Genomic DNA, 54,244 nt, shown 5'->3' with positions numbered 1-54,244 from the left:
CGGCGACCGCTTCACCCTGAAGACCGGGCTCTTCCCGGTCGATGACAAGGGCAAGGGCAAGCTGCCGACCGGCGGCAATGCCGCGCTGATCACGGCCAAGGATGCAGCCAAGCAGAAGGCGGCCTGGGAATTCATCAAGTTCGTGACCGGCCCCGAGGCCCAGAAGATCGTCGTCGAGACCGCGGGCTACATGCCGACCAATCTGCGCGCCGGTGGGGATGCCTTCCTTGGCCCGTTCTACAAGGACAATGCCAATTTCCGGACGATCAACGGCCAGGTCCAGCGCGCCGCTCCCTGGGAAGGCTATCCCGGCGGAAACTCGGTTCGCATCTGGCGCCAGCAGCGTGAGGTGATCTCCGGCGTGATGCGCGGCGACATCCAGCCCAAGGCCGGTATCGAGCGCATCGTCTCCGAAACCGAAGCGCTGATGAAGTGAGCAGGCGCGCCTGACGCGTCGCTTCGACGCCGCCCGGCGCCAGCCGGGCGGCAAACCCATTCGCCATGCCCCATTTGCCCGGCCCCCCTTTGCCTGGCCCTGCGGAGCCTTCATGATCATCGCCCAGCTCAGTGACTTCCACGTGCGCCCGCATGGCCAGCCGGCCTATGGCATCGTCGACACCAATGCAGCGACACGGCGCGCCATCGACGCGGTGCTGGCGCTGGAGCCCCGGCCGGATTGCGTGCTCGTCACCGGCGATCTCTGCGATTGCGGGCTGCCGGAGGAATACGAGATCGTCCGCGCCGAGCTCGCAAGGCTGCCAATGCCGGTCTATGCCGTGCCCGGCAATCATGACCGGCGCGAAGTCTTTGCTGCCATGCTCGGGCAAGTTGGCCTGGGGCAGGCCGGTTCCTCCCTGACGAAAAGCGGCTTCCTGCATTACGTGATCGAGGATTATCCGGTCCGGCTGATCGGGCTCGATACCGTCATTGCCGGTGAGGATGGCGGCGAGATCTGCTGGGAGCGCGAGGCCTGGCTCGCGGAGCGCCTTGCAGAGGGGCGCGGCCGCCCGACGCTGATCTTCATGCACCACCCGCCCTTCGCTGTCGGCGTCGACGGCATGGACATCATGCCTTGCCGGGTCTCGCCGGATTTTGTCGCGCTGATCGGCGGTCATCCCGAGATCGAGCGGGTGCTTTGCGGCCATTACCATCGCCCGATTCAGCGGCGTTTCGCCGGCACGATCGGCTTCGTCGCGCCGGGCACCGCCCATCAGGTCGCGCTCGACCTGCGCCCGGGCACGGAGAACCGGTTCGTCATGGAGCCGCCCGCGCTCGCGATCCATGTCTGGAAGCCCGAGACCGGACTGGTCAGCCATATCCAGCCGATCGGCGATTTTGGCCCGCGCCGGCCCTTCGTGCTCGACCCCGCCTATCCCGGCAAGCAGCAGGCGGTGGCAGCCCATGTCTGACCGGCGCCTTCTCTCCCTCCTTGAGCAGGCCGGCGGGCTGGCGAGCGAGGCCGCCGATCTGCTCGTCGCGATGCAGGGCGAGCAGCTTTCCGTGACGCGTAAGGAACTCCGCGATGTCGTCACCGCCGCCGATCTCGCCTCGGAGCGGCTGGTCATCGCGGGCCTGCGCCGGTTGACGCCGGAGGCGGCGATCCTCTCCGAGGAGGCCGGCTTCTCCGGCGCGTCCGACGCGCCCTGCTGGATCATCGATCCGCTCGACGGCACGGTGAACTATGCCGGCGGCCTGCCCTGGTTCTCGGTGACGCTCGCCTATCAGGAAGAGGGTCGCACCGTGCTCGGCCTGACCCATGCGCCGCTCGCCGGGCTGGTCGCGCGCTACGCCGAAGGGTCCGTCGCGAGCATCGATGGAGAGCCAGCCGTCGTCTCCCGGACCACGAGCCTTGCCGACGCCGTCGTCTCGATCTGCCTGACCTCGCATTATTCGATTGAGGATACGGAGCGGACCTGCGCCGTCATCCGGCGGCTATCGGGCCTCTGCCGCGGCGTGCGCGTCATCGTCTCCGGCGGGCTCGAAATGTCGCTGGTCGCGGCCGGCCGGCTCGATGCCTTCATCGGGCTCAAAGCCGATATCGTCTCGCATGCCGCCGCGATGCCGCTGGTGCGCGCCGCCGGCGGCAGGGTCACGACGGTTGCGGGCCGGGATTCACGCGATGAGGACCTGGAGAAGGTCGTCTCGAACGGCCTGATCCATGGCGAACTTCTGGAGGCGATCCGCAGCGCCTGAGCGCCGCTTGCATGGACGCTCGCCAGGGATCGCTGTAACGATTTTCGCGGCTTGACCTGCGAGGAGACGCAGCATGGACCGTTTCACGGGCGGCTGCCGCTGCGGCAATGTCCGGATCGTGGCCTCGGGCCGCCCCTACCGCGTCGGCCTCTGCCACTGTCTCGACTGCCGCAAATATCATGGCGCCCTGTTCCATGCGTCGGCGGTCTTCCCCGAGGATGCGGTGACGGTCGAGGGCGAAACACGCGACTATCGTGGGCGCTTCTTCTGTCCCAATTGCGGTTCGCCCCTATTCGGGCGCAGCGGCGACGAGATCGAAGTCAATCTGGGCTCGCTCGATGCCCCGGACCAGCTGATGCCGACCTATGAGAGCTGGGTCATCCGGCGCGAGTCCTGGTTGCCGCCCTTTCCCCTCGCGAGACACTATGAGCGCGACCGCGACGCTCCGGGGCGTGAGGAGTAGGGCACGCCAGCGATGTCAGGGAAGACCGGCCTTGCGGAAGCCGTCGACGAAATGCGCGAGCGTCTGATCATCACGGAAGGGCTCGGTCGTGGCCCAGTGGCTGGTCGTGAAATGCGGATTGCCGACGAGGAACAGCGCGGCCTCGGAGCGGGCCTCGTCGAGCCGGCCGAGCTGGGCCAGGCTTGCCGCCAGGAAGCGGCGTGAGCTCGTGCGATAGGTTTCGTCCTTGCGCAGCGTCTCGACGGCGGCCTCGTAGTCGCCCGCCGCATATTGCGCCTGGCCGAGCGTCAGATAGTACCAGCCCGCCGGAAACGGGTTCAGCCGGAACGCCTTGCCGATCTGCGCGAGCCCCTCCTCGATGCGCCCGGCCAGGACCGCGATGTCGGATAATGTCGCAAAGATATCGGCTTCGTTCGGGTCGAGTTCGATCGCCCGGGCGAACTCCGCATCCGCCTCGGCGAAGCTGCGGTCATAGGCCAGCAGATAGGCCAGCACCCAGCGGCAGCCGGCATCGTTGGGGTCGATTGCGACCGCCTTGCGCGCCAGCTCAAGGCCAATGCTCCGGGCGGGTTCCATGGGCTCGCCCCAATGCACCCACCCCATCCAGTGGTTTATGGCCAGCCAGCGATAGGCCTCTGCATAGTCCGGATCGAGCGAAACCGCGCGCGATAGCATCAGATGCACTTCTCGCGCCGTCTGCGGGGATTCGTCGAGCAGCTTGCGCGCCCGCACGCAGAGATCATAGGCCTCGAGATTCCGGGGCCGGTTGCGCGGCGGCGGGGCGCTGAGCCGGCCGAGCAGCGCCTCGACGATTCTGCCGGCGACCTCGTCCTGCACGGCAAAGATATCCTCAAGGCTGCGGTCGAAGCGTTCCGCCCAGAGATGTTCGCCGCTCACCGCGTCGACCAGCTGCGGCGTTGATGCGCACGCGCCCCGCGGCGCGTCTGGCGCTGCCCTCCAGCAGGAAGCGCACGCCAAGCTCCCCCGCGATGCCGCGCACGTCCATCGCCTTGCCCTTGTAGGCAAAGGTCGAGTTGCGCGCGATGACGAACAGGCCGGCATTGCGGGACAGGTCGGTGATCAGGTCTTCGGTCAAGCCATCGGCGAAGGATTCCTGTTCGGGATCATTGCTCAGATTGACGAAGGGCAACACGGCGATCGACGGCTTGCTGGGCAAAGGCAAAGGGGCTCGTCTGGCGCCGTCGAGCTGTTCGATCGCCCCCGTGAAGCGGTAGCCGATGCGCGGAACGGTCACGATCCATTCGCCGCTATCGGCGGCCCGGCCGAGCAGCTTCCGCAACTGCGCGATCTGGACGGTGAGATTGCCTTCCTCGACCGCCGTTCCCGGCCAGGCCGCGTCCATCAGCGCGGCCTTCTCCAGGATTTCGCCGGGCCGTCCGACGAGTGCTGCAAGCAGTTTCAGCCCGCGCTGGCCAAGGGCAACGGGGACATTGTTGCGAAGCAGCGTTCCCGCACCTGAATCAAGCACGAACGGACCAAAGGCAAAGCGCGATCCCTGCATGCGGTGCATTTATAGCCGGTTTGGAAGTTTTTGGAACTATTTGGGCGGGCTTGAGTACGACGCTGCTCGTCTCCCGCAGACTTCAACCTCATTCAGTCCGAGGGCTCCCGAACCCTCAAACCGGCTCGAGGTTGTCATGAACGGTCCTTGCACCCTTGCCTCAGCCCCGCACCGGGCCGCGTCGCCGGGCAGGTCGCGTCCGCCGTCCAGTCTGGCGAGCCTGCGAAAGGTGTTCGCGACCTGGCGCTGGCGGCTGCGCTTCCGCTGGCAGCTCGCGCGGACACTGCAGGAGAGCCCGCATCTGATCAGGGATATCGGCCTGACGACATGGCAGGTCGAGGAAGAGATCGCCAAGCCCTTCTGGCGGCGATGAGCCGCCCGGCGCGCTCGCGCTTCAGCCCCGGTGCAGCGCAAGCACCGCCGAAGCGGCGTCTTCATCGGTAATCAGCACGGAGGCCAGCCTGGCGCGGAGCGCGGCTGCGATCACCGCGGCCTTGTTCGTGCCGCCCGACGCCAGGATCATGGTCGGAATGCCGCGCAGGCCGTCCAGGGGCAGGGCGATGGCGCGGCGGTTGATCGGATGGTCGATCGCGTTGCCCTCAGAGTCGATGAACTGTCCGAGCATGTCGCCGACCGCGCCATGCTCCGCCAGTTCCCGGGAGCCGACATCGCCGGGTAGTCCGTAGCGCACCAAAAGCGAGCGCTCGCTCAGATCGCCGGCGCTGAGGATCGCGACATCGGTCGCGCGGATGCGGGCGAAGGCGGCCTCGAACACGTCCTGCGCCAGGATGGTGTCGCGCGATTGCGGCGTGCCGGCATAGATCGGCGCCGCCAGATAATGGCACTCCGCCTGCCAGAGCCTGGCGAAATGGCTGGCGATCTCGAACGTGTTGATCTCGATGCCATAGGTCAGCCCGCCCATCATCGAGGTAACGGCGAGATCGCGATACTGGCCCGGCCGCACATGCCGGATCGTCTCGCGCAGCGTCCCGCCCCAGCCGACGCCGAAGACGCCCGAGGGATGCTCGTCGATGATCTGCGAGACCAGCTCGCCGGCCGCCTTGCCGATCTGCGCGGAGATCTGCGCCGGGTCGCTTGGCGTCGGCACGACGATCGCGTCCTTGAGGCCAAACGCCTCGACCAGCGCCTGCTCCAGCCTGACGCAGCTCTCCAGCCGCGAATTGATCGTGATATTGACGAGCCCGCTGCTGCGCGCCTCGTTCAGCAGGCGGTTGACCCGCAATCGCGTCATCTTCAGCCGGTCGGCGATATCGGCCTGGGTCAGGCCTTCCATGTAATAGAGCCAGGCGGCTCTGACCTGGGTTTGCGGATCCTCCGGCATCGCGTCATCCCAAGGGCGAGAGCGGCGTCGAGACCGCCAGCCCTTCGCGGCGGAATCGGTCGAGATTGCGTTCCTGCACCGGGCTTACATCGCTTTCGTTTGCTGCGACAACGCACAGCGATGCGGCCTGCCGCTGCGGATTTGCCTTGACCATCACTAATGTAAATACAAAAATACATTTGTTGAAAGTCTATGCGAAGCCGGAGTGCACTGCGCAATGTCCCACGCCATCTTTCTTCACGCCGCGGGTGACGCGCGCTTCGCGCCGTTCAACCTGCGCGAGGGGGCTGCCAGTGAAACCCTGCTGGATGTCGCTGCCGTCGGGCTCTGTGGCAGCGACCTGCACTATTATAAGGATGGCGGCATCGGTTCGGCCGTGATCGCCGCCCCTTTCGTGCCGGGCCACGAGTTCAGCGGCTGGCTGACCGAGGACCTGCCGGAGCTTGGCCTGGCGCGGGGCGCGCTGGTTGCTGTCGATCCGAACCAGGCCTGCGGCCAGTGCCAGCATTGCCGTGACGGCCACCCCAATCTCTGCCCCGAGGTCGTGTTCATCGGCGCGCCACCGCATGATGGCGCGATGACCGAGCGCATCTGGGTGCCGAAATCGCAGATCGTTCCCGTGCCCGAGCGCTTCACGCCGAGCGATGCCGTGATGCTGGAGCCGCTCGGCGTCGCGATCCACGCGGTCGACCTCGCCAAGCCCCGCCTGCTCGAACGCGTCGCGCTGATCGGCTGCGGCCCGATCGGGCTCCTGATCCTGCAGGTGCTCCGAACCGTCGGCGTCGGCGAGGTGCTGGCCTGCGATCCGCAGCCGCATCGGCGCGCGCTGGCGCTCAAGCTCGGCGCTAGCAAGGCTGGCGCCAGCGTTGCCGAGATCGCGGACTGGACGAAGGGCGAGGGCATGCCGCTGGTGATCGAGGCCACCAATGCGCCGGAAGGCTTTCGCGATGCCATTCGCGCCGCGCGCATCGGCGGCCGCGTCGTGCTCGTCGGCATCCCGGATGGCGACAGCTATGTCGTTCCTGCCGCCGAAGCGCGCCGGCGCGGCCTCACCATCAAGTTTTCGCGCCGCATGGGCCATGTCTATCCCCGGGCGATCGAACTCGTGGCGCAGGGCAAGGTCGATGTCGACGCGGTCGTCAGCCACCGCTTTTCGCTTGCCGACGGGCCCGACGCCTTTCGTCGCCACGCCGCCAACGAGCCCGGCATGGTGAAGAGCCTGATCTACCCGCATGGGCCCGCTGATGACGCGCGCTAAAGCATCGGCCCGAAAAGTGGATTGCGGCTTTCGGAAATGCCGATGCAAACACGGAAGGTTAGATCAGCTGACCGGATACGTTATCCGTTCAGATGATCCAGACCTCGTGGAAACATGATGGGCGTCCGACACTGGCGGGGTGGCGCCTGACATGGGCACTATCGGCATCGATCTCGGCACCTCGTCGCTCAAGGCCATCCTGGTCGACGGGCAGCAGCGCGTCGTCGCCGGCACGACGCGCGCGCTCACCGTGCATCGTCCGCAGCCACTCTGGTCGGAGCAGGAGCCGGGCGACTGGGTCGCCGCCGCCTTGGGCGCCTTGCACGACCTCAGGGAGGCTGCTCCGGCTGCCTTTCGTCTCTGCCGGGGCATCGGGCTCTCCGGGCAGATGCATGGCGCGGTTCTCCTGGACGAGGCCGACCGGCCGCTGCGTCCCTGCATCCTCTGGAACGATGGCCGCGCCAGCGCGGAATGCGCCGAGCTCGAGGCGGCCGAACCGGCCTCGCGCGCCATCACCGGCAATATCGCGATGCCGGGCTTCACCGCGCCAAAGCTGCTCTGGGTCCGCCGGCATGAGCCCGGTCTCTTCCGGCGCATCCGGAAGGTCCTCCTGCCGAAAGCCTATCTGCGCCTGGTGCTGACCGGGGAGGCGATCGAGGAGATGTCCGACGCATCAGGCACGCTCTGGCTCGATGTCGGTTCCCGCGACTGGTCGCAGAGGATGCTTGCTGCGACCGGGCTCGACCGCAGCCAGATGCCAGCCCTCGTCGAGGGCTCGCAGCCCGCCGGACGGATGCGCGGGGATCTCGCCCGGGAACTCGGCTTTGATTCTCCGCCGCTCTTTGCCGGAGGGGCGGGCGACAATGCGGCCGGTGCGGTTGGCCTGGGCGCGGTCACTGCCGGGTCGAGTTTCCTGTCCCTTGGCACATCGGGTGTGCTCTGGCGCACCACCGCCGGTTTCGAGCCGCGGGCCGACAGAGCTGTTCATGCCTTCTGCCATGCCTTGCCCGGCCTCTGGCACCAGATGTCGGTCCATCTCTCCGCCGCCGCGAGCCTAAACTGGTGGGCGAATCTGGTCGGAGGCACGGAGGTCGAATTGCTGGCGGCGCTCGGCGAGATGGTCACGGCGCCATCACTGGCGCTGTTCACGCCTTACCTCTCCGGCGAGCGCACGCCCCATAACGACCCGCAGATGCGCGGCGGTTTCGCCCGCCTCGGTCACGAGACCGGCCGCAACGCCATGACGCAGGCGGTGCTGGAGGGTGTCGCCTTTGCATTCAGGGACGGCAAGGCGGCGCTGGAAAGCGCGGGCGGGCCGATCACCGAGGCCGTGGTCATTGGCGGCGGCGCGCGCTCGGGCCTGTGGCTCTCCATCCTCGCCAGCGTCCTGGACATGAGATTGCATCGCTATCCCCAGGCCGAGACCGGCGCCGCCTTCGGGGCGGCGCGGCTCGCCCGCCTGGCCTGCACCGGCGAGAACCCCGCCGAAATCTGTACCCAACCCCTGGGTAGCCCAGAGATCTTCAATCCGCAGCGGGAACTCGTTGCGGCCTATCGGGAGCGCTACGACGATTGGCAGAGCGCCGCAGAATTCAGCCGCGCGATGCATTAGAAGCCACGGCGCCATTTGACAGAAAGGCGAGCGGATGCTCTTGATCGGAGCATCCGTTCAAGATTGTTGCTGTCTCATGGCTCCACATCCCCGCTTCGACCTCATCATCCTCGACTGCGACGGCGTGCTCGTCGACAGCGAGACGATCAGCTGCCGCACCCTGGTCGATATTCTCTCGCCACTGGACCCGGATTATGATCTGGAAGCGGTGATGCGGCGCTATCTCGGGCGGCCCGCCAGCGCAGTCATCGAGGATTATGAGCGCATGACCGGCCGGCCGGCTCCGGAGAGTTTCAGGCGGGACTGGCGGGCGCGGCTCTTCTCCGCCTTCAGCGCGGCGCTGCAGCCCGTCGCCGGCGTGCGCGAGGCGGTCGAGGCCTTCGATGTCGACTATTGCGTCGCGTCCTCCAGCGACGAGGAGCGCATCGAGCATTGCCTGCGCAAGGTGGGGCTCTGGGATCTGTTCGAAGGGCGGATCTTCAGCACGACCCGCGTCCAGCGCGGCAAACCCGCGCCCGACCTCTTCCTGCTCGCGGCGCGCGAGCGCGGCGTAGCGCCCGGACGCTGCCTTGTCATCGAGGACAGCGTCAGCGGCGTGCTCGCCGCCAAGGCGGCAGGAATGACCGCCTATGGCCTGACCGCGGGCAGCCATTTCGCGGTGCTGGACCAGCGGCGCGCCCTGGTCGAGGCCGGCGCCGACAGGTTGCTCGGCGCCTGGTGCGAGCTCGCGCTGCCTGCAACGGTGGGCTGACGCGCCATGGCCGATAATGACAGCGCGCGCCTCGACGATGCCGCCCGCGCCGGCTGGCTCTACTACATCGCCGGCCGCACCCAGGACGACATTGCCGGGATCCTGAACATTTCGCGCCCCGCCGCGCAGCGACTGGTTTCGCTGAGCCGCAGCGAGGGGCTGATCAGTTTCCAGATGAACCACCCGATCGGCGCCTGCATGGAGCTCGCGGCGCGGCTGCGCGATCGTTTCGAGCTGCAGCACTGCGAGATCGCGCCCTCCGACGGCTCGGCCGAGACGGCGGCGGCCGGCGTCGCCTCGCTCGGCGGGGTGTTGATCGAGCGCTGGCTGCGCTCGCGCAAATCGCTGGTCATGGCGCTCGGCACTGGTCGCTCGATGCGCGCCAGCATCGAGCGGGTGTCGCCGATGTCCTGCCCGCTGCACCGGCTCGTCTCGCTGGTCGGCACGATCTCGCCGGATGGCTCTGCCAGCCCGTTCGACACGCTGGTCAAGCTCGCCGAGATCACCAAGGCCCAGCATTTCCCGATGCCGCTGCCGCTCTATGTCTCGAGTCCCGAGGAGCGGGCGCAGCTGATCGAGATCGAAGCGATCCGGCGCATCCGTGCCATCGCCGGCGAGGCCGATCTCTGGCTGATGGGCATCAGCCAGATCGGCGAGGATGCCGTGCTTTATCGGGACGGCTTCATGACGCGCAGCGAGCTGCTCGAAATGGTGCGTCACGGCGCAGTCGGCGAGGTCACCGGCTGGGTCTTCGACGGAGAGGGCAGGCTGCTCGACCGCGGCACCAATCTGCGCGTGACCTCCGTGCCGCCGGAGCCCGGCAGCGACCGGCTGCGGATCTGCATCGGGCAGGGCACGGCGAAGGTCGCCCCCCTGCGTGCCGCGCTCAGCGGCCGTCTCGTCAACGGACTCGTCACGGACGAGGATACGGCGCGCGCCCTGCTGGCGCTCTGAGTCCGGCCAGCAGCTCCCTGCGTCCATCGCGTCACTTCCGCTTCGTCCTGATGTCCGGCCCGTGCCCCTGATGGCCGGCGGGCGTCATCGCTTTGTCATCGATGGTTGACATAGAGACGGAGTGTGCGAGCATATGCTTCAATCAAGAGCATATGCTCATATAAACCGACGAGGGAGGCTTTGAATGCGACCTGTCTTTGGTGCGCTCGCTGGTGCGGGCGCGATGCTTCTGGCGGGGTTGTCCTGCGCCCAGGCGGCAACCGAAATCGAGTTCTGGCATGCGATGAGCGGCACGCTCGGCGAACGCGTCGACGAGCTGGTCAAGAAGTTCAACGACTCGCAGAAGGACTATGTCGTCAAGGCGGTCGGCAAGGGCACCTATGACGAGGTCCTGAACGGCACGATCGCCGCCTATCGGGCCAAGCGCCAGCCCGAGATCGTACAGTCGAACGAGCGCTCCTTCCTGACCATGGTCAATTCAGGGGCGATCATCCCGACCAGCGAACTGATGGCCCAGCAGGGCCAGCCGATCGACGTCAAGAAATACATCGCGCCGGTCGTCAGCTACTACGCCATCGACGGCAAGCTCCAGGCGATGCCGTTCAACTCCTCTACGCCGATCCTGTTCTACAACCGCGACCATTTCAAAGCCGCGGGCTTCGACAAGCCGGGCGCGACCTGGCAGGAACTCGAGCCGCAGCTCGAAGCGATCAAGGCCAAGGGCGTGTCGAAATGCGCCATGGTGCTGCCGGGCGACTACGAGTGGAGCTTCCTGGAAAACTACAGCGCCGTGAACGACATCCCGTATGCGACCAAGCGCAACGGCATGGACGGGCTCGACACCAGCTTCGTCTTCAACAAGGGCAAGCTAGTCGGCCAGGTCGAGCGGATGAAGCGTCTGATCGGCCCGGGTGTGATGCAGCTCGCGGGGCAGGGCGTCATTCCGATCCAGCTCTTCACCTCGGGCGAATGCTCGACGATCATCGCCTCGACGGCCTCGCATGCCGCCGTCGTCGCCGCCGCCAAATTCGACTGGAGCGCGGCCGAGATGCCCTTCGAGCAGGGTGTGACGCCTAAGAACAGCGTCATCGGCGGCGCGGCGCTCTGGACCCTGAAGGGGCACACGCCGGAGAAGTACAAGGCGATCGGCGCCTTCTACAATTTCCTGGCCCAGACCGACACGCAGGTCTGGTGGCACCAGGCCACCGGCTATGTGCCGGTCACGGTCGCCGCCTATGACGCCGCCAAGGCGCAGGGCTACTACCAGAAGAACCCGACGCGCGAGATCGCGGTCGTGCAGCTGATGCGCGGCACGCCGAGCGACAATTCGCTGGGCTTCCGCATCGGCAACAGCAACCAGATCAATGTCGCGATCATGGAAGAGGTCTCGGCCGCCTTCCTCGGCCGCAAGCCGGTGCAGCAGGCGCTCGACGATGCCGTCTCACGCGGCAACGAGTCGTTGCGCCGCTACGAGCAGCTCAATGCTGGCAAGAAATAGCGCGGCGGAGCTTCCCGCGGCGGCTGTCGGCGGCTGGCGCTTGCGCTGGCCGCTGCGGCGCCGGGCTGCTCCGGCTTTCTCCGACGGGCAGGCCGAGAGCGGCTTGAAGCGGGCCCATTTCACGGAATGGCGCTTGCCCTTCTGGCTGCTGGCGCCGCAGCTCTTCATCCTCCTGCTGTTCTTCTTCATCCCCTCCGTCAGGGCGCTGATCCAGGCCTTCCAGCTCACCGATCCGTTCGGCGCGACGACGCAATGGGTCGGCTTCCAGAATTTCGAGCGGCTGTTCCGCAGCAGCGTCTACTGGTCCTCGGTCCAGGTCACGGTCGTGTTCACCGTCGCGCAGAACGTGCTGACGCTGTCGCTCGCGCTGCTGCTCGCCTTCGCCTCGAACCACATCCTGCGCGGGCGCGGCGCCTACCGCACCATCCTGCTGCTGCCCTATGCGATCGCGCCCGCGATTGCGGGCATCATGCTCGCCTTCCTGTTCAACCCGCGCGTGGGCCCGGTCGCCCATATGCTGCAGGGGCTCGGCCTCGACTGGGACCCGAACCGCAATTCCTCGCACGCGCTCGCCCTGATCGTCATGGCGGCGTCCTGGAAACACATCTGCTACAACTACATCTTCCTCGTCGCGGCGCTGCTTTCGGTGCCCCACTCGATCCTGGAATCCGCCTATCTCGACGGAGCCGGGCCGATCCAGCGCTTCCTGCGCATCTCGCTGCCGATGATCGCGCCGACGCTGTTCTTCCTGATCGTCATCAATTTCGTCTACGGGCTGTTCGAGACCTTCGCCATCGTCGACGCGACGACGCGTGGCGGCCCGGCCGGAGCGACCTCGATCCTGGTCTACAAGGTCTACCAGGACGGTTTCGTCACGCTCGATCTCGGCTCGTCGGCCGCCCAGTCGGTGATCCTGATGGGGCTGGCCCTGCTCCTCACCTATGCGCAGTTCCGCTTCATCGAGCGGCGCGTGAACTACAGCGTGTAAGGGGAGCGCCTGAGCATGAACGAGCGCACGCCCGTCCTCGACGTCGTCTGCCATCTCATCCTGCTGGTCGGCGCAGCACTCGTCTGCCTGCCGCTTTATTTCGTCTTCGTCACCGGCACGCTGACCCAGCAGGAGGTCATGCGGGTGCCGATGTCCTGGCTGCCTGGCGACGCCTATTTCACCAACCTGCAGACCGTGCTGAGCAGTGCCAATTTCGGCCGACTCCTGCTCAACTCCTTCATCATCGCCAGCGGCATCACCATCGGAAAGCTCTCGGTCTCGGTGATCGCGGCCTTCGCCGTCACCTATTTCCGTTTTCCCTTCCGGCTGACCGTGTTCTGGCTGATCTTCATGTCGCTGATGCTGCCGATCGAGGTCCGCATCGTCCCGACCTATGAATCGGCGGCCAATGTCGCCCTGCCGCTCAACATCCTCGGCTCATGGCTCGGCATGCAGGTTCTGGTCGATCTCGACTGGAACATGGTCAACCGCTATTCCGGCCTGATCCTGCCCTTGATCGCCTCGGCCACCGCGACCTTCCTGTTCCGCCAGTTCTTCCTGACCATTCCGGACGAGCTCTGCGAGGCCGCCCGCATCGACGGCGCCAGCCCCTGGCAGTTCTTCCGCCTGATCCTGCTGCCGCTCTCGCGCTCCAACATCGTCGCGCTCGCGATCATCCTCTTCCTGATGGGCTGGAACCAGTATCTCTGGCCGCTGCTGCTCACCACCGAACCCGCCATGGCCAATGCCGTGATCGGGCTGAAGAAGCTGATGCCGCAGGCCGACTCGCTGCCGACCTGGCATCTCCTGATGAACGCGGCCCTGCTGACGATGCTGCCGCCGACCCTCGTCATCCTTCTCCTTCAGCGCTGGTTCGTGAAGGGACTTGTCGACAGCGGCAAGTAGCGGCCAGCACCATAAAACCAAGGCGACCATCATGCGGATCATCGGACATCGCGGCGCGCGCAATATCTGGGCGGAGAACAGCCTCAGCGGCTTCCGGCAAGTCTGCGACCTCAAGAACGTCTGCGACCTCAAGGTCGACGCGGTCGAACTCGATGTGCATCTCTCCGCCGATGGCGAGATCATGGTGATCCATGATCCGCTGCTCGAGCGCACCACGGACCATAAGGGGCCGGTCGCCGGGCTCTCCCGCGAGGCGCTGCGCAAGGTTCGGCTCAACGACACGCTGGGCGAGACGATCCCGACCTTGGCGGCCGTGCTCGACGTCTTCGCGCCGACCGGCATCGAGCTCGAGATCGAGATGAAGATGGATGCGCTCGGCAATCCCTATCCCGGTCTGCTGGAGAAGGTCATCGCGCTGGTCGAGGCCAGGGGCATGGCCGCGCGCGTCGTCCTGACCTGCTTCGTTCCGGAGGTCATCCAGGAGATCAAGGAAAAGGCGCCGCATATGCGCCGCCTCGCTTCGGTCGATCGTCGCTCCTGCGAAGCCTTCGGCGGCGTCGATGCCACCTTGCGGCGCTTCGTCGATCTCGGCTGCATCATCGCGGTCGAACAGTCGCTGCTGCGTCTTGCGCTTGATCGGGCGCTGGGCATCGTCGGGCGCGAGAAACTCGGCGTCTGGGTGCCGAACACCCTGCGCGAGCTTGATTACTGGCTGGGGCAGCCGATCGCGCAGATCACCAGCGATCGGCCCGATCTCGCCCTGCAGCTGCTGGCCGCGAAGGCTGGGTGAGGCGATGGCCGTCACTCTGTCGCAGGCCCGGCTCGGCGAAATCGGCAGCACGGTGTCCCAGCCGAGCTATCGCGCGCAGGATCTCAGCGCCGGCATCGTCCATTTCGGTGTCGGCAATTTTCACCGCGCGCATCAGGCCTGCTATCTCGACGAACTCTTCGAGAGCGGGCTCGATCGCGACTGGGCGATCATCGGCACCGGCGTGCAGGAGGGCGACGCCGCCATGGGGCGCGATCTCGCCGCGCAGGATTTCCTGACCACGGTCGTCGCGCAGGAAGCGACCTCGGCGCAGGCGCGGATCACCGGCGCGATGATCGATTTCATCGCTCCCGGCGACAGGGCAGGGCTGCTCGCTCGCCTCGTCGATGCCCGTACGCGGATCGTCTCGCTCACCGTCACCGAGGGCGGCTACTACGTCGACCCGGCAACGCAGTCCTTCGACGCGAACCATGCAGACATCATTGCCGATGCTGCAGACCGTCTCGCCTGTCCAAAGACCGCCTTCGGGTTGATCGCGGCTGCCCTGCTGCAGCGCCGCGCCGCCGGCCTTGCACCCTTCACGGTGATGTCCTGCGACAACCTGCCGGGCAACGGCCATGTCACGGAAAATGCCGTCTCCGGGCTCGTGGAACTGATTGACCGTTCGGACGCGCGCTGGATCCGCGAGAGCGTCGCCTTTCCCAACGGGATGGTCGACCGGATCACGCCCGCGACTTCGGAGCGTGAGCGCGCGGCCTTGCGCGGCGATTTCGGCATCGACGACCGGCGCCCGGTTTTTTGCGAGGGCTTTCGGCAATGGGTGCTGGAGGATCGCTTCCCCGCCGGGCGGCCCCGGCTCGAACAGGTCGGCGTCGAATTCGTCGCCGATGTCGCGCCCTTCGAGCTGATGAAGATCCGCATCCTGAATGGCGGGCACGCGGCGATCGCCTATCCCGCCGGCCTGCTCGATATCCATTTCGTGCATGAAGCGATGGAGGATCCGCAGATTGCGCGCTTTCTCCGGACCCTGCTCGAGGACGAGATCATTCCACTCGTGCCGCCGGTGCCCAACACTGATCTTGCGACCTATCGGCGGACGATCGAGCGGCGCTTCGCCAATCCGAAGATCGGTGACACGATCCGCCGGCTTTGCCTGGACGGATCGAACCGCCAGCCAAAGTTCATCCTGCCGACGCTACGCGATGCGCTGGGGGCAGGTCGCCCCATCGACGGCCTCGCGCTCGTCTCAGCGCTGTGGTGCCGCTATTGCTATGGCGAAACCGAAAGCGGAAAGCCGATCGCGCCGAACGATCCGAGCTGGCCAAGGCTGACCGAGCAGGCCCGCAAGGCCAGAACCCGGCCGGACGCCTGGCTCGAGATGCGGGGTGTCTATGGCGATCTGGCGGATGACCCGCGCTTCCGGGAGGCCTTCGGCCAGGCCCTGCAACGCCTCTGGCGCCTCGGCACGCGGGCGAGCCTCGATCACTATCAGGCGATGCGAGCGCCCAATCCCTGAGCTTCAACGCGCCCTTGTAGCGTGTCAGCCGGACGCGGGCGGCACGCGCCGGCCTCCCGCCCTGGAGATGCTGCCGATATCGTCGATCTCGCCGGATTGATGGCGCGCCGCGGCCATACCCGAGATCGCGGGAGCGCATGTGGTCAGCATCAGCCGAGCTTGATGTCCAGCAGGCTTTCGATGGTCTTGATCCCGGTCTCGGCCTGGAGCCTCTCGTCGATTTCCTCTGCGCTGAGGCACCCTTCAAGCCAGAGCCCGTCGATCACGGCGTTGAGCGCGATGCTGAGGCGTTGCCGCTCGGATGGGCCTGGATTGCGTTGCTCGGCCGTCAGCACTTCGCCGATCAAGTGGTCGCAGGCGCGCCGGTAGGCGAGATATTTGTCGCGATGCACCTCGGCGAAGGCAGGGTTGATCGGGACCTGGCTGATGAAGGTCGCCCATAGCGACAGGACGCGCGGGGCGGCGACGGGCCCGCTGATGCTGGCGAGGATGAACCGGCGCAGCTTCTCGTGCGCGCTGCCCTCCGTTTCGATGATCGCGAGAGGCGGTCCCGTGATGATCTCGATCGTCCGACGGTACGCTTCGACCATCAGATTGTCCTTCGACGCGAAGTGGTGACGAATCAGGCCGTTGCTGACGCCGGCATGGGCAGCCACCGCACGCACCGTCGTGCCCTGGACGCCAAGCTCCGCGATGCAGTCGAGCGCGGCTTCGATCAGGTCGGCGCGCCGGTTGAAGTCAGGGGTGCGCCTGAATGAGGCCGTCATCACTTTGCCTCCGATGCAGTCAGGGTCGGTATGTCGGTTTTATGCGTTTGCATAATTGCTATACATCCGCATAGTCCCGCGCCACAAGACCAGACACGACACAGAACGCGACGCCACGGCAGACACAGCGCTTGACCCACCACTCGACACAATTGAGCGAACGCTCCAGGGGGACGGTCCTCGTCCTGGCGGCGACGATCTGCTGGAGCGCCAGCGGGCTCTATTCGCGCCTGCTGACCACCGATGTCTGGACGGCGATCGGATGGCGGTCCTTGTTTGCGGGGCTCTTCCTGATCGGGCCCTTGCTCATGCTCGGCGGCGGACTGTCCCGTCGGCACTGGCGGGCGGTCGTGCAGCCGGCCGGTTTGGCCATGATCGCCTGCCAGACGATCAGCCAGGCGAGCTTCATCGGCGCCTATTATACGACCAGCGTCGCCAACGTCGCCGCGATCTATGCAACCGCACCGTTCATTGCCGCGCTCCTGGGCTGGCTGCTCCTGAAGGAGCGCGCCTCCTGGCGTACGCTGGCGACAGGCTTGGTATGTCTGATCGGGGTCGGCATCATCATGGCCTCGTCGATCGGCGGAGGCAGGGTCGTGGGCGACCTGCTTGCCCTCGTCATGACGGCCTCGTTCGCCATGGTCATCGTGCTGCCAAGGCTGAACCCGGACCTGCCGGCGCTGCCGCCCATCATCGTCAGCGCCCTGCTGACCTTCGTGCTGTTTGCCCCATTCGGCTCGGCAGGTTCGCTCGACCTGCATAACTGGGTCGTGCTCGCGGCCTTCGGCGCCACGAATTTCTCGATCGCGCTGGTGCTGTTCATCATGGGCGCACGTCACCTGCCGCCGGCCGAGGCGGCGCTCATCGGGACGACGGAGATCGTGATGACACCCTTGTGGGTCTGGCTCCTGCTGGCCGAGAAACCGCCGGTTGCCACGGTTATCGGGGGCGCGGTCATCTTCGCAGCGGTTGTCTGCCATACCGCGGTCGAATTGACGCGGTCCCGCCGAAAGACCAGCTCCTGAAGCGAAATCGGGCCAGCCCGGTCGTTCAGGTCGGCTCGAAACGCCGGGTCTGGCTGCTCTTGCGGATCGGGCCCCTGATCATCCCGAGGCCGTGGAATATCCGGTGATCAGCAAGCCCGATCGGCGGGCCATAAACCAACACGGATTTTTGTTTGACCGGGCGGGGATGCGTGGTCGGATATGGCAGACCCTGTCGTCCGGGAATGGGCAGAAACGGGATGCATTGCGGCGCTCGATCGCGGGCGCGCTGGAGGATGATCGGACAGGCACAATTCATGCTTGGCGGGGATTGCAGCAGGGGAGGCCGGGATGACGAAAGCCACCTACGCAGACTGGATGGCAGTGCTGGAGCGCATGGAGCGAACCCAGCGCGAGCACTATCTCGCAGGCCATGACGATGATGGCGACGCCATGGGCAAGCAGATCGAGCAATGGATTCTGGCCGGCCGGGCCCAGGGCTATTGCGTGCGGGACGGCAGGCCACTGACGGACACGCGACACCCTCCGCAGACAAGCCTGGCCGGCGAGATACAGCGCCAGGCGGGGCAACACCGGTCGTCAAAGCACTGAGCCTCGCGGGCGCGGAGCGCGCTGCTGCAACAGGAGGCCACGCGGCGAATGGGCGTCCGCTGTGCGCAAGGCAGCCCTGGAAGGTCAGGGAAATCCCATGCAACGCGTCGCCTCCTGCACATGCGGCCAGCTGAGCATCACTGTCGAAGGCGAGCCGCGTGGGGTCGGGCTGTGCCATTGCCTGGCATGTCAGAGCAGAACGGGAAGCGCTTTTGCCTATCTGGCCAGCTTTGCCGGCCCCTACACGGTGTCCGGGCGGGCTTCCGAATATGTTCGTACCGGCGACCAGGGAGCGGCGTTCATATTCCGCTTCTGTCCGGTCTGCGGGAGCAATCTCTTCCACAGCGAGGAGGGGGTGACCGGGTCGGTATCGGTTGCTGTCGGCGCCTTCGGCGACCCGGATTTCCCGCTGCCCGAGATGTCCGTCTACGACATCCGGCGGCATGGATGGGTTGCGCTGCCCTCCGGTATCAAGGCGTTTCCGCGAGACCCGGACTGAGCGGTCGGATACCGGCCCCGCGCCTCCCGGATTGCAGTCTCAATCGGAAGCTTTGCGAAATTCCGTGCCGTTGAGCACCTCCGCCAGAAGCCGCGTTCCCAGATCGGCTTCCGCCTCGGAAAGCCCGGAGAATCCGAGCAGCAATCTCGATGTATCGGAGGATGCGACGTTCATCCGGGACAGCGGCATGACGACGACGCCCTTCGCCAAGGCGGCCGCGGAGACAGCCCTGTCGCTGCTCCAGGTCCCCGTGCTGCGTGCGGTGAGATTGATGCCCTGATCGGGAACGACGACGGCGAGATGCTCGCTGGTGCGGTCCCTCAGGAGGCCCGTCAGCAGATCCCGCGAAGCGCGCAGTCGCTCCCTGAGGCGGCGCAGATGCGCTGGAAAATAGCCCTCATTGAGAAAATCGGCGACGACGCGTTGCTGGAAGGTCGGCGGGCAGCGGTCAAGCGCCGGGCGCACTGCCCGGAACACCGGCACCAGATCGGCCGGGACCACGAGATAGCCAAGGCGCAGGCTCGGCAGCAGGGCTTTGCTGAAGGTGCCGGTATAGAGGACGCGGTTGGCCTGATCGAGGCCTTGCAGCGATGCGATCGGGTGTCCGTCATAGCGAAATTCGCTGTCGTAATCGTCCTCGACGATCCAGCTTCCATGCTCCCTTGCATAGGCGAGAAGCTCCAGCCGCCGCGGCAGGGACAGAACGGAGCCGACCGGATATTGGTTTGACGGCGTCACATAGAACAGCGCCGGTGGCTGCAGCGAGCCGCTCGCCAGTCCCTCCGTCACGACCCCCTCGTGATCCACGGGCAGGCCGACGATCTGCGCGCCATTGAGCGTCAGGCATTGTCTGGCCGGCGGATAACACGGGTCCTCGACAACGACGCTGTCGCCAGGCGAGGCCAATACGCGAAAGGCGAGATCGAGCGCCTGCTGCGTTCCGGCCGTGATGAACAGCTGATCGGGCGTACATCGCACCCCCCTCGAAACGGCCAGGTGAGCGGCGATCGCGGCCCGAAGCTCGGGCTCCCCCTGAATGTCGCCGTAGCCTTCAAAGGCGTAGTTCATGTGCCGGCCGGCAATGCGGCTCAGGAGGCCGGCGGTCCGCTCATCATGGGCGATCCGGCCGGTCACGAACGGCAGGGGCTTTTGGGGTTCGAGGCTGGGTCCGCAGGTCAGAACCCGCGTGACCGCCTGCGAGAGCGTGCGGCGGGTCGCGTGAGCCGCTGGCTCCTTGCGTTCACCGGCTCTCAAAAGCCCATCCGGAACGCCTGCAGAAATATAGGTGCCCGACCCGTGGCGGGCGATGGCATAGCCTTCTGCGATCAGGATCTCGTAGGCCTCGGCAATGGTGCCGCGCGACAGCTTCCATTCCTGCGACGCCAGGCGGGTCGAGGGCAGGCGCTGGCCTGTGTCCAGCCGGCCGTCGGCAATCGCACCGCGCAGGGCAAGGTAGAGCTGCCGCGCCAGGGATGCCGGGGAGGATGGGTCGATACCCGGCTGAAAGCGAGCCGATGGGCTTTCCCTGCGCCGCGTCAGAGTCATCAAGCCTCCCATTCAAGTGGCTCGCCAAGTGGCTCAAGGCGGAATCGTATAGTGGCTCTGTAAATTGAATCAATAATGCACTCTGATCGAGCCACTTTCGGATTGCCGCCGCGGGCCAGCGGGGGGACGCAGGGCTGGAGAGGCAGGCGCCACGCCGACTGGAGGCCGTCTTCGCCCATCACGGCTTCGCGGTCGGTTTCTGCTTCTGCAAAGCGAATTGCCTGGAGTTCCTGATGTCGATGTCTTCGCCCCGATTGCGGATTGCCGTGCTGTTCGGCGGACGCTCCGCCGAGCATGACGTGTCCGTGCTGTCGGCCACCAATGTGATGAATGCCCTGGAGCCCGCGAAATACGATGCGGTTCCGATTTTCGTGACGCGCGAAGGGCAATGGCTGCTGAGCCGCTTGGAGGATGGCGTGCTCGCCAAACCCGAAAGCGGTACGCAGATCTCCCTCGTCCCGGGCGGCCGCGGGCGAATGATCGCGATCGAGGCCGGCGGCAGGATGGTCGATGCCGGGACGATCGACATCCTGTTCCCGGTCCTGCACGGGCTCTACGGTGAGGACGGTTCGATACAGGGGCTTGCGGAAGTCGCGCGCGTGCCGCTCGCAGGCTGCGGCATCCTCGGCTCTGCGGCGGCACTGGACAAGGACATCGCCAAGCGCTTGCTGCGAGTGGCCGGCCTTCCGGTCGCCCGATCGGTGACCATCAGCGACGATGCTGCACCTGACCTTCTGGCCCTGGAGCGCGAGCTTGGGCTGCCGCTCTTCGTCAAGCCGGCCCGGCAGGGCTCCTCGATCGGCGTCAGAAAGGTCTCCGGAAGCCAGGAGTTCGGGCCGGCGCTGAGCGAAGGGTTCCGGCATGACCGCAAGCTGCTTGCCGAAGAGTTCATCCAGGGGCGCGAGATCGAATTCAGTGTGTTGGAAGATGAAAGGGGCGGGTTGTTCGTGTCCCGGCCCGGAGAGATCGTTCCGGCCGAGAGCCATGGCTTCTACAGCTACGACGCCAAATATATTGACGAGAACGGTGCGGCATTGAAGGTGCCGGCGGAGTTGCCGCCAGAGGTCGAGGCGCAGATGCGGGAGATGGCCGCCAGGGCGTTCAGGGCTCTCGGCTGTGATGGCATGGCACGCGTCGATTTCTTCCTGACGGCGGATATGCAGTGCCTCGTGAACGAGGTGAACACGATTCCGGGCTTCACCAATATCAGCATGTATTCCAAGGCGATGGCCGCCAGCGGCGTGAGCTATGCCGAAATCCTCGATCGTCTCGTGTCGCATGGCCTGGCTCGCGCCGGTCGGGCTGGCTGACTCCGACCGTGAAAGGATCGAGGCGGCCGGGGCCCGCAAGCGGTCGGCGGGTCTCTTGCGTTGACGGGGACGAACCAGCGTCGCTTCCTGCTAGGAATGGGGGAGATCGGGGCGGGACGCGGATCGGTGACGCATGGGTGTTGAGCTGCGCGAAATCACCGCCGCGACCGTTCGATCGATCTGCGGTCTGGAGGTCGCCGACGAACAGCGCGCCTATGTCGCGCCGGTGGCTGTATCGATCGCGCAGGCCCATTTCGAGCCGACCTCGATGTTTCGAGCGGTCTATGCGGACGACGAGCCCGTGGGCTTCATCCTGTGGCGCAGTGAGGAACGGCCGAAATCGGCCTATCTCTGGCGCTTCATGATCGACAGGCAGCACCAAGGGAAGGGCTACGCTCGGGCCGCGATCGAGCGGGCCTGTACGGAAAGGCGTGCGCTCGGCTTCGACAAGGTGACGACCAGCATTGTTCGAGGCCAGCACAGCCCGTTGGGCTTCTACCTGTCGGTCGGATTTACTGAGGCGAATGAAACCACGCGCAGTGGCGAATGGGTGCTTCGCAAGACACTCTAGGCGCTCAAGGCGCTGGCATCGGATCGCCGCCGACTGGCCCGCCGCGCAGCCTCGGAAGTGAAGTCGCGGATCGGTATCGCGGCCGACAATCTGCCGAGAAGCTCGGCTTCCATTCGCCTGGCCTCACCAGGACCTTCGGCTCGGCCATCGCAGCCGGCCGCCTGCTCGCAGGGAACCGGAGAGACGCCTCCTCGTTTCCCCGTGGTCCGCCGGGATTCCCACGAACTGGCCCGCCATCCCGAAGGAGATTGTGGGCCTTTTTCGTTAACCTTCACACGATAACTTCCTCAATCGATGGAACCGATCGGGGAAATGGGAATTTCCCTTCCGTCATGCTACATTGAATGGGCGGCGTCGTCGTCCTGGCAACGAGGGATAACCGATATGAAAACCATACTGGTTCTGGCCGTTTCTGTGGGGCTGATGGGCATTGGTGGCTGCGCCGCCGATATGTACGGCAAGGGCAAGGGCAAAGCCCCGCCGCCGGTGGCTTCGCCGATCGTGACCAAGGGCTGAGGCTCGAAACCAGCGACCCTCGGGTCGCCCGAGTTTGCCCGCTGCTCCGAAAGGGGCGGCGGGTCTTTTTTGTCTGCATGTGCCGGTCCTGCCGCGGATCGGCCCGACCTGCCGGTACAGCGAGCCGCGCGTGGCACAAGCTGCCGAACGGTCGAGCGCCTCATCCCCTGGTGTTGACGATAATCGAGGGTGGGGTGGATGATCGGCCGCCGACCGCGCGATCCGAACTGCTGGCATCGACACCTTGCCGTTCAGCGTACCTGGCCTGTCATAGAGGATTGAAGCCAGATGTTGCGAATGTCCATTGTGGTCATTGCGGCGCTGCTCGTGACAGGCGTCGTCGCATTCGAAGATGTCGATGGCAGTTTGGCCAAGCTGGAGCCAATAGACCGAGCGACCCTGGTTGGGGCTATCGATCTGCACATGAACGACGGTACTTCGACTAAAATCAGAAATGTCAGGCTTGTGTCTGAGAACGTATACATTTGTGGATGGATCGATTCAAAGAATAGCTTCGGCGCTTATGTGGGATACCGCAGATTTATTCTCCACATGGGCAGCAAAGTATTTTTATACGACGGAAATTTTCACCGAGGTGCCGAGCATCTCGCCGCATCGACCAGACGATTTATTGGCGCGAAGTGCGGGCAGGGGTCGTAATCGCGCGCGATCGTATGGGCGAGGAGGAACGAGCGGGCGGATCAGCCAAACATGCCCGTGGACGAGAAATACAGAGCCCGCTGCGGAGCCGGGAGCATCGCGACGATTTGGCCATGCGTGTCGGTGCTGTCCATGTCCTGCGCCGTCACTGCCCAAAGAAGAGGCCCGGCCCGTCACGGCGCAGCTTCAGCCCGTCGTCCCGAGCAATGGTAGCCGCTCGTTCCCTGGCCTGAGAGGCAGCCCCATAGCGCAGGGAACCGAATGCCCCATCGGAGGTTGCTCGGTCGTGGCGCTGGCCACCGGCAAACAGGAGGAGGGGGCAATGGACGGCATCATCTATCTCGTCGGGTTGATTGTGGTGGTCATGGCCATCCTCTCGTTCCTTGGTCTGCGTTGAGAGGAGGAGAGAATGGCTGTTTTTCCTACCGAAACCGATGTCTCGATTGCGGTCGCGCCGGCTCCGTCCTCCTATCTGGAATGGGCCCCCATTCTGGCAGGAGCGGTGCTCGCAGCCGCCATCTCCTCGATCATGACGGCCTTCGGATCGGCGATCGGGCTTTCGCTGGTTTCGGCCGAGCCGTCGCGCAGTTCCTCACTGACCGTGCTCGGCATCGCAGCAGCGTTATGGGCGCTCTGGGGCACCGTCTCGGCCTGCATTGCGGGCGGCTACGTGGCCGGCCGGATGCGGCGGCCTGTTCCCGATGCCACCGCCCACGAACGGGAGATGCGTGACGGGGCGCATGGTCTCCTGGTCTGGGCAACGGGGGTGCTCCTGCTGGCTTTCATCGCGACGTCATCGGCTGTCGGCGCCGGCCGCACAGCTCTTGAGGGCGCGGCAGCCGCAACCTCGGGGGCGACTTCGCTCCTGAAGCTGCAGCAGGATCCGCTCGGCTCGGCCCTCGATGGCATCCTGCGGGCGCCCGGCGCCGGTGCGCCGGTGACTCCCGAAGAGCGCTCTGAGCTGAGCCGGCTGATGGCGACCGCAATGGTGAATGGCACGCTCGATCCGGCGGACCGCGATTATATCGCGACCCGCATGGCAAGCCGTGCCGGGATCGGCAAGCCCGAGGCGGAGAAGCGGGTCGATGATGCGCTGGCAAAGCTGAATCAGGCCAAGGAGACGGCGAAGCAGGCTGCCGAGAAGGCGAGGAAGGTCGGCATCATCTCGGCCTTCCTGACGGCGGCCGTGCTTCTCGTCGGTGCAGCTGCGGGCTGGTTCGGGGCGGTGCTTGGAGGCGGCCATCGTGACGAGCAGCGCGAAATGCCGGGTTGGGGCCGGCGCCGCCTCTGATCCAGGCGTTCCGACAGATCGAAGCTCGCCGGGTTCGGTCTGTCCCTGCATTCAGGCACGATGAAGCGGCCGCCGGGATTGGCGGCCCTTCTGCGTTCTCGGGCCAAGGCTCGGCAATCGCGGCAGCGGAGGGGTTGAGCCTCCCGTTTGGGTTGGACTCAGCCGCCGGTCAGGTCGCGGCTTTGCCGATCGAGCTCCGCATTGTAGCGGCGTAGCGCGAACTGCTCGGTCAGGAGGCCGATCACTTGCAGCGTCTCGCGGCTGTCGACGACGGCGAGCTCCTCGCTCTGCGATGCGCAAACAGCGCCGCAGCTTCACGGATGTTCATCGAGGGTAGCAGGACGTCCTTCTGGTCGCGGGAAGACCTTCTGGCCGTTCAGAACCTGACGGCGAGATTGGCCTTGAAGCTGTGATCCTGCGCGTGCGTCGCGAGCTGGCCGGTTGTGCTGGAATGTTCATGAATAATAACAGAGGAAATACAGTCAAATCTGCCATTCTAGGCATTAGAGGGCATCTCTCTTGCCAGCAGATCGCGCTGGATCGCACCGCGAGATGCGTCGCATGCGCATCGACCATGCCCGCGGCATTCAACCCGGCATCGCCTGGAGAGACTGCCTTGACCGCAGCGCGAGCATGTCGGCGGGAAGCCGCTGCCATTCTGGAACGCGCCCGCCGATCTTCGCGACCTGTTCAGGGGCTCGCCAGGACCCTTGCTGCCGCCAGGAGATCGTCGACATCGGCCTGTGTTGTGGCAAACGAGGTCACGAAGCGTACGACGCCGGGCTCCCAACGGTCGTGGTAGAACTGGAAGCCCTGGGCCAGCAGCCCCTGGCTGAGCGCGCCGAGGCCGAGCTTGGCATTGGAGTCGCCGAGCCCGTGGAAGCAACCGCGTTGCAGGCATCGGTATGTCGGCGCGCGCTCACTCAGCCAGCGCTCGCATGACCTTGATCAGGTCGGATTTTCCCTCGAATCCGATTCCTGGCAGGTCCGGCATGACGATGTGGCCGTCCTCGACACGAACCGAGTCCGGGAAGCCGCCATAGGGCTGGAAGAGATCGGGGTAGCTCTCGTTGCCGCCCAGGCCGAGGCCTGCCGCAATGTTCAGCGACATCTGATGCCCGCCATGGGGAATGCAGCGGGACGGCGACCAGCCAAATTGCGAGAGGACATCGAGCGTTCTGAGATATTCGACAAGCCCGTATGACAGGGCGCAGTCGAACTGAAGCCAGTCGCGATCCGGGCGCATGCCACCGTAGCGCAGAAGGTTGCGTGCGTCCTGGTGAGAAAAGAGGTTCTCGCCCGTCGCCATCGGCCCCGGATAGAATTCCGAGAGGGCGGCCTGGAGGGCGTAGTCGAGCGGATCGCCGACTTCCTCGTACCAGAACAGAGGATAGTCCCGCAGCATCTTGGCGTAGGCGATGCCGGTTTCCAGGTTGAAACGGCCATTCGCATCCACTGCCAGCTGGGCTTGCGATCCGATCTCCTTCAGCGCCGCCTCGATGCGCTCGCGGTCCTCGTCGATCGGGGCCCCGCCGATTTTCATCTTCACGACAGTGTAGCCACGATCGAGATAGCCCCGCATCTCCGCCTGGAGCGCCGAATTGTCCTTTCCTGGATAATAGTAGCCGCCTGCCGCATAAACGAAGACACGCGGATCGGCTTCGCGGCCCTTCATCTCGGCCAGAAGGCGGAACAGGGGCTTGCCGGCGATCTTCGCGACCGCATCCCAGACGGCCATGTCGAGGGTGCCGACCGCGACGGAGCGCTCGCCATGTCCGCCCGGCTTCTCATTCGACATCATCGCTGCCCAGATGCGCTGGGGATCGAGATTGGTGCCGGCATCATCGAGCAGGCTCTTCGGCTCGGCTTCGAGAATGCGATTGCGGAAGCGCTCCCGGATGAGGCCGCCCTGGCCATAGCGCCCGTTGGAATTGAAGCCGTATCCGACCACGCGTCGGCCGTCGCGGACGACGTCGGTCACGACGGCAACGAGGCTGGCCGTCATCTTCGAGAAGTCGATATAGGCGTTGCGGATGGGAGAGGCGATGGGCTTCGTGATCTCGACGACATCGACGATACGCATGGTCAGGTCCTTCCGTCTGGTTCTGGATTGTGTGCTGGTGGAGCGTCAATGCGCCGGAGCCGGCGCGATCCTGGCCGGCTGGCCTCTGTGAGGCCGTTCGGCTTGGCTATGCCGATAGCGAATGTTCCCGATGAGGGGAGGCTGGGGACATTCGCTCGCCTGGTGAAGCCTGGGCGATCGGCTGCAAGCTGGTGTCGAGCTAGGGCGCGGCCCGTCCGATCCCGGCCGAAGGTCCATCGACGTTGAAGGCGAAATTCGTTGATCCGGTCGACTTTTGAAGGGTTCTTCATTCACGAAAGGGCCCAATTCTGTTCCCGCGAGGTATTTGCCTGCCACTGTTCGGGCGCCGCCGAGCGAAACCTCCGCATCAAGGGGGCAGTGTCGACGGAAACGATCGCAGGTGTGACGGGAGCGATGGTTAGAACTGGTTTGCGGCAATCGCCAATGCTGTTGCCGGAATTGATCATGCGTTTTAGGCATTACCAATGGAACTGATCTGGCTTGAGGATTACCTGGCGCTGGCTGATGCCTTGAATTTCTCCAGGGCCGCTTCTGCACGGCACGTAACCCAGCCGGCCTTCAGCCGGAGGATCCGCGCGCTTGAGGATTGGATCGGTGCGCCCTTGTTCATCCGCACCACGCATAGCGTCGCACTGACACCGGCAGGCGAGCAGTTCCGCAATCAGGCCGAGGTTCTGACACGCGCGTTGCATCAATTGCGGCGCGATACCCTGGAGGTCGCCGGCCGTGGCGCTGGCCCGCTGTCAATCGCGGCGACACATGCGCTTTCCTTCACGTTCTTCCCGAAATGGGTCCGTGGAAATGAGAAGATCCTGGCTCTTGGGACCCTCAACCTGATCTCCGACAGCATGCAGGCCTGCGAGCAGATGATGCTGCGGGGGGATGTGCAGTTCCTGCTTTGCCACCATCACCCGAACATCAGCAGCCGGCTTGAAACCAGCCAGTTCAAGAGCATCGTGGTCGGGGCCGATACGCTTGTTCCGCTCAGTGCGCCTGACCAGGATGGGGCGCCGCGCTGGCGGCTCGAGCGCACTGCGCCGGTCAGGTATCTCGGTTACAGCGAGCAGTCCGGCCTGGGGCGGATCATTGCCGGGCTTCGGGGCGCAGCAGATCGAAGCTTTGCGCTGGAGACCGTCTTTACATCGCACCTCGCCGCGACGCTGCTCTCGATGGCACGTGCTGGAGACGGCGTCGCCTGGCTGCCCCGGACTTTGGCGGAGGAGGATATGTCACTCGGCCGGCTGGTCCAGGCCGGTGATCCCGGCCTGGCCATCCCGATCGAGATCCGACTGTTTCGTCCCGCAGCGCGGCAGGGGCCGATTGCTGAGGCAGTCTGGGCCGCGTTCGAGCGGAGTTGAGAGTCAGCCGGCCATCAGGTGGCTGTAGAGGATCGAGCTGCCGAGGCCGATGAGGGCGAGACCACCGATCCGCTCGGCCCAGCGCCCGAATTTGGCGCCGACCAGGTTGCCGGCCATCATGCCCCCCGTCGACATCACGAATGTCGCAAAGCCGATGGCCAGCGCGACGACGAAGATGTTCACGTCCAGGAAGGCGAGCGACACGCCGACCGCCATGGCGTCGATGCTGGTGCCGATTGCGGTCGCCATCAGGGCCCAGAGCGAGTTGCCCTGCGCCGCATCACTGCGCTCGGCCGCGGGCTTCATGGAATGCAGAAGCATACGTCCGCCGACGATGCCGAGCAGGACGAAGGCGATCCAGTGGTCGACGGCCGCGACATACTGGCTTGCGGCAAGCCCCGCGGCCCAGCCGACGAGCGGCGTGATCGCCTCGACGATGCCGAAGATCGCACCCGTGCGCAGCGCCTCCTTGAAACGCGGGCGGCTGGAGGCGGCGCCCCGGCCGATGGAAGCCAGCAGGGCGTCAACGGACATGCCCACGGCGAGCACGGTGATGGAAACAGGTGACATGACGTTCTCAAGACGCGGACGGAGGACCGGACGGATTTCGGGCCTCGTCCGCAAGGCCTCACCGTCACGGTCTCGCTTGGCCGAAATCATCCGGCTGATCGCACCACGCAGTCCTCGCCGCGAGCGTGTTGATGCGATCGCGCGCCGAAGCACGCCGCTACTCCCCGATGCGTCAGCGTCTAGTGAAACGCGTTCTATCTGTCAATTCGATAATGATTTCAAATTCTTAGCATTAAGACGCATTTGCATGTAGATAGGCTGCTGCCCTGTGCCGGGACCTCGCTCGAGGCCCTGGGAATCCTCGCGCATCGACGCGTCCGGCGGGCGAGAGCATGCGGGGAGGGGCGCGTGCGCCGGGGCGATCCCGAGCCTCACGAGCAGCGCCCGCATGGGCCGGTCCCGCCGGGCCACTGGTCAAACACGCGATCTTGAAACGGCAGCAAACGGAATTTCGAAGACAGCAATGGCCGGATGCGTAGGATCGCGCTCCCAACGCCAGAAACACCAAGGGGAGAACACCAGTGTCGCGCCTGACCGCCAAGGATTTTCCGCAGGAACTGCTCGAACTGTACGATTATTACGCGCATGGAAAGATCACGAAGCGCGAGTTCCTGGACCGGGCCGCGAAGTTCGCCGTGGCCGGCGCGACGGCCGCCTCGATCCTGGCCTCGATGAGCCCCGACTATGCGCTCGCGCAACAGATCTCGTTCACGGACCCCGATATCATCGCCAGCTACATCACCTATCCCTCGCCGAAGGGCCATGGCGATGTGCGCGGGTATCTGGTGCGCCCGGCAAAACTATCCGGCCGCGTCCCCGCCGTGGTCGTCGTGCATGAGAACCGCGGCTTGAACCCCTATATCGAGGATGTCGCGCGCCGGGTCGCGAAGGCCGGCTTCATCGCGCTCGCTCCCGATGGCCTGAGCTCCGTCGGCGGTTATCCCGGTAATGACGAGAAGGGCCGCGAGCTGCAGCAGAAGGTCAATCCGGAGAAGCTGATGAACGACTTCTTCGCGGCCATCGAATTCCTGATGAAGAGCGATCAGACCACCGGCAAGGTCGGCATCACCGGCTTCTGCTATGGCGGTGGCGTCGCCAATGCGGCCGCCGTCGCCTATCCCGAACTGGGCGCTGCCGTGCCGTTCTATGGCCGCCAGCCGCGTGTCGAGGATGTGCCGCGCATCAAGGCTCCGCTGCTGATCCATTATGGCGAGCTCGACACCGGCATCAATGCGGGCTGGCCGGCCTATGAGGCGGCCTTGAAGGCAAACGGGAAGACCTATGAGGCCTATATCTATCCAGGCGCCAATCACGGCTTCCACAACGACTCCACCCCCCGCTATGACGAGGCGGATGCCAAGCTGGCCTGGGACCGGACCATCGCCTGGTTCAAGCGCAACCTGAGCTGAGCGTCGCCGCAGCCATGCATGAGCACGGCTGCGGGCGCCCCGGGATAGATCCGAATTGGCCCTCCCCGATGAGGGGAGGGCCAGACCTCATCGCCGTGCGGCGGCCCGCGCTGAACGGCCATGTTTCAGAACGGGCGGTGCATCGGGTCGGGCGATCCGCGCAGACACCGCAAGAGGGGCGAGCGGGCCCGTGGCTCCACGTGGCCGCCGGAGCGTCAATGGTGTAGCGTCGTCGAAACCGAGACGAGATGGCCCGTGGCATCGCCAATCGATTCCGAACTCCTCAAGACTTTCGTGACGATCGTGGAGACGCAGAGCTTCACCCGCAGTGGTGAACATCTCCGGCGTACGCAGCCCGCGATCTCCATGCAGATGAAGAGGCTCGAAGAGGCGCTTGGGAAAACGCTCTTCGATCGAACCAGCCGGGGCATCCGGCTGACGCGCGAAGGCGACATCCTGCTTCACTATGCGCGGCGTATCCTGGCCCTCGATGACGAAGCCCAGGCCCGGATTGCGCAAGCCGGCGTCCAGGGCATCGTGCGCCTCGGGACATCCGACGACTACGCCACCATGTTGCTGCCCGATATCCTGCGGCGCTTTGCGGCGTTGCAGCCGGGTATCCAGATCGAGATCGCCTGCGGCAACGGCGATGCCATGGAACGCAAGCTTGGCGAAGGCGTGCTTGACCTCGCTCTCGTGGCTCGGCCTGGCGCAGCGTCCGACCCTGACACGATCAGAACCGAGGAGCTTGTCTGGATCAGCAGCAGGCAGGATCTGACGAGGGCGCGCCCCATTCCACTGGCGGTCTTTCCAGAGGGATGCGTGTGCCGCAGCGCCATGGCCGAGGCGCTCCATCGCTCGGCTCTCGACTGGCGCGTCGTGTTCTCCAGCGACAGCATCGCTGCCGTTCACGCGGCCGTTCGCTCAGGCATCGCCGTTACCGCGGTGGAGCGCAATCTGGTGCCGGGCGGCGTCCGGATCGCAGAACGAGGGGATGGGCTTCCCGCGCTGGGCCAGATCAGCCTGATGCTCAGGACAAACCCGGCGAGCACCTCGCCGGCCGTCGCAGCGCTTGGGGCCGAAATTCAGCGCGGGCTGGCCGTTGAAGGGCCTTTGCCCGCAAAGCTGCTCCGTCAGGCATCGCTCGCCGCTGCGGCAGGCTCGGTAGGCCGATTATAGGCGACGACCGCGACCGCGCTCAGGATGATGATGGCGAGGCCGGCACAGGCCAGGAGGTCGGGCACGTCTCCGAACACGATGAAGCCGAGGATGGCGGCGCCGACCACCTCCGCATAGGTGAAGGGCGCCAATGTGCTCGCATCGGCCCGCTCGAACGCCTTGATGATGAGGAGGTGAGCGATTGCCGCGATGATCCCGATCGCCGCGAGCAGGACCCAGTCCCGCCAGGCGGGTTGCTCCCAGACGGTCGCGACGACAGCGCTGGATGCGAGGCATCCGACAAGGCCGGTCTGGTAGACCGAAACCAGAGGGGGAATGCGGTTCTCCACGATCCTGGTGAGGAGAAGGAAGACGGCATAGCCAACGCCCGCCAGCAAGCCGACGAGATAGGTCCATTCCCAGGACGTCGAACTCGGGCGGATCGCAAGGATGATGCCGAGGAAGCCGGCGGCGATCGCGGCCCACTGCACATGGCTGACCTGTTCCTTGAAGAAGACCATGGCAAGGATGGTCAGCAGGAACGGGGCGACGAACCACAGGGTGAGCGCTGTCGTCAGGGGCATGAAATGGATGGCCACGTAAAACAGCGCGACCGCCAGAAAGAGCGCCGCACTCCTGGCGGCGTGCCGCCAGGACATCACCGGCCGCAGAGCGCCAACTCCGTGCCGCACGGAGATATACGCGCCGGTCGCCAGGCAATGGAAGAAGAAACGCGCCCAGATCACCTGGATGACCGGTAGCGTCAGGGACATGTATTTCGCGATGGTGTCGGAGATCGGAAGTATCTGAAGCGCGAGAACGAGCAGAATGACCCCGGTCAGCTGTCGTTGGTCCATGCCGTCATCCCCCGGTTGAGCCAGGGGACTACGCGCAGAAAAATGTTCTCAGAAGAAATCCATAATTCGAATGCCAGCATCAATGGAAATGATCGTGGTGACCGGGCGATGCACGCAGGGGGAATAGCCTGCTCGCATTATTTCGCGCGCCATCTTCATTGCCTGCCAGGCGCGTCAGGATGGCGATAGAGGGTGCAGCCTCATCTTGCCTCCGCAGGCCACCGGCTGTGCAGGTGACATGCGTCCCCTGGTTCTTGAGACTGCTCCCAGACCGTCCTAGTCAAGGGATTGGATCCCCTCCGCCAGGTCGTACCAGCTGTGCCGGCGCGAGGCCCAGAAGACGGCGGCCGGCGGGGCGAATGTCGTGTCGACGAAGCACCCCACCGAGATGACGAGGGCGTCCGGCAGGGCTTCGCCTTCCATGTACACCAGCGTCCCGCATGCCGGGCAAAACGTCTGTTCGACCCAGCGGCCTGCATCGCTGCCGCGCCGCCACTTGCGGCGATCGCCTTCGATCCGGCTGATCGCCGCCCTTGGAAATCGGGCCCGGTACGAAAAGCTCGATCCCGTTGCCCGCTGGCATTCGAGACAGGCGCAGGCATAGACGCGCGCAGGGGCACCGCTGACGGTGATCTTCAGAGTGCCGCAAGCACAGCTTGCCGTTCTTGGGTTGGCCCCTTCCGCAGCCCCATCAACTGAGGGATCATCTTTGCGCAGGCGATCATTCATGGTCACTGTTACCGGTTTCGCGAGAGGGGGCCGCCCCAGGGGCGGCATGTCGAGAACGTCGTTTCTGCGGGAACATCGTCTCTGGACGAGCCCGCCTGGAGATCAGCGCATGAACCGGGTGAGAGCCGCGAAATCGTCCTGCAGGTGCCCGGCCGCTATCGCCGCCTTGAAGATGCTGTCGAAGGCGTCCGGCACGGCACGGTTCAACCCGCGCTCCCGGCTGACCTCGAGCAGGGGCTGGAAGGCGCTGTAATGGGCTGCGATCGCCGCGAGCGTCTGGTCGTCGCCACGGTAGCGCCCGTCCCGCGCCCTGGTCACAAGATCCGCCACCGCGCCGTCGATGGTGGGTTTGAACGGCTGCAGATATCGCGCATAGGCATCGAGTTCGATGCCTTCGGCCTGGCTGACCGCAATCGCCTGCAGCGTGCCAAAGAGCGTGCCCCAAAGCTGGCTGAGAAGCGCGATGTCGAGTGCCGACGCATGGCCGAAATCGTCACCGACATGCACCGCGTTGCCACCGAGCGCCAGGAAGACGTCCCTGTTTTCGTCAAACGCGTGCTGCGAACCGGAATAGAGGATCGTCGCGGATGGTTCGCCGATGAAGTTCGGCGTCGCCATGATCGCTCCATCGAGATAGCCAACGCCATGCCCCTTCGCCCATTCGCCGGTCTGTCGTGCCTGGCTGGGGGACCCGGAGGTGAGTTGGACAAGGAGTTTGCGGCCGAGCGCGCGCGTGACGGACGCCGAGCGAAGATGAGCGTCGGCAGCCGCATAATCGATCACGTTGACGACGACGATGTCGGAGGCCGCGATGGCCTGGTGCAGCGACGGGACGAACCTGGCTCCGAGGGCGGCGAGCGCCTCGCCCTTTGCCGGTGTCCGGTTCCAGACATGCGTGACATAGCCCGCCCTGAGGAACGCGCGGGCGAGCGCTGAACCCATGCGCCCCGCGCCGACAACACATATACTGGCCATGAAAGACAACTCCGATCGGCTGGGGAGCACGCTCGTCGCGCCTCCGATGATGTTGCCGATGAATTGGAGAGGTCTTCGATCTCTGTAAATTACGCACTATGAAGTAAGCGCTAACTCTCAGGTAAGGCATCGGAATTGAAACGGTTGCAGCATGACGATTGCGGCTTTGCCTCGGCGCTCAACGCAATAGGCGGCAAGTGGAAGACGCTCATACTGTGGGAGGTCAATATTGCTCCGCGCCGCTTCGGCGAATTGAGGCGGCTTCTTCCTGGGATTAGTGAGAAGGTCTTGGCCCAACAGCTTCGCGAAATGGAAGTCGACAGCCTCGTTCATCGTGAGGTTTTTCCGGGCGCCGTTCAAAGGGTCGAGTATTCGGTCACGGAGTTCGGAAAGTCCCTGAACTCCGCCGTCATCGTCCTCTCGAAATGGGGAAAGGACCATGAGGCCAGGCTCGCGTTGAAGGAGGAGGGTTGTTCCCAGGCCGCGGCCGGAAGCAGTGTCGGCGCGTAAATCCAGCGCGGCAGGTCGCCGGCATTGAAGTTGGGGGGTCGTTTTCCCACCGAATCAGCCTCATGATCCCAAGCGGTGCAGCCTATCGTTCCCGCGAGGTCCCATGCGCCTTGTCCTGACCACGACTGCCGTTCTTCTCCTTGCAGCCGCCCCAGCCTTTGCCGATGAGCGCAGCGAATGCCTCGCCGGGATCGGACGCCTGCGCAGCGCGGCTGCCGCACGACCTGTTCCCGCCAACAAGGACGCGCTTCTCGGCACGTTGCGCCGGGCGGAGCGCGAGGCCGGCGAACGCCAGTTCGACGATTGCGTCGAGATCCTCAAAGCCGGCGCCGGTGGAGGGGGCAAGAACGGCGCAGATGACGATGACGCCGGCGAGGGCGCCGAAACCGAGGACATGTTCGGCTTCACGCAGGGCACCAGCATCCTCGAAAAGGGCAAGTTCGAGATCTCCGGCGTGGGCGAGGGGGCATTCGGCAAGCGCCTCGGCCGCTATCGGACAGGAGGGCTGGGCGGCAGCTTTGCTTTCGCGCCGGTCGACGGGCTCAGCATCGAGATCGGTGCGGCCGGCAACAGCGTCTCGATCCGCGACGTGCCGGGGCTGGACAATCGCAACGGCGGCGGCTTCGCCGGCTTCTCCACCGAGTTGAAATGGCAGGCGATCAAGCGGGGGGCCGGCTCGCCGGTTGGCCTGACCTTCATCGTCGAGCCGGGTGTGAGCTTTCGCGACGCTGATGCCGGCGGACGCGGCCGAGGCCTGGGGGTGGAGGGGCGGATCGCGCTTGATGCCGAACTTATTCCCAGGAGGTTGTTCGGTGGACTCAACCTGATCTACGAATTGGAGAAATTCCGCCCGCGCGGCCTGGATCTGTTCAACGGCAAAGCCGAGCCCCTGGAAGGCGTGTCATCCGGGCCATGCCAGCCCTATGCCGAGGACGACGCCCTGGAGACATGCGTCGCGTCTGCGCGCCGCATGTCGGCTGAGCGGTCCTCCCAGCTGGGCCTCTCGGGAGCGCTCGCGTTCCAGATCAACCCCAATGTCTTTATCGGCGGCGAGGTCCGCTATTTGCGCTCCTATGCCGGGCTCGGATTGAACAGCTTCGAAGGGCACGCCGTCTTCGTCGGCCCGACCCTCTACGCCAAGCTCAGCGAGAACGTGTCGATCTCCGCAGCCTACTCCACCCAGATTGCCGGGAAATCGGAAGCCACGCCAGGCCGGCGGCTCGATTTCGACAACTTCGCCCGTCACCAGGCCAAACTGAAGATCTCCTACGAATTCTAGGCAAGGCCGCGCTCGAGCAGGCGATCAACGTCCCAGTGCCTTGCGGGCGTCGTTGACCGCGTCGAGGCACTCGTCGAATTCGCCCTCCTGTTCTTCGCGCCGCGCGACGCGGAGCGCCGTCTCCAGCTTGCGCAGGGTGGCCGCTGGCGGCTTCCTGGCGATCTCGGCCTGGATCACGATGATGCCGTTCGTGCATTCCGACCTGTCATCGGCTTTTGCCGGGATCGCCACCAGGATCAGGACGGAGGTGAGGGTAAGCATGCGCATGGCTTGCCTCCGTCACTTCACGATGAAGGTGCCGGTCATCCCCTGCGCTTCCAGTCCCTGGATGTACCAGGGGTACTCGCCCGGCCGGATCGCCACGAACTCGACATGGATCGTGCCCTGGTCGTCGAATTCGAGATGATGAGGCGCACCCTGCATGTGCACTTCGAGATGGTTGATGACGATCTGGTTGATCCAGCTGTTCCGGAAGAACTCCGGTGCGAAGAACTTGTATTCCTTGCCGCCCTTCGCCGTGATGGAGAGGCGGTAGGACTTGCCGGATTCCATCTCGATCTGCTTTTGGGAGACGACGTAGTCGCGGCCTTCGTCATTCCCGAGCACCAGTTCGGGCAGATTTGTCCGGCCCTTCACAAGGTCGGCGGCCGTCGCCTGGCTCAAACCGAGCAGGCCCGCCAGCAAGAACCACAGCAGATGCATGTCATCCTCCCCGTTCTTGTTGCAGTGGAATAGCCCAGGAGCAGTCGACCTTCGTTGGATCGTTGCTCGCGGCATCAGGCATTCGTTCGCTGGTCTCTCCATCTTTGCCGGGGGCTGGCGTGATATTGCGGACCGGGCAAGGACTGGCCCGAAGCCTCTCGCTCTGTAATGATACCCAGCAATCACCAAGGTCGACAGTAACACGGGCGCGGACGCGAAGAAGACAGAACCGCCACCATTGTCGCTGAGGTGATCGCGATGCCGGAGGCTCGCGTCCGGAGCGTGACGGCAGTCTTCGTCAGCACCATTCCGTTCTTAACACAATCGAAGGAGCCGGACATGTCCTGGGTCGCATGCGGAGTGGAAGCAACGGCATGTGCAACAGCGCCGGCAATGCAGTCTTTCGCGCCGTGCAGTTGCGGGAAGCCGGCTGCCTGAGGCGCCCCGATGAAAGCCATCGTTCTTGGCGCGGCTGCGGGGGGCGGCTTTCCGCAGTGGAATTGCCGGTGCCGGGTCTGCGCGCTGGCCTGGAGCAGGGATCCCCGCGCGCCCTGGCGGACGCAATCGAGCCTCGCGGTGACGCTCGATGACGAGAGCTGGATCGTTCTGAACGCGTCCCCCGATCTTGGCAGCCAGATCCGGGCCACGCCGGCCCTGTGGCCGCGCGCAGGGCGCCATTCGCCGATCGGCACGGTCATTCTCAGCAGCGCGGAGATCGACCATGTCGCGGGGCTGCTCAACCTGCGCGAGCGGCATCCCTTCGATCTGGTCGCGCTCGCCCCGGTCCTTGACGCGATCGAGGCCAATCCGATCTTCACGGCGGTGCCGGCGCGTCGCATGATCGCGACGGCCGCGAACCCCATCGTGCTGGCCGGCGGACTGACGGCGGAACTGTTTCCCGTCCCTGGCAAGGCACCGCTCTACCTCGAGGACAGCGCACCCCGGCTCGAGTCAGAGGCTGGCGAAGCGGCGGGCATCCGGATCGGCGGCGCAGGGCGCTCGCTCGTCTATATCCCAGGCTGTGCCGCCTTGTCCGACAGCGTTCGTGACGCGGCCGAAAGCGCGGACGTGGTGTTCTTCGACGGCACCCTGTTCACGGACGACGAGATGATCCGCAGCGGCGTCGGCGAAAAGACCGGTCGGAGGATGGGGCATATGCCGATCACGGGCCCCGGCGGCTCGCTGTCCTGGCTCGCCAAGCTGCCTGCGGCGCAAAAGATCTATATCCATCTGAACAACACCAATCCGGCGCTGATCGAAGGTTCACCGGAGCGTCTCGTGATCGAAGCCGCGGGCATCGCGGTGGCTAATGACGGCATGGAGGTGCGGCTGTGACTGCTTTGCTATCGCCCGAGCAACTGGAACAGCGCCTGCGCGAGGTCGGAGAGGCGCGCTATCACGACAAGCACCCCTTCCACACCAGGCTGCATTCCGGCCGGTGCACGAAGGGCGAGGTCCAGGCCTGGGCCCTCAACCGCTTCACCTATCAGGCCCATATCCCTGTGAAGGACGCGTTCCTGATCGCCCGGACCAATGACCCCGCGCTCCGCCGGGCCTGGCGCCAGCGTCTCGTCGACCATGATGGCGAGGGGGACGGTGAGGGCGGCATCGAGCGCTGGCTCAGGCTCTGCGAAAGCCTGGGGCTGGCGCGCGCCGATGTGCAGGCCCATCGCGGTGTGCTGCCGGCGACGCGCTTTGCGGTCGAGGCCTATGTCAATTTCGTGCGCGAGCGCCCGCTGCTCGAAGCCGTCGCATCCTCCCTGACCGAGCTGTTCTCGCCAAAGGTCATCCGCCACCGCGTCGAAGGCATGCTGGCGCATTACGACTTCGTCAGCCCGGAGAGCCTGAGCTACTTCACCGCCCGCCCGGAACAGGCCCGGCGCGATGTCGAGACCGCACTCGCCTATGTCACGGCCCATGCCCGCACGCCGGCCGAGCAGGAGGCGGTGATCGCGGCGCTCGAGTTCAAATGCGACGTGCTCTGGGCCATGCTGGACGCGCTGCATCACGCCTATGTCGAGCCCGGCCATATTCCGCCCGGCGCGTTCGTGCCGGCGCGCTGATCATCGCGGTCATGAGTGGCTGAGCCTGCAAAGCTGATTGCTGCGCCGGGCCCCACGCCTTATCCTGTTGCTCGCGTGGCCTGCTCGACCTGCTATGATGTCAGGGAGATGCGATCGTGAGCGGAAAAGCTTTCGCCGTCTTGCTCTGCCAGGTCATGGCTCTGGTGCTGGCGACCGCGCCATGGCCGACGCAGGCGCAGGAGACTCCGGTCGATATCCTGTTCGCGCGTCCTCATCTCTCCGGCGTGTCTTCGGGCACGGAACTGACCTATCGCCTTGAACGCTTGCCCTCCGACACGAAACGGCTGGGCGAGCCCTTCGGCGACGACATCAAGCTCGTGGTCAGATCCGTTGCAGCCAGCGGCAGCCGCGATATCGACCTGCGCATGTACACGGGCGAGCGGGCGCGCGACCTCCTGTCGATTCCTGACCTGACAGGCAATCCGGTGCTCGTCATCTTCCTTGATCGGGCGGTGAGCAACATGGCGCAGCTCACCGGCGGAACGACGCCCTATTTCAAGGACCGGCTGCGCGCCGGCCTGCGCGACAAGGCAACAAGCGAAGCCACCAAGGCGGAATTCGAGGGCAAGATGCTGGATGCGACGCGGATCGTCGTCAGGCCTTTTGTCGACGATACCAATCTCGGGCGGATGCTGGGCTATGAGGGCAGCCAGTTCGAGTTTTTGGTGGCCGAGGCCGCGCCCGGCATGCTGCTCGACATGACCTCAAGGTTCGTCAGCACATTGCCGGATGCGCCGAAACTCGAGGAGCGCATCGTCCTGAAATCGGCGAGCGCCCGGCCATGAGCGGGGTCGGAATGGGAGGAGGGCGGCACCACGGTTTTCCCGCGGCTCTGGCCGGGGGGCTGCTGGCGACGATCCTCGCTGCGGGCAATGCCGACGCAGCCGAGGCTCCGGTCAACGACTATCCCACGGTCGCACGCGCCGATTACATCTTCGGGTGCATGGCGGCGAACGGCCAGACGCGTACGGCGCTGGAAAAGTGTTCGTGCTCGATCGATGTGATTGCGTCCGTACTGCCCTACAAGGCCTATGAGGAAGCCGAGACGATCATGTCGGTGCGCCAGCGCGGCGGTCAGAACGCCTCGATGTTCATCTCCATGCCCTTGATGCGCGAGAAGGTCGCACGCCTGAAACGGGCGCAGATCGAAGGCGAATTGCGCTGCTTCTGATGTGGCGATGTCCGAGCCGCCGGGGCTTGGGACGACCGGTTCAGTAGACCACGACGCTTCGGATCGACTTGCCCTCATGCATCAGGTCGAAACCGTGATTGATCTCGTCGAGGCTGAGCTTGTGGGTGATCAGGTCGTCGATGTTGATCTTGCCCTCCATGTACCAGTCGACGATCTTCGGCACATCGGTGCGCCCGCGCGCGCCGCCGAAGGCCGTCCCCTTCCAGACCCGCCCGGTGACGAGCTGGAACGGCCGGGTCGCGATTTCCTTGCCGGCTTCGGCGACCCCGATGATGATCGATTCACCCCAGCCGCGATGGCAGCATTCCAGCGCCTGTCGCATCACGTTGGTATTGCCGGTCGCGTCGAAGGAGAAATCGGCGCCGCCGCCGGTCAGATCGACGATCGCCTGCACCACCTTGTCATTGCCGATCTCGGCCGGATTGATGAAGTCGGTCATGCCGAATTTCTCGGCCATGGCGCGTTTGCCCGGATTGATGTCGACGCCGATGATCTTGTCGGCGCCGACCATGCGGGCGCCCTGGATGACATTGAGGCCGATGCCGCCGAGCCCGAAGACCACGACATTGGCGCCGGGCCAGACCTTGGCGGTGTAGATCACCGCGCCGATCCCCGTCGTCACGCCGCAGCCGATATAGCAGATCTTGTCGAAGGGCGCGTCCTCGCGAACCTTCGCCAGCGCGATCTCCGGCAGCACCGTGAAATTCGCGAAGGTCGAGCAGCCCATATAGTGGAAGACCTCGCCGCCGTTGCAGGAGAAGCGCGAGGTGCCGTCCGGCATCACGCCCTGGCCTTGTGTCGCGCGGATCGCGGTGCAGAGATTGGTGCGGCGTGACAGGCAGCTTTTGCAGCTGCGGCATTCCGGCGTGTAGAGCGGAATGACGTGGTCGCCGACCTTGAGCGTGGTCACGCCGGCGCCGACCTCCCGCACGATGCCGGCGCCCTCATGGCCGAGGATTGCCGGGAACTTGCCCTCCGAATCCATGCCCGACAGCGTGTAGGCGTCGGTATGGCAGATGCCGGTCGCCATCACCTCGACCAGGACCTCGCCCGCCTTCGGGCCGCCGATCTCGACCGTTTCGATGGTCAGCGGCTTGCGGGCCTCCCAGGCGACGGCTGCGCGTGTCTTCATGACCCGGGCCCTCCCAAGCAATCCCGATCAGGATTTCAGAACCCCCGACGCCTTTGCGATATGGGTGGAGATGAAATCCATCAGGGGCGGGGAGAGGCAATCATAGGGCTCGAGGCGAATTTCGCGCAGGCGTGCGCGAACCGCGCCCTGATTTGCCGGATCGGCCCCCGACTCGATGATCGAGGAGACGAAGGCGGCAAATTCCGGAGGCGACCAGCCGGTTTCCGGCGACAATTCGGTATGAACGAAATCAAGCCCGTAGAACGGATGGGCCGCCTTCTCGATCCGCCCGTACATATGGACGCCGCAGCTTTTGCAGGCGTGGCGCTGGATCGTGGCGGACTCATCGACGATCGCGAGCTTGTCGCCATTCTCGAGCACGGTCACCTTGTTGCGCGGCGCCACCGCGACCATCGCAAACAACGCTCCCTTGGGCTTCCAGCATTTCGTGCAGCCGCAGGCGTGATTATGGGCCGATTGCGAGTCGACGCGGACCTTTACCGGGCGGTCCGTGCATTTGCAGACGAGCGTTCCGCCCTTGAAATCGGCTGAAGCCGGCGGGAGGCCGCGATCGATCGAGGGATGGATGGCAACGGTCTGCGTCATGATTTCGTCCTCCCTGTCGCCGGTATGATCACGCGCCTGGACCCACCTCGATGCCGCGCATGGAAATCCGGTGCTCGTCTACATGCGTCCGATGGCGCATGTCCGGCGTGCAATGTGGTATTTTTCTCGCCGCGACGCTTGCCCTGAAGGGAAGCATCCCTTGTCTGCCCGCGAAGGCACGCCCCGGCCGGACGCGCCGAAGGCCATTCCTTACGAAGGGGCGGCGATGTAGAGTGGCACCGTCGAAGCGGAATGCGCGACAATGACCCACGCGATCATATCCTTGAGCACCGCCACGACAGCGGCTCCGCTGCGGTCCGAGTACTGGGCTCAGGCGCTGGGTACGCTATGCGGGCCGCTTCGCGTCGATGCATTCGGTGCCGGCACGATCGACGGGCATATCGATTATGCGACGATCCGGCGGCTGCGGCTCTGCCAGATCGAGGTCAGCCAACACCGGATCGCGCACCCCGATTCATGCGCTGAGCTGGGCGGTCGCCCCATAAAGGTGCTGTTTCAGACCGATGGCACCTCGCTGTTCGAGCAGGACGGCCGCCATTGCGTCATCACGCCCGGCGACTGTCTGATCTACGACGTGTCCAGGCCACATGTGATCACGAGCGCGGCCCTGACGAAGCATGATGTCGTCATCATACCCCGGCAGTTGCTCGAGCAGCGGGGCGTGTCGCTCGATCCGCTTCTGGCGCAACAGGTTTCGGCTCGCGAAGGCGCGGGCCGCCTGGCCCATGATTTCGTCCTGTCCGCCTTCAACGAGGCTCCGGCACTGGCGGCGGGCTGCGAAGTGCAGGTTGCCGACACCTTGCTCGATCTCGTGCTGATGCCCTTCTTTTCGCAAACGTCCTTCAGGACCTCGGGGCGCGCGGCTCTTTCATCCCGGATCAAGGCCTTCATTCGCGAGAACCTGAGCGATCCGGACCTGGGCATCGAGCAGCTCTCGTCGGCATTGGATTGCACGAAGCGCTATCTCCACATGTCCTTTGCCGATGAAGGCACGACAATCACCAGCTACATCTGGCAAGAGCGTCTGGAGAAATGCCTGGAAGAGCTCGAGTTTGGTTCGCGAACGGGCAAGACCCTGACCGAAATCGCCTTCTCCTGGGGCTTCAGCAGCTCCTCGCATTTCACCCATCTGTTCAAGAAGCGCTACGGCATGCCGCCTTCGGCCATCCAAAGGCAGGCCGGTGATCCCGCGGGCTTCGGCCGCGCCGGGCCAGTCAACCGGGTTAGCCTCGCGAGCGGTCCCCGAGGCTGATCACAAGCAGGATCCGCTCTCGGCGTGTCCGGCAGATGCCGAGCGCGGCAGCCTCCCCTATGCGCTGCCCCGTTGGTCTTCGCATTTCCCGTCAAAGGCCTGTAAGATGAGCGTCTCCGACGGCGGCCGGCGCGCATTCGGCCTCGTCGTCGGACGGGCTGGGCCACGCAAACGTGGGGGAGCAGTCGATGCTTGCGATCGTCATTTCAGTTTGCCTCGTCACGGACCCCTCGATTTGCCGGGATGAGCGGATTCCGCTGGCGATCAATGTCTCGCCGAACCAGTGCGCGAAGAGCGCGGCGCCCTATGTCGCGCAATGGAATGGCGAACATCCAGACTGGCGCGTCGTCCGCTGGCGCTGCGCCGGCGCGGATGAGAAGGACATTTGACACGAGTGCCTGGTGACGGTTGCGTCAAACGCCCTGATAGGTCCGGTAGATGAAATCGCTGCGCTCGGATGCGGCTTCGGCTTCCGCCAGCGCAACGACCTCGCGGTGCAGTGGCGACAATGAGCAGGCAGGGTCGGTCGCCGCCGCGTCGCCGGCCAGCGCCATGGCCTGGCAACGGCAGCCACCGAAATCCAGCTCCTTGCGCGCACAGCTGCGGCAAGGCTCCTGCATCCAGTCCGTGCCGCGAAAGGCATTGAACGCCGTGCCGCGATACCAGATCTCCGACAGGCTGGCGTCGCGGACATTGTCGAAGACCAGCCCCGCGATCGTCTCGGCCGCATGACAGGGCAGGGCGCGCCCTGTCGGCGTGATGTTCATCAACCGCGCGCCCCAGCCGCCCATGCAGGCTTTCGGGTAGCGGGCATAGTAATCGGGCAGCACGCAATCGATGACGAGGCGCCCGGCCGTGCGGCTCCTTGCCTCCTCGACATCCACCATCGCTGCTTCGACCTGCTTGCGGGTCGGCATCAACCTGGCGCGGTTGACCAGACCCCAGCCGTAGTACTGCACATGCGCGATCTCGATACGCGCAGCGCCCCATTCTTCCGCAAGCTCTACGAAGGCCGAAATCTGCTGCACGTTGTCCCGATGCACGACGGCATTGACGGTGAGCCGCAGTCCGAGCCGGGCGATGGCGGCCGCGACTTCATGCTTGCGCCGCCACGCGCCGGTGTAACCGGCAACGCGATCGCAGGTCTCGGCATCGATCGCCTGAATGGAAAGCTGGATATGGTCGAGGCCCGCCTCGGCGACCGCGTCCAGCACGGCCGGCTGAAAGCCGACGCCGGAGGTGATCATGTTGGTATAGAGCCCGGCTTGATGCGCATACGCGACCAGTTCAGCGATGTCGCGCCGCAGCATCGGCTCGCCGCCGGAGAAATAGATATGCAGCACGCCGAGCGCGGCGGCTTCATCGATCAGCCGCTTCCACTCGGAGGTCGAGAGTTCGCCCGAGCGCCTGTCGAGTTCGAGCGGGTTGGAGCAATAGGGGCAACGCAGGGAACAGCGATGCGTCAGCTCCGCCAGCAAACCCATTGGCGGCTGCAATTCGGGCCGCGCCGGGTGAGTCTGCGGAAGCGTCTCGACATCGCTCACAGGTCGACCATCCTTTGATCGGCGAGGCCGCGCAGGAATGTCATGACGTCGGCGGCGATCTCGTCCCGGTCGGCGTCGAATGTCGTCGCCAGATCCTGGACGATGGCTTCCACGCTGCTGGTGCCATCGATGCGCTGCAGGATCTCGACTGCCATCTCGTCAGGCTCGAACACGCGCTCGGGACCGAGAAGGAACCATTGCCGGCGGCTCTCGTCGAAACGCAGCCGAACGCCACGGGGCAGTACCGGGACGATGCTCGCGACGTCAGCGGTCGTAATGCCAGCAGTCATGGGCCAGCGCCTCGCTCAGGTTCGCATAATCAGTGCCAGGGGGCGCAATGGCACCTCAACCCGTCGCCTCCACTGTCGAGCGCGCGCCGGGCCGCCCTTCGTGTGGCAGCAAGCGCAGGGCAAAGCACGCGCGGCTATGAGCCCGCCATCAGCGATGCCCACACATAAACGCCGCTTGCGACCGCACCCGACGGCTTCCCGCCTGACACGTGAACGGACACCAACAATCCCATCGTAGCAGCCATCCCCGACGGCGGAACCGGGCGCCTGCACCGCAACCGCTCCTGGGTCGACGGCCTGTTACTCAGAACGGACGCTTCAGAACTGTGCCGGAGCGTAAGACGTCACTTCGCAGCCGACTGTCACTTCGATGATTGCGGGTTTTTTCCACTTGCGCATGATCGGTTTCTCCAGATCGTCGCCAGCCTTCTCAAGAGTAGGCGGCGGGAGCCTACACCCGCCGGCAGCCTGTTGCAAACAGAGCCCGCCATCGGTCAGGAGCCTCACTGGCAAGGGCCGGTCACGGCCGTTCATGCCCGGCAAGGCGCGAGGGCAGGCGGCCCGGAGCGGTGGGCCATGCGCTGATCTCGGTGATGAATTTCTGCCGGAAGGCCCGGCCGAAATCCTCAAACCCCTGCGCCGGGAGTACGAAGGCGCCGGGACCGCCGACGACGTTCTCGCCATACCAGCGCGCGAGCGTCTCAGCCTCGCTCCCTTCCAGGATCGGCAGCCCATTGATCGTCAGGCCGATCGCGACCAGTTCATCGCGAAGGCGTGCCGGGGCGGCTTCCGGATTGCAGTTCTCCCGTCCATCACCTGACACGTCCAGGACGACGCGTGTTGCCCGCATCGGGATTTGCGGGGTGATCTTGTCGGCAACGAAGCGCATCATCTGCGCCACGCAGGTAAATTCGCCGCCTTGCCGCGCGAGCCGGCGCACCCTGCCTGCCAGCGCGGTTGCATCGGCCGGGGTCGCGATCCTGACCCACGGAATCGGGAAGCTCGGCCTGTCGGCCCAGAGGATGACGCTGATCGCGATCGCCTGGCGCGGCCCACCGAGCATGGCCACCTGAACCGAGGGGGCATCGAGTGCGTCCGCGATGCCGTCGATCTGAAGCCGATAGCGCCGCGCATCGACGGAGTTCGAGACGTCGATCGCCAGGATGAGCGCGGTATCGACACTTGCCGACGATTGAGCGCTGCCATCGCGTGCACCTGGCTGCAGCAGCAGCAGCGCGGTCGTGAGAGCGATCAGCAGAGGGCGAACAGATCGGTCGAGCAACAGCACCGGCATATGCTCCGCAACGCGTTCGACTGGGCTACCTTACCGCCTTGTCCAGATTATGTGCCAGGGCAAGGCCCCGGGCGCTTTCCAGGCCCTTCACCCCGGTCAGGATCGCACCGTCGAAATCGACGCCGGTCAGATCAGCTTCGCTCAGATCCGCGGCGGTGAGGTCGGCCTTGGACAGATCGACATTGACCAGCACGGCCCCGGTCAGGTCGGCATGCCGCAATTTGGCAAAGCGCAGGACGATGCCTGTCAGGTCGGTATGGCGCAGGATTGCGCCTGTCAGGTCGCAGCCGAAGAGCTCGGTGCGTAGCGTCGTCATCAGCGTTCCCCGCATATCCGCATAGTTGAAGACGGCTGCGGTCAGGTCGGCTCCGCGCATATCGGCGCCGCTCAGGTGGGCGACGATGACGGCGCGTGCAAGATTGGCGTTCCGGAAGCGAGGCGCTTCGCTTGCATCATAGGACAGGCTCGAAACGGCGCTCGGCAGCAGCAGGGTGGCGTCGGAGAGGTCGGCGCCGCTGAAATCCGTGCCGATGATCACCGCCCGGTCGAGCCGGGCGCCGTGCAGATCGGTTCCCGAAAGATCGGCGCGAACCAGGTCGGCGCCAAAGAGATCGCTGCCGGCGAGCCGCGCCCGCCGGAAATCGAGCCCGCTCAGATCGAGGCTGCGCAAATCCTGCCCGCCGAGATCAGCACGCGCGCCGGGCGCGAGCTGGAACAACCTCTGCGTAACCTCGCGAACGGTGAGCTTGGCTTCAGCGACCGCCGGCATGGGCGTGCAGAACAGGCAGAGCGCGACGAGCGCGGCTGTCCTGCGGGCGCGTCTGGCTGGGTTGTCGGGCTGTGTGATCAGCTTTCCTTTCCGCTCTTGACCGGCCAGCTGCCGTGCAGCACGCGGCCGTCCGTATCCTTCGCGACCGCGGTGAGCACATCATCCGGACCTGTCGACCGGAAGGTGAAGCGGATGTTGGGGTCCGCGCTCAGCGAGATGCCGCCCTCCATGCGGAAGACGAGCGCATCGCCGCGCTTCACTTCGACATCGGTGACGAATTTCGCCGGGATGTAGTAGCCCGTCAGCTGGTTCATCTGCATCCCGGAATAATTCGGGTGCCGGATCATCAGTTGCGCCTCGCGCGAGGTCGAGGCCGGGAGGCTTCCCTCGAATTGCCGCAGCTGCATCTTGCCGAGTTCGGCCTCTGCCAGCTCGGCATCCTTCAGGGCCGGCGCCGAGCAGCCGCCGGAGGCCTTCACATATCGGGTCGTCATGTGCAGCACCCCAGTGCTGGTTTCGACCACGGCGCGGACATTCGAATAGGCGTCGATCCGCACGCGCGTCGACAGCACGATTTCGCCCGATCCCTCGCCGAAGAAGAAGGTGGCGGCAACCGGCGCCGGGTTCTTGTCGATCAGCAAGGTCAGGGTGAGCGGGGCCGACAGCCTGTCGCGGTCGAGTGTCACGGTCAGCGGAACCAGGGCCGCATCTTCGGCACGGACGGGTGCGTCCAGTGTCACCAGCCCGTCCTCCTCGATGATCGGCCGGCTCCTGAACACGTCCTGATGGAGGCCGGGCCAGGGATCGTCCTCGGCCCGCGCCAGCGTAACCGGCAGGCCCGTGATCACGGCGCCCACAAGATAAAGGACGCTACGGCGTGCGATGAGCTCAGTCATGGCATCCTCCTGATCGGGCTGCTGGCGCTGCGATCACTCCCATTCAAGCTCGGCAAATGCGGCAGTCACATTGCGGGCGTTGAACTCGTCGAACAGGAGCCAACTCTCCTTCTCGGAGAGTCCAACGGTCGCGGCAGCCTCAGTGATCGATCGTCCCTGTTTTATCATGCGGCGCACATCCGCGGAAACTCTTTCCAGATACCGCTTCTGGGGTTGCGCCGCCTCGGGCCAGGCCGCTGTCGGTGGCCCGTGGCCGGGCACGACACGCCCTGCTGCGACCTGTTCGAGGCGGCCGATCAGCGCCAGCCAACCGCGGATCGATCCGTCGAGGACCGGGACATGCCGCATGAACAGCAGGTCGCCGAGAAAGAGCGTGTCCGAGGCGGTATCCCGAACGGTCAGGTCGTTGTCGGTGTGCGCCGTCGGCTGGGCTTCGAGGATAAGCTCGCGTTCGCCGAGATCGATGATCGACCGGTCCGCGACGGCACGCGTCGGCGCGATCAGGCGGGTGCCGGCAAAGGCGTCCGGACCGAGCCATTCCGCGTTGAGTGTCAGGAAACGCTCGGCCCGCGCGGCCAAGGCGCGCGCCAGCTTGTGGTGGCCGATGAACTCCGGCCGGTCATCGGCAAAGGCGGCGTTCCCGAACAGATGGTCGGGATGCATATGCGTGTTGATCACGTAACGAATGGGCTTGTTCGTCACCGTCCGGATGGCGGCGCGCAGCGCCTGGCCGATGGCCAGGCTGCCGCCGGTGTCGATCACGGCGACCGCATCACGACCGATCACGAAGGACAGGTTGGCGATGTCGCCTCGATTTGACGGCGCGAAGACGGCGTAGGCGCCCTGATGCACGAAGACGCCAGGCGCAATCTCCGTGGTGCTCAGGGGAGACACGGGCGGGCTCGTCTGGGCACTGGCTCGCGGAACGAGCATGCTGGCAGATGCCAACATCAGAAGCGCCATAAGCACCATCGTCCCGAGCCGCTTCCGGATGGGTCGGGCTCGCCTGGCGCAGATCTGCTCGTCCGGCACGTGCCGCAATGAACCGGCATCCGGGCGCGGTGGCTGAGGGGCGGCGGCCATCCCTCCTTGTAGCATGGGAAATGGGCCTGTGCCATTTCGCGCGCGGAAATGGCTTGGTTTGAAGGTTTCAGGCTGAGCGATAGAATTGTGCGACGCAGCATCGTCCGCGATTTCGTTCGCCTTTGCAGTAATCGTTGCAGATATTCCGCGTCGGGGGCGGATGTGGAAAGAATTCGGTGGGATATGGGGTGCCGAGTATTCGTGACATCTTGTCGCGCATCGAAAAAGGGCTTACACCTGCGCTGGTTGAAATCGGCATCTGCGACTGGCGCCTGGTTGGCGTTGATGCAGTCGTAGCCTGAACCTACGCCCCAGCGCTGGGACGCTTCCGAGGTTCGGCCGTTATTCGCTGTGGAGCGCTATCGAAGCAGACAAAAAACGCCCGGAGGGACGCCATGCGAAAGCTTATCCAATCGGCAGTTTTGTTGACGACCGTGGCCTTTCCAGTCTTCGCGCTGGCGAATCCCGATGTGATCAAGCAGACATCGGACCCCAATCAATGGGCGATCCAGACGGGTGACTACGCGAATACCCGTTATTCCAAGCTGGACCAGATCAATCGTGACAACGTCAAGAATCTGAAGGTGGCGTGGACCTTCTCGACCGGCGTGCTGCGCGGTCATGAAGGCGCGCCGCTGGTGATTGGCAACACGATGTATGTCCACACGCCGTTTCCGAACATCGTCTATGCGCTCGACCTGAACCAGGACGGCAAGATCATCTGGAAATACGAGCCCAAGCAGGACCCGTCGGTCATTCCGGTGATGTGCTGCGATACCGTGTACCGCGGCGTCGCCTATGCGGATGGCATGATCTTCCTGCATCAGGCCGACACCACGGTCGTGGCGCTCGACGCCAAGACCGGCAAGGAAGTCTGGAAGGTCGTCAACGGCGATCCCAAGAAGGGCGAGACCAATACGGCCACTGTCCTGCCGGTGAAGGACAAGGTCATCGTCGGCATTTCCGGAGCGGAATTCGGCGTGCGGGGGCATGTCACCGCCTACGACATGAAGACAGGCAAGCAGCTCTGGCGGGCCTATTCGCTCGGTCCCGACAGCGAGATGCTGATCGACCCGGAGAAAACCACGTCGCTCGGCAAGCCGGTCGGCAAGGATTCCTCCCTGAAGACCTGGACGGGCGATCAGTGGAAGATCGGCGGCGGCTCGGCCTGGGGCTGGTATTCCTATGATCCGGAAACCAACCTGTTCTTCTACGGCACTGCCAATCCCTCGACCTGGAACCCGGTGCAGCGGGCTGGCGCCGACGGCAAGCCGATCGACCAGAAATGGACCATGTCGATCTTTGCCCGCGATGCCGATACCGGTGTCGCGAAATGGGCCTACCAGATGACGCCATTCGACGAGTGGGACTATGACGGCGTCAACGAGATGATCCTGGCCGATATCCCGGTCGGCGGCCAGCCCCGCAAGGCGCTGGTTCATTTCGACCGTAACGGGCTTGGCTACACGCTCGATCGTGTCACCGGTGAATTGCTCGTCGCCCAGAAATTCGACCCGAAGGTCAACTGGACGACCGGGGTCGTGATGGACAAGAACAGCCCGCAATATGGTCGTCCGCAGGTCGTGCCGGCCATGTCGACATTCCAGACCGGCCAGGACAAGAACACCAAGGGCGTCTGCCCGGCGGCGCTGGGCTCCAAGGATCAGCAGCCGGCCGCCTATTCGCCGCGCACCGGTCTGTTCTACGTGCCGACGAACCATGTCTGCATGGATTACGAGCCGTTCCGTGTGTCCTACACGGCCGGCCAGCCTTATGTCGGCGCGACCCTCTCGATGTATCCGGCGCCCGGCAGCCATGGCGGCATGGGCAATTTCGTCGCCTGGGACGCAGGCCAAGGCAAGATCGTCTGGTCGGTTCCTGAACAGTTTTCGGTCTGGTCAGGTGCGCTTGCGACCGGAGGCGGCGTGGTCTTCTACGGCACGCTCGAAGGTTATCTGAAGGCGGTCGATGAAAAGGACGGCAAGGAACTGTTCAAGTTCAAGACGCCGTCGGGCATCATCGGCAACGTCATGACCTATAACCACAACGGCAAGCAACACGTTGCCGTGCTGTCGGGCATCGGCGGCTGGGCCGGCATCGGTCTCGCTGCGGGCCTGACCAACCCGACCGACGGTCTCGGCGCGGTCGGCGGCTATGCCGCGCTGCGCGACTACACCGCGCTCGGTGGCGTTCTGACGGTCTTCACGCTGCCATGATCGGCGCGTGACGGATGGCCGGCGCGGCTGAACAGGTTGCGCCGGCCTTTTTGATGCCCGCCCGACTGTCACGGCCGACAATCGACGATGCAGCGGCTACCGGAGAGGCTGAAAGTGAAACATTTCGGCATCGACTTCGCATTTGCAGGGCTCGCTCTCTTGGCGGTGCTGCTGTCGACGACCGGCGGGTCGTCGCAGGACAAGCCGGCAAAGACCGAACAGGACGGAAAATGGACGCTGGAAGACGGCACGCCGACCTACAACATCACGGCTGACGGCAAGGTCGACTGGTATACCTATTCCGGCTTCAGGCGTTACCATTCCGAATGCCATGTTTGCCATGGTCCCGAAGGGGAAGGCTCGAGCTACGCGCCGGCCCTGGTCGGATCCCTGAAGACCATGAAATATACCGACTTCACGGAAGTGGTCGCCGGTGGGCGTACGATCACGCGCCCCGACAAGACCAGCGTCATGCCGGCGCTCGGCGATAACGCCAATGTCATGTGTTATCTCGACGACATCTACGTCTATCTCAAGGCGCGCGCCGATGGCGCGCTGCCGCGTGGTACGCGTCCGGAACGCGCCGTCGAAAAGCCGGAGGCGGCGATCCAGAATGAAAAGACCTGCATGGGCTCCTAGAGCGAGGTCCGGGCGGTTGCGCGGCGGCGTCTTGTCCGGCCTTGCGACGACCCGACCACTGGCGCGGGCGTGGCCATCCGCGCATGGTCTCTGCTGGCTGGTCTGTTGCGCGATCCTGCTCTTCGTCGTCGGAAGCGCCGCCAAGGCGGCCGAAACTGGCCGCGCGGATCTCGTCAATCACGATGTCCTCCGCGTCTGCAGCGACCCGGCCAATCTGCCTTTCTCGAACGAAGCCGGGCAGGGCTTTGAGAACAAGATCGCGGAACTCGTCGCCGCTGACTTGAAGCTCCCGCTCGAATATACTTGGTTTCCGCAGGCGACAGGATTTGTGCGCCAGACGCTGTTCGCCAAGCGCTGCGACCTGATCATCGGTTACGCGCAGGGCGACGATCTCGTCCTCAACAGCAACCATTACTACCGCTCGAGCTATGCCCTGGTTCATCGGCCGGGGCAGGGACTCGACGGCGTCGCGACGCTCGCCGACGAACGGTTGAAGGACAAGCGCATCGGCATCGTCGCCGGCACGCCGCCCGGGAACATCATGGCGATGCTTGGGCTGATGCAGAGGGCAAGGCCCTATCCGCTGACGGTCGACCGGCGCTTCGACGCTCCCGCGGAGCGGATGATCGCCGATATCCGGTCCGGGGAGATCGATGCCGGGATTCTGTGGGGGCCGATCGGCGGCTATTTCGCCAGCCGCGGCGGCGAAAAACTGGCCGTGACGCCGCTGCTAAGGGAAACGATGGGGCCGCGCATGGCCTATCGGATCACCTTCGGCGTGCGTCATCAGGAGGATGACTGGAAGCGCAAGTTGAACGAGATCATCGCCAGGAGGCAGGGCGATATCGATGCGATCCTGCTGGATTTCGGCGTGCCGCTGCTGGACGAGGACACGGTGCCGATCACAGCGCCGCGGCGCTGACCATGTGGCGCGGCGGTGCCCTGTTGGCACTCTGGCTAACGGCGGGGTCCGCGGCCGGCGGCCTGGCGCTGGCCGGCGCCGACGAACCCGCAGGCTATCGTACCGAGAATTATCGCGCGCCGGTTCCCGCGACGCTCCAGGGTGCCCGCGTCATCGACACACTAGCCGCCGAGCTGCTGTGGCGCGGGAAATCAGCCGTCTTCATCGATGTCCTGCCACGCCCCGTGAAACCCGACAACCTGCCGGCGAACATGGTCTGGCGCGAGGCGCCGCATCGCAGCATTCCCGGCGCGGTCTGGCTGGCCAATACCGGCTATGGCGTCATCCCCGAACCGTTGCTGCAGGCCTTCCAGGCGCAACTCGCGACGCTCAGCGGCGGCGACAAGGCGAAAACGCTGGTCTTCTTCTGCCTGAAGGATTGCTGGATGTCCTGGAACGCAGCCAAGCGCGCCGTCTCTTGGGGCTACAGCAACGTCATCTGGTTTCCCGACGGCACGGATGGCTGGGGCGAGGCGTTGCTTCCGCTCGTCGAGATTCCGCCAGGTCTATGAGAGCCGCGCCGGACCGAAGCGCCCAGCACCGAAGGGCCGTGGCCGCGGCGTAGCGGCGTCAATCCTTCATCAGCGCCCGGATTTCGCGGGCGAGATCGAAGGCGCGCTGCTCGATCTGCACCGGTATCTCGCAGGCGAGGGGCAGAGAATCCTGCCTCTCGGCGAAGAACCGCGTATCCCACTTGTACCTGTCCTCCGCCACGGTGAGCTCCGCCTTGGCCTTCTCGTCCAGCGCCGCCTTGGCGCGCAGCGCACCCAGCGCCGCTCCCTGCTCCTGGATCCGCTCGGCGAGCTGCCTTTGCCGATGCTGAAATCGACCGATTCCTGCGAGCACGACGGCGCGGTCGTCATTGATGGTCTTCAGCACGCCGGCAAACAGCAATTTCAGCTTCTCGTCCCGGCTTAAGTCCGGCTGGGCCTTGGCCCATTGCGCCAGGCTCTCGCTTGCTTGCTCCATCGGGTTGGCGCGGCTGACAAGTGCCTTGATCAGGCGCTCCATTTCCGCGTCGTCCTGCCAGCCGGTGAGCGCCTCGACATCGGGGCCATCCCACATTTGCGCCGCGGTGAGCGTCGCGACCCTGCGCTGTACGCAGGGCCATTCCGGTTCGTCCGGGCGCGCCGGCAAGGCTGCGAACATGCCCGCGAACAGGGCCGCGCCGCGGGCGATCCGGAGACACGTGCGGATCAGGCGTTGGCTCGGGACAAGACCTCTCGGGAACGTCATGCCGTGCCTCCGGGAGCGCCACGCCGACCCAGCAAACCCTTCGATGGATTATAGGCGTAAATGGCGGCAGCGAGAAAGACAGCGGTATAACCCAGCACCGCCGCAAGCGAGCCAGGATCAATCTGCGCATAGAGGGCGAAGCGGATCAGTTCGACCGCATGGGTGAAGGGATTGAAGCGGCAGATCTCATAGAGCAGCGGGCTCGATTCCCGGATGCGCCACAGCGGATAGAGTGCGGACGAGGCAAAGAACATCGGGAAGATCACGAAGTTCATGACCCCGGCGAAGTTCTCCAGCTGCTTGATGATCGACGACATGAACAAGGCGAGCGCGCCGAGCATCAGGCTCGCCAGGAACAGGGCCGGCAGCACTGTCAGATAGCCGAGCAGGGGCGGCTCGATCTCCCAGAAATAGGCGATCAGCAGAAAGACATAGACCTGCAGCAGCGCCACCGTGCCGCCGCCGATCAGCTTCGATGTCAGCAGGAACCAGCGCGGAAACGGGCTGACGAGCAAGGTTCGCATCGTGCCGGTTTCGCGGTCATAGACCATCGAGAGCGAGGACTGCATGGCGTTGAAGAGCAGGATCATGCCGATCAGGCCCGGCGTCACGAAGACCTCGTAGAGGACATAGGTTTCATAGGGCGGGATGATCGAGACGCCGAGAACCTGGCGAAAGCCGGCGGCGAAGATGAAGAGCCAGACGAGCGGCCGCACCAGCGCGGAGAGGAAGCGTTCGCGCTGATGGATGAAGCGCAGCATCTCGCGCCAGACGATGCCGTTGAAGCAGGCGAGATAACCGGAGAAGCCCGACCGCTCCGGCGCGTCCGCCAGTGTCGGTGGCGCATGATCG

60 protein-coding genes and 1 pseudogene (2 of these 61 only partly in view) are annotated in these 54,244 nt (G+C 65.0%); 38 read left to right on the top strand and 23 right to left on the bottom strand.

Features of this window, described 5'->3' with window-relative positions; translation table 11 throughout:
* The 4 genes from BIWAKO_RS31540 to BIWAKO_RS31525 form a co-directional block, all read left to right on the top strand.
* Positions 1–436, top strand: the final stretch of a protein-coding gene (locus BIWAKO_RS31540; protein ID WP_141740307.1) for an extracellular solute-binding protein. It extends 836 nt beyond the left edge of the window; 436 of the gene's 1,272 nt are visible here — the last part of the coding sequence; the start codon falls outside the window, past its left edge; the stop codon is at positions 434–436.
* Positions 437–548: 112 nt separating this feature from the next.
* Positions 549–1,409, top strand: coding sequence for a phosphodiesterase (locus tag BIWAKO_RS31535; protein WP_069881995.1), 861 nt, complete (start codon positions 549–551; stop codon positions 1,407–1,409).
* A complete protein-coding gene (locus BIWAKO_RS31530; protein WP_069881994.1) occupies positions 1,402–2,193 on the top strand; it encodes an inositol monophosphatase family protein in 792 nt (263 codons plus the stop codon). Before BIWAKO_RS31535 ends, BIWAKO_RS31530 begins: the two co-directional genes overlap by 8 nt.
* Before the next feature lie 73 nt (positions 2,194–2,266).
* A complete protein-coding gene (locus BIWAKO_RS31525; RefSeq protein WP_069881993.1) occupies positions 2,267–2,656 on the top strand; it encodes a GFA family protein in 390 nt (129 codons plus the stop codon).
* Positions 2,657–2,671: 15 nt separating this feature from the next.
* Here the strand turns inward: BIWAKO_RS31525 and BIWAKO_RS31520 are convergent.
* A pseudogene (locus tag BIWAKO_RS31520) lies at positions 2,672–4,178 on the bottom strand (winged helix-turn-helix domain-containing tetratricopeptide repeat protein).
* Positions 4,179–4,407: 229 nt separating this feature from the next.
* On the opposite strand from BIWAKO_RS31520, the gene BIWAKO_RS37465 reads away from it, so the two are divergent.
* Entirely contained in the window at positions 4,408–4,551 is a 144-nt protein-coding gene (locus BIWAKO_RS37465; RefSeq protein ID WP_371332138.1) for a DUF1127 domain-containing protein, read from the top strand.
* A 21-nt stretch (positions 4,552–4,572) separates the two neighbouring features.
* On the opposite strand, the gene BIWAKO_RS31510 is transcribed toward BIWAKO_RS37465, so the two are convergent.
* Positions 4,573–5,520: a sugar-binding transcriptional regulator gene (locus BIWAKO_RS31510; protein WP_069881991.1), complete on the bottom strand. Its 948-nt coding sequence runs from the start codon at positions 5,518–5,520 to the stop codon at positions 4,573–4,575.
* Positions 5,521–5,737: 217 nt separating this feature from the next.
* Between BIWAKO_RS31510 and BIWAKO_RS31505 the strand changes: the two genes are divergently transcribed.
* The 9 genes from BIWAKO_RS31505 (at position 5,738) to BIWAKO_RS31465 (ending at position 15,772) form a co-directional block, all read left to right on the top strand.
* Complete coding sequence (locus BIWAKO_RS31505; protein WP_069881990.1) at positions 5,738–6,778, top strand: zinc-dependent alcohol dehydrogenase; 1,041 nt, start codon at positions 5,738–5,740, stop codon at positions 6,776–6,778.
* Positions 6,779–6,929: 151 nt separating this feature from the next.
* A complete protein-coding gene (gene xylB / locus BIWAKO_RS31500; protein WP_069881989.1) occupies positions 6,930–8,390 on the top strand; it encodes a xylulokinase in 1,461 nt (486 codons plus the stop codon).
* 76 nt (positions 8,391–8,466) lie between these two features.
* Positions 8,467–9,141 carry an HAD family hydrolase gene (locus BIWAKO_RS31495; protein WP_069881988.1) on the top strand — a complete coding sequence of 225 codons (675 nt, stop codon included), beginning with the start codon at positions 8,467–8,469 and terminating at the stop codon, positions 9,139–9,141.
* Between the two features lie 6 nt (positions 9,142–9,147).
* Positions 9,148–10,095 carry a sugar-binding transcriptional regulator gene (locus BIWAKO_RS31490; protein WP_069881987.1) on the top strand — a complete coding sequence of 316 codons (948 nt, stop codon included), beginning with the start codon at positions 9,148–9,150 and terminating at the stop codon, positions 10,093–10,095.
* Between the two features lie 184 nt (positions 10,096–10,279).
* On the top strand, positions 10,280–11,593 hold the full coding sequence (locus BIWAKO_RS31485) for an extracellular solute-binding protein (RefSeq protein ID WP_113517495.1): 1,314 nt from the start codon (positions 10,280–10,282) through the stop codon (positions 11,591–11,593).
* Entirely contained in the window at positions 11,577–12,581 is a 1,005-nt protein-coding gene (locus BIWAKO_RS31480) for an ABC transporter permease subunit (protein ID WP_084652084.1), read from the top strand. Before BIWAKO_RS31485 ends, BIWAKO_RS31480 begins: the two co-directional genes overlap by 17 nt.
* A 15-nt stretch (positions 12,582–12,596) precedes the next feature.
* Positions 12,597–13,487, top strand: coding sequence for a sn-glycerol-3-phosphate ABC transporter permease UgpE (ugpE, locus tag BIWAKO_RS31475; protein WP_069881986.1), 891 nt, complete (start codon positions 12,597–12,599; stop codon positions 13,485–13,487).
* 31 nt (positions 13,488–13,518) lie between these two features.
* Positions 13,519–14,277, top strand: coding sequence for a glycerophosphodiester phosphodiesterase family protein (locus BIWAKO_RS31470; protein WP_244523607.1), 759 nt, complete (start codon positions 13,519–13,521; stop codon positions 14,275–14,277).
* Positions 14,278–14,281: 4 nt separating this feature from the next.
* Positions 14,282–15,772: a mannitol dehydrogenase family protein gene (locus BIWAKO_RS31465; protein ID WP_069881985.1), complete on the top strand. Its 1,491-nt coding sequence runs from the start codon at positions 14,282–14,284 to the stop codon at positions 15,770–15,772.
* 24 nt (positions 15,773–15,796) lie between these two features.
* Here BIWAKO_RS31465 and BIWAKO_RS37210 read toward each other — a convergent pair whose 3' ends face one another.
* Both BIWAKO_RS37210 and BIWAKO_RS31460 read right to left on the bottom strand, forming a co-directional pair.
* Complete coding sequence (locus BIWAKO_RS37210) at positions 15,797–15,922, bottom strand: hypothetical protein (RefSeq protein ID WP_274533605.1); 126 nt, start codon at positions 15,920–15,922, stop codon at positions 15,797–15,799.
* Positions 15,922–16,539: a TetR family transcriptional regulator C-terminal domain-containing protein gene (locus tag BIWAKO_RS31460; RefSeq protein WP_069881984.1), complete on the bottom strand. Its 618-nt coding sequence runs from the start codon at positions 16,537–16,539 to the stop codon at positions 15,922–15,924. Before BIWAKO_RS31460 ends, BIWAKO_RS37210 begins: the two co-directional genes overlap by 1 nt.
* A gap of 131 nt (positions 16,540–16,670) precedes the next feature.
* On the opposite strand from BIWAKO_RS31460, the gene BIWAKO_RS31455 reads away from it, so the two are divergent.
* The 3 genes from BIWAKO_RS31455 (at position 16,671) to BIWAKO_RS31440 (ending at position 18,633) form a co-directional block, all read left to right on the top strand.
* The gene (locus BIWAKO_RS31455; RefSeq protein WP_069881983.1) at positions 16,671–17,564 is read left to right on the top strand and encodes a DMT family transporter; all 894 of its coding nucleotides are present in this window, start codon (positions 16,671–16,673) and stop codon (positions 17,562–17,564) included.
* Positions 17,565–17,873: 309 nt separating this feature from the next.
* Entirely contained in the window at positions 17,874–18,134 is a 261-nt protein-coding gene (locus BIWAKO_RS31445) for a hypothetical protein (protein WP_141740306.1), read from the top strand.
* A gap of 97 nt (positions 18,135–18,231) precedes the next feature.
* On the top strand, positions 18,232–18,633 hold the full coding sequence (locus tag BIWAKO_RS31440) for a GFA family protein (RefSeq protein ID WP_069881980.1): 402 nt from the start codon (positions 18,232–18,234) through the stop codon (positions 18,631–18,633).
* Positions 18,634–18,672: 39 nt separating this feature from the next.
* On the opposite strand, the gene pdxR is transcribed toward BIWAKO_RS31440, so the two are convergent.
* A complete protein-coding gene (pdxR, locus tag BIWAKO_RS31435) occupies positions 18,673–20,178 on the bottom strand; it encodes a MocR-like pyridoxine biosynthesis transcription factor PdxR (protein ID WP_069882982.1) in 1,506 nt (501 codons plus the stop codon).
* 233 nt (positions 20,179–20,411) lie between these two features.
* Here pdxR and BIWAKO_RS31430 point away from each other — a divergent pair, with 233 nt between their 5' ends.
* The 6 genes from BIWAKO_RS31430 (at position 20,412) to BIWAKO_RS36235 (ending at position 25,468) form a co-directional block, all read left to right on the top strand.
* Entirely contained in the window at positions 20,412–21,488 is a 1,077-nt protein-coding gene (locus tag BIWAKO_RS31430; RefSeq protein ID WP_069881979.1) for a D-alanine--D-alanine ligase family protein, read from the top strand.
* Positions 21,489–21,621: 133 nt separating this feature from the next.
* On the top strand, positions 21,622–22,059 hold the full coding sequence (locus BIWAKO_RS31425; protein WP_069881978.1) for a GNAT family N-acetyltransferase: 438 nt from the start codon (positions 21,622–21,624) through the stop codon (positions 22,057–22,059).
* A 384-nt stretch (positions 22,060–22,443) separates the two neighbouring features.
* On the top strand, positions 22,444–22,575 hold the full coding sequence (locus tag BIWAKO_RS35695) for an ABC transporter (RefSeq protein ID WP_113517473.1): 132 nt from the start codon (positions 22,444–22,446) through the stop codon (positions 22,573–22,575).
* 297 nt (positions 22,576–22,872) lie between these two features.
* Positions 22,873–23,235 (top strand): hypothetical protein, encoded by a 363-nt coding sequence (locus BIWAKO_RS31420; protein WP_069881977.1) that lies wholly within the window; start codon positions 22,873–22,875, stop codon positions 23,233–23,235.
* A gap of 409 nt (positions 23,236–23,644) precedes the next feature.
* Positions 23,645–24,526, top strand: coding sequence for a hypothetical protein (locus tag BIWAKO_RS31415; protein WP_069881976.1), 882 nt, complete (start codon positions 23,645–23,647; stop codon positions 24,524–24,526).
* Between the two features lie 561 nt (positions 24,527–25,087).
* Positions 25,088–25,468 carry a hypothetical protein gene (locus BIWAKO_RS36235; RefSeq protein ID WP_069881975.1) on the top strand — a complete coding sequence of 127 codons (381 nt, stop codon included), beginning with the start codon at positions 25,088–25,090 and terminating at the stop codon, positions 25,466–25,468.
* Here the strand turns inward: BIWAKO_RS36235 and BIWAKO_RS31405 are convergent.
* Positions 25,446–26,615 carry a mandelate racemase/muconate lactonizing enzyme family protein gene (locus tag BIWAKO_RS31405; protein WP_201788725.1) on the bottom strand — a complete coding sequence of 390 codons (1,170 nt, stop codon included), beginning with the start codon at positions 26,613–26,615 and terminating at the stop codon, positions 25,446–25,448. The genes BIWAKO_RS36235 and BIWAKO_RS31405 overlap by 23 nt on opposite strands.
* Before the next feature lie 479 nt (positions 26,616–27,094).
* On the opposite strand from BIWAKO_RS31405, the gene BIWAKO_RS31400 reads away from it, so the two are divergent.
* A complete protein-coding gene (locus tag BIWAKO_RS31400; RefSeq protein WP_069881973.1) occupies positions 27,095–27,988 on the top strand; it encodes a LysR family transcriptional regulator in 894 nt (297 codons plus the stop codon).
* A gap of 3 nt (positions 27,989–27,991) precedes the next feature.
* Here BIWAKO_RS31400 and BIWAKO_RS31395 read toward each other — a convergent pair whose 3' ends face one another.
* Positions 27,992–28,558: a manganese efflux pump MntP gene (locus tag BIWAKO_RS31395; RefSeq protein WP_069882981.1), complete on the bottom strand. Its 567-nt coding sequence runs from the start codon at positions 28,556–28,558 to the stop codon at positions 27,992–27,994.
* A gap of 521 nt (positions 28,559–29,079) precedes the next feature.
* Between BIWAKO_RS31395 and yghX the strand changes: the two genes are divergently transcribed.
* Positions 29,080–29,967: a YghX family hydrolase gene (gene yghX, locus BIWAKO_RS31390; RefSeq protein ID WP_069881972.1), complete on the top strand. Its 888-nt coding sequence runs from the start codon at positions 29,080–29,082 to the stop codon at positions 29,965–29,967.
* A gap of 255 nt (positions 29,968–30,222) precedes the next feature.
* Entirely contained in the window at positions 30,223–31,146 is a 924-nt protein-coding gene (locus BIWAKO_RS31385) for a LysR substrate-binding domain-containing protein (protein ID WP_069881971.1), read from the top strand.
* On the opposite strand, the gene BIWAKO_RS31380 is transcribed toward BIWAKO_RS31385, so the two are convergent.
* From BIWAKO_RS31380 to BIWAKO_RS31370, 3 genes are all read right to left on the bottom strand, one after another.
* Complete coding sequence (locus BIWAKO_RS31380) at positions 31,101–31,982, bottom strand: DMT family transporter (protein ID WP_069881970.1); 882 nt, start codon at positions 31,980–31,982, stop codon at positions 31,101–31,103. The genes BIWAKO_RS31385 and BIWAKO_RS31380 overlap by 46 nt on opposite strands.
* Before the next feature lie 276 nt (positions 31,983–32,258).
* A complete protein-coding gene (locus BIWAKO_RS31375; protein ID WP_084652078.1) occupies positions 32,259–32,711 on the bottom strand; it encodes a GFA family protein in 453 nt (150 codons plus the stop codon).
* A gap of 102 nt (positions 32,712–32,813) precedes the next feature.
* The gene (locus BIWAKO_RS31370; protein ID WP_069881969.1) at positions 32,814–33,686 is read right to left on the bottom strand and encodes an NAD(P)-dependent oxidoreductase; all 873 of its coding nucleotides are present in this window, start codon (positions 33,684–33,686) and stop codon (positions 32,814–32,816) included.
* A 144-nt stretch (positions 33,687–33,830) separates the two neighbouring features.
* Between BIWAKO_RS31370 and BIWAKO_RS31365 the strand changes: the two genes are divergently transcribed.
* Complete coding sequence (locus BIWAKO_RS31365; protein ID WP_371332132.1) at positions 33,831–34,196, top strand: winged helix-turn-helix transcriptional regulator; 366 nt, start codon at positions 33,831–33,833, stop codon at positions 34,194–34,196.
* Between the two features lie 103 nt (positions 34,197–34,299).
* Positions 34,300–35,475 carry a hypothetical protein gene (locus BIWAKO_RS31360; RefSeq protein WP_069881967.1) on the top strand — a complete coding sequence of 392 codons (1,176 nt, stop codon included), beginning with the start codon at positions 34,300–34,302 and terminating at the stop codon, positions 35,473–35,475.
* A 24-nt stretch (positions 35,476–35,499) separates the two neighbouring features.
* Here BIWAKO_RS31360 and BIWAKO_RS31355 read toward each other — a convergent pair whose 3' ends face one another.
* Positions 35,500–35,742 (bottom strand): hypothetical protein, encoded by a 243-nt coding sequence (locus BIWAKO_RS31355; protein ID WP_069881966.1) that lies wholly within the window; start codon positions 35,740–35,742, stop codon positions 35,500–35,502.
* Positions 35,743–35,754: 12 nt separating this feature from the next.
* Entirely contained in the window at positions 35,755–36,177 is a 423-nt protein-coding gene (locus tag BIWAKO_RS31350) for a cupredoxin domain-containing protein (protein ID WP_069881965.1), read from the bottom strand.
* Between the two features lie 447 nt (positions 36,178–36,624).
* On the opposite strand from BIWAKO_RS31350, the gene pqqB reads away from it, so the two are divergent.
* The 4 genes from pqqB to BIWAKO_RS31330 all read left to right on the top strand — a co-directional run bounded on the left by pqqB (position 36,625) and on the right by BIWAKO_RS31330 (position 39,432).
* Entirely contained in the window at positions 36,625–37,512 is an 888-nt protein-coding gene (gene pqqB / locus BIWAKO_RS31345; RefSeq protein WP_069881964.1) for a pyrroloquinoline quinone biosynthesis protein PqqB, read from the top strand.
* A complete protein-coding gene (gene pqqC / locus BIWAKO_RS31340; RefSeq protein ID WP_069881963.1) occupies positions 37,509–38,240 on the top strand; it encodes a pyrroloquinoline-quinone synthase PqqC in 732 nt (243 codons plus the stop codon). The genes pqqB and pqqC overlap by 4 nt, the downstream gene beginning before the upstream one ends.
* A 116-nt stretch (positions 38,241–38,356) precedes the next feature.
* Positions 38,357–39,046, top strand: coding sequence for a hypothetical protein (locus BIWAKO_RS31335; RefSeq protein WP_069881962.1), 690 nt, complete (start codon positions 38,357–38,359; stop codon positions 39,044–39,046).
* The gene (locus BIWAKO_RS31330) at positions 39,043–39,432 is read left to right on the top strand and encodes a hypothetical protein (protein ID WP_244523606.1); all 390 of its coding nucleotides are present in this window, start codon (positions 39,043–39,045) and stop codon (positions 39,430–39,432) included. Before BIWAKO_RS31335 ends, BIWAKO_RS31330 begins: the two co-directional genes overlap by 4 nt.
* Before the next feature lie 40 nt (positions 39,433–39,472).
* Here the strand turns inward: BIWAKO_RS31330 and BIWAKO_RS31325 are convergent, their stop codons facing one another.
* Together BIWAKO_RS31325 and gfa are read right to left on the bottom strand one after the other, a co-directional pair.
* Entirely contained in the window at positions 39,473–40,585 is a 1,113-nt protein-coding gene (locus tag BIWAKO_RS31325; RefSeq protein WP_069881960.1) for an S-(hydroxymethyl)glutathione dehydrogenase/class III alcohol dehydrogenase, read from the bottom strand.
* A gap of 27 nt (positions 40,586–40,612) precedes the next feature.
* Positions 40,613–41,191, bottom strand: a complete 579-nt coding sequence (gene gfa, locus BIWAKO_RS31320) for an S-(hydroxymethyl)glutathione synthase (protein ID WP_069881959.1) — start codon at positions 41,189–41,191, stop codon at positions 40,613–40,615.
* A 262-nt stretch (positions 41,192–41,453) separates the two neighbouring features.
* Here gfa and BIWAKO_RS31315 point away from each other — a divergent pair, with 262 nt between their 5' ends.
* Both BIWAKO_RS31315 and BIWAKO_RS31310 read left to right on the top strand, forming a co-directional pair.
* Positions 41,454–42,464 (top strand): AraC-like ligand-binding domain-containing protein, encoded by a 1,011-nt coding sequence (locus BIWAKO_RS31315; RefSeq protein WP_069881958.1) that lies wholly within the window; start codon positions 41,454–41,456, stop codon positions 42,462–42,464.
* A 188-nt stretch (positions 42,465–42,652) separates the two neighbouring features.
* A complete protein-coding gene (locus tag BIWAKO_RS31310) occupies positions 42,653–42,853 on the top strand; it encodes a hypothetical protein (RefSeq protein ID WP_069882979.1) in 201 nt (66 codons plus the stop codon).
* 24 nt (positions 42,854–42,877) lie between these two features.
* Here the strand turns inward: BIWAKO_RS31310 and pqqE are convergent, their stop codons facing one another.
* The 7 genes from pqqE to BIWAKO_RS31280 all read right to left on the bottom strand — a co-directional run bounded on the left by pqqE (position 42,878) and on the right by BIWAKO_RS31280 (position 48,151).
* Positions 42,878–43,948 carry a pyrroloquinoline quinone biosynthesis protein PqqE gene (gene pqqE / locus BIWAKO_RS31305; RefSeq protein WP_069882978.1) on the bottom strand — a complete coding sequence of 357 codons (1,071 nt, stop codon included), beginning with the start codon at positions 43,946–43,948 and terminating at the stop codon, positions 42,878–42,880.
* A 56-nt stretch (positions 43,949–44,004) separates the two neighbouring features.
* Entirely contained in the window at positions 44,005–44,298 is a 294-nt protein-coding gene (pqqD, locus tag BIWAKO_RS31300; RefSeq protein WP_069881957.1) for a pyrroloquinoline quinone biosynthesis peptide chaperone PqqD, read from the bottom strand.
* Between the two features lie 318 nt (positions 44,299–44,616).
* Positions 44,617–44,697 (bottom strand): pyrroloquinoline quinone precursor peptide PqqA, encoded by an 81-nt coding sequence (gene pqqA, locus BIWAKO_RS37460; RefSeq protein ID WP_113511953.1) that lies wholly within the window; start codon positions 44,695–44,697, stop codon positions 44,617–44,619.
* A 121-nt stretch (positions 44,698–44,818) separates the two neighbouring features.
* Positions 44,819–45,586: a DUF1194 domain-containing protein gene (locus BIWAKO_RS31295; protein ID WP_244523605.1), complete on the bottom strand. Its 768-nt coding sequence runs from the start codon at positions 45,584–45,586 to the stop codon at positions 44,819–44,821.
* Between the two features lie 31 nt (positions 45,587–45,617).
* Positions 45,618–46,361, bottom strand: a complete 744-nt coding sequence (locus BIWAKO_RS31290; RefSeq protein ID WP_069881955.1) for a pentapeptide repeat-containing protein — start codon at positions 46,359–46,361, stop codon at positions 45,618–45,620.
* A gap of 77 nt (positions 46,362–46,438) precedes the next feature.
* On the bottom strand, positions 46,439–47,257 hold the full coding sequence (locus BIWAKO_RS31285) for a quinoprotein dehydrogenase-associated SoxYZ-like carrier (protein ID WP_069881954.1): 819 nt from the start codon (positions 47,255–47,257) through the stop codon (positions 46,439–46,441).
* A 33-nt stretch (positions 47,258–47,290) separates the two neighbouring features.
* A complete protein-coding gene (locus BIWAKO_RS31280; RefSeq protein ID WP_244523604.1) occupies positions 47,291–48,151 on the bottom strand; it encodes a quinoprotein relay system zinc metallohydrolase 2 in 861 nt (286 codons plus the stop codon).
* Positions 48,152–48,735: 584 nt separating this feature from the next.
* Here BIWAKO_RS31280 and BIWAKO_RS31275 point away from each other — a divergent pair.
* The 4 genes from BIWAKO_RS31275 to BIWAKO_RS31260 all read left to right on the top strand — a co-directional run bounded on the left by BIWAKO_RS31275 (position 48,736) and on the right by BIWAKO_RS31260 (position 52,668).
* Positions 48,736–50,556 carry a methanol/ethanol family PQQ-dependent dehydrogenase gene (locus tag BIWAKO_RS31275; protein WP_069881952.1) on the top strand — a complete coding sequence of 607 codons (1,821 nt, stop codon included), beginning with the start codon at positions 48,736–48,738 and terminating at the stop codon, positions 50,554–50,556.
* Positions 50,557–50,670: 114 nt separating this feature from the next.
* Positions 50,671–51,195 (top strand): c-type cytochrome, methanol metabolism-related, encoded by a 525-nt coding sequence (locus BIWAKO_RS31270; protein WP_371332131.1) that lies wholly within the window; start codon positions 50,671–50,673, stop codon positions 51,193–51,195.
* A gap of 112 nt (positions 51,196–51,307) precedes the next feature.
* Positions 51,308–52,117: a substrate-binding domain-containing protein gene (locus BIWAKO_RS31265; RefSeq protein ID WP_371332238.1), complete on the top strand. Its 810-nt coding sequence runs from the start codon at positions 51,308–51,310 to the stop codon at positions 52,115–52,117.
* 2 nt (positions 52,118–52,119) lie between these two features.
* The gene (locus BIWAKO_RS31260; protein ID WP_074471643.1) at positions 52,120–52,668 is read left to right on the top strand and encodes a PQQ-dependent catabolism-associated CXXCW motif protein; all 549 of its coding nucleotides are present in this window, start codon (positions 52,120–52,122) and stop codon (positions 52,666–52,668) included.
* Between the two features lie 58 nt (positions 52,669–52,726).
* On the opposite strand, the gene BIWAKO_RS31255 is transcribed toward BIWAKO_RS31260, so the two are convergent.
* Entirely contained in the window at positions 52,727–53,392 is a 666-nt protein-coding gene (locus BIWAKO_RS31255) for a hypothetical protein (RefSeq protein WP_141740305.1), read from the bottom strand.
* Positions 53,389–54,244, bottom strand: partial view of an ABC transporter permease gene (locus tag BIWAKO_RS31250; protein WP_069881950.1) — the 3' portion only. It continues 17 nt past the right edge of the window; the window shows 856 of its 873 coding nt (coding positions 18–873); its start codon lies beyond the right edge, outside the window; it ends in the stop codon at positions 53,389–53,391. The genes BIWAKO_RS31255 and BIWAKO_RS31250 overlap by 4 nt, the downstream gene beginning before the upstream one ends.

It is taken from the genome of Bosea sp. BIWAKO-01 (assembly GCF_001748145.1).
GTDB lineage: Bacteria > Pseudomonadota > Alphaproteobacteria > Rhizobiales > Beijerinckiaceae > Allobosea.
This window is presented reverse-complemented; position numbering and strand designations above follow the sequence as displayed.

What these genes read in the sequence shown, in the direction of transcription:
- BIWAKO_RS31535 (WP_069881995.1), top strand. Translation starts at nt 549, where the DNA reads ATGATCATCGCCCAGCTCAGTGACTTCCACGTGCGCCCGCATGGCCAG.
- BIWAKO_RS31530 (WP_069881994.1), top strand. Translation starts at nt 1,402, where the DNA reads ATGTCTGACCGGCGCCTTCTCTCCCTCCTTGAGCAGGCCGGCGGGCTG.
- BIWAKO_RS31525 (WP_069881993.1), top strand. Translation starts at nt 2,267, where the DNA reads ATGGACCGTTTCACGGGCGGCTGCCGCTGCGGCAATGTCCGGATCGTG.
- BIWAKO_RS31510 (WP_069881991.1), bottom strand. Translation starts at nt 5,520, where the DNA reads ATGCCGGAGGATCCGCAAACCCAGGTCAGAGCCGCCTGGCTCTATTAC.
- BIWAKO_RS31505 (WP_069881990.1), top strand. Translation starts at nt 5,738, where the DNA reads ATGTCCCACGCCATCTTTCTTCACGCCGCGGGTGACGCGCGCTTCGCG.
- xylB (WP_069881989.1), top strand. Translation starts at nt 6,930, where the DNA reads ATGGGCACTATCGGCATCGATCTCGGCACCTCGTCGCTCAAGGCCATC.
- BIWAKO_RS31495 (WP_069881988.1), top strand. Translation starts at nt 8,467, where the DNA reads ATGGCTCCACATCCCCGCTTCGACCTCATCATCCTCGACTGCGACGGC.
- BIWAKO_RS31490 (WP_069881987.1), top strand. Translation starts at nt 9,148, where the DNA reads ATGGCCGATAATGACAGCGCGCGCCTCGACGATGCCGCCCGCGCCGGC.
- BIWAKO_RS31485 (WP_113517495.1), top strand. Translation starts at nt 10,280, where the DNA reads ATGCGACCTGTCTTTGGTGCGCTCGCTGGTGCGGGCGCGATGCTTCTG.
- BIWAKO_RS31480 (WP_084652084.1), top strand. Translation starts at nt 11,577, where the DNA reads ATGCTGGCAAGAAATAGCGCGGCGGAGCTTCCCGCGGCGGCTGTCGGC.
- ugpE (WP_069881986.1), top strand. Translation starts at nt 12,597, where the DNA reads ATGAACGAGCGCACGCCCGTCCTCGACGTCGTCTGCCATCTCATCCTG.
- BIWAKO_RS31470 (WP_244523607.1), top strand. Translation starts at nt 13,519, where the DNA reads ATGCGGATCATCGGACATCGCGGCGCGCGCAATATCTGGGCGGAGAAC.
- BIWAKO_RS31465 (WP_069881985.1), top strand. Translation starts at nt 14,282, where the DNA reads ATGGCCGTCACTCTGTCGCAGGCCCGGCTCGGCGAAATCGGCAGCACG.
- BIWAKO_RS37210 (WP_274533605.1), bottom strand. Translation starts at nt 15,922, where the DNA reads ATGCTGACCACATGCGCTCCCGCGATCTCGGGTATGGCCGCGGCGCGC.
- BIWAKO_RS31460 (WP_069881984.1), bottom strand. Translation starts at nt 16,539, where the DNA reads ATGACGGCCTCATTCAGGCGCACCCCTGACTTCAACCGGCGCGCCGAC.
- BIWAKO_RS31445 (WP_141740306.1), top strand. Translation starts at nt 17,874, where the DNA reads ATGACGAAAGCCACCTACGCAGACTGGATGGCAGTGCTGGAGCGCATG.
- BIWAKO_RS31440 (WP_069881980.1), top strand. Translation starts at nt 18,232, where the DNA reads ATGCAACGCGTCGCCTCCTGCACATGCGGCCAGCTGAGCATCACTGTC.
- pdxR (WP_069882982.1), bottom strand. Translation starts at nt 20,178, where the DNA reads ATGACTCTGACGCGGCGCAGGGAAAGCCCATCGGCTCGCTTTCAGCCG.
- BIWAKO_RS31430 (WP_069881979.1), top strand. Translation starts at nt 20,412, where the DNA reads ATGTCGATGTCTTCGCCCCGATTGCGGATTGCCGTGCTGTTCGGCGGA.
- BIWAKO_RS31425 (WP_069881978.1), top strand. Translation starts at nt 21,622, where the DNA reads ATGGGTGTTGAGCTGCGCGAAATCACCGCCGCGACCGTTCGATCGATC.
- BIWAKO_RS35695 (WP_113517473.1), top strand. Translation starts at nt 22,444, where the DNA reads ATGAAAACCATACTGGTTCTGGCCGTTTCTGTGGGGCTGATGGGCATT.
- BIWAKO_RS31420 (WP_069881977.1), top strand. Translation starts at nt 22,873, where the DNA reads ATGTCCATTGTGGTCATTGCGGCGCTGCTCGTGACAGGCGTCGTCGCA.
- BIWAKO_RS31415 (WP_069881976.1), top strand. Translation starts at nt 23,645, where the DNA reads ATGGCTGTTTTTCCTACCGAAACCGATGTCTCGATTGCGGTCGCGCCG.
- BIWAKO_RS36235 (WP_069881975.1), top strand. Translation starts at nt 25,088, where the DNA reads ATGCGCATCGACCATGCCCGCGGCATTCAACCCGGCATCGCCTGGAGA.
- BIWAKO_RS31400 (WP_069881973.1), top strand. Translation starts at nt 27,095, where the DNA reads ATGGAACTGATCTGGCTTGAGGATTACCTGGCGCTGGCTGATGCCTTG.
- BIWAKO_RS31395 (WP_069882981.1), bottom strand. Translation starts at nt 28,558, where the DNA reads ATGTCACCTGTTTCCATCACCGTGCTCGCCGTGGGCATGTCCGTTGAC.
- BIWAKO_RS31380 (WP_069881970.1), bottom strand. Translation starts at nt 31,982, where the DNA reads ATGGACCAACGACAGCTGACCGGGGTCATTCTGCTCGTTCTCGCGCTT.
- BIWAKO_RS31375 (WP_084652078.1), bottom strand. Translation starts at nt 32,711, where the DNA reads ATGAATGATCGCCTGCGCAAAGATGATCCCTCAGTTGATGGGGCTGCG.
- BIWAKO_RS31370 (WP_069881969.1), bottom strand. Translation starts at nt 33,686, where the DNA reads ATGGCCAGTATATGTGTTGTCGGCGCGGGGCGCATGGGTTCAGCGCTC.
- BIWAKO_RS31360 (WP_069881967.1), top strand. Translation starts at nt 34,300, where the DNA reads ATGCGCCTTGTCCTGACCACGACTGCCGTTCTTCTCCTTGCAGCCGCC.
- BIWAKO_RS31355 (WP_069881966.1), bottom strand. Translation starts at nt 35,742, where the DNA reads ATGCGCATGCTTACCCTCACCTCCGTCCTGATCCTGGTGGCGATCCCG.
- BIWAKO_RS31350 (WP_069881965.1), bottom strand. Translation starts at nt 36,177, where the DNA reads ATGCATCTGCTGTGGTTCTTGCTGGCGGGCCTGCTCGGTTTGAGCCAG.
- pqqB (WP_069881964.1), top strand. Translation starts at nt 36,625, where the DNA reads ATGAAAGCCATCGTTCTTGGCGCGGCTGCGGGGGGCGGCTTTCCGCAG.
- BIWAKO_RS31330 (WP_244523606.1), top strand. Translation starts at nt 39,043, where the DNA reads ATGAGCGGGGTCGGAATGGGAGGAGGGCGGCACCACGGTTTTCCCGCG.
- BIWAKO_RS31325 (WP_069881960.1), bottom strand. Translation starts at nt 40,585, where the DNA reads ATGAAGACACGCGCAGCCGTCGCCTGGGAGGCCCGCAAGCCGCTGACC.
- gfa (WP_069881959.1), bottom strand. Translation starts at nt 41,191, where the DNA reads ATGACGCAGACCGTTGCCATCCATCCCTCGATCGATCGCGGCCTCCCG.
- BIWAKO_RS31315 (WP_069881958.1), top strand. Translation starts at nt 41,454, where the DNA reads ATGACCCACGCGATCATATCCTTGAGCACCGCCACGACAGCGGCTCCG.
- BIWAKO_RS31310 (WP_069882979.1), top strand. Translation starts at nt 42,653, where the DNA reads ATGCTTGCGATCGTCATTTCAGTTTGCCTCGTCACGGACCCCTCGATT.
- pqqE (WP_069882978.1), bottom strand. Translation starts at nt 43,948, where the DNA reads ATGGGTTTGCTGGCGGAGCTGACGCATCGCTGTTCCCTGCGTTGCCCC.
- pqqD (WP_069881957.1), bottom strand. Translation starts at nt 44,298, where the DNA reads ATGACTGCTGGCATTACGACCGCTGACGTCGCGAGCATCGTCCCGGTA.
- pqqA (WP_113511953.1), bottom strand. Translation starts at nt 44,697, where the DNA reads ATGCGCAAGTGGAAAAAACCCGCAATCATCGAAGTGACAGTCGGCTGC.
- BIWAKO_RS31290 (WP_069881955.1), bottom strand. Translation starts at nt 46,361, where the DNA reads ATGCCGGCGGTCGCTGAAGCCAAGCTCACCGTTCGCGAGGTTACGCAG.
- BIWAKO_RS31285 (WP_069881954.1), bottom strand. Translation starts at nt 47,257, where the DNA reads ATGACTGAGCTCATCGCACGCCGTAGCGTCCTTTATCTTGTGGGCGCC.
- BIWAKO_RS31275 (WP_069881952.1), top strand. Translation starts at nt 48,736, where the DNA reads ATGCGAAAGCTTATCCAATCGGCAGTTTTGTTGACGACCGTGGCCTTT.
- BIWAKO_RS31260 (WP_074471643.1), top strand. Translation starts at nt 52,120, where the DNA reads ATGTGGCGCGGCGGTGCCCTGTTGGCACTCTGGCTAACGGCGGGGTCC.
- BIWAKO_RS31255 (WP_141740305.1), bottom strand. Translation starts at nt 53,392, where the DNA reads ATGACGTTCCCGAGAGGTCTTGTCCCGAGCCAACGCCTGATCCGCACG.